Origin of the sequence: Collinsella sp. CLA-AA-H167 (assembly GCF_040095305.1) — a bacterium.
Lineage (GTDB): Bacteria > Actinomycetota > Coriobacteriia > Coriobacteriales > Coriobacteriaceae > Collinsella.
Window position 1 is genome coordinate 1 of sequence record NZ_JBBNGA010000009.1, and the last position, 57,671, is coordinate 57,671.

The 57,671-nt window shown below is 58.4% G+C and carries 51 protein-coding genes (1 of these 51 running past the window's edge); 34 read left to right on the plus strand and 17 right to left on the minus strand.

Annotated features, from left to right (window positions below; genetic code table 11):
• Positions 1-272: 272 nt before the first annotated feature.
• The gene (locus AAAT03_RS06585) at positions 273-677 is read left to right on the plus strand and encodes a transposase (RefSeq protein WP_231501618.1); all 405 of its coding nucleotides are present in this window, start codon (positions 273-275) and stop codon (positions 675-677) included.
• A 515-nt stretch (positions 678-1,192) separates the two neighbouring features.
• Here AAAT03_RS06585 and AAAT03_RS06590 read toward each other — a convergent pair.
• The 3 genes from AAAT03_RS06590 to AAAT03_RS06600 are packed head-to-tail and all read right to left on the minus strand — an operon-like array spanning position 1,193 to position 5,864.
• Positions 1,193-3,049, minus strand: coding sequence for an ABC transporter ATP-binding protein (locus AAAT03_RS06590; protein WP_349102918.1), 1,857 nt, complete (start codon positions 3,047-3,049; stop codon positions 1,193-1,195).
• Positions 3,049-5,418 carry an ABC transporter ATP-binding protein gene (locus tag AAAT03_RS06595; protein WP_349102919.1) on the minus strand — a complete coding sequence of 790 codons (2,370 nt, stop codon included), beginning with the start codon at positions 5,416-5,418 and terminating at the stop codon, positions 3,049-3,051. The genes AAAT03_RS06590 and AAAT03_RS06595 overlap by 1 nt, the downstream gene beginning before the upstream one ends.
• Positions 5,415-5,864 (minus strand): MarR family transcriptional regulator, encoded by a 450-nt coding sequence (locus AAAT03_RS06600; RefSeq protein ID WP_117637026.1) that lies wholly within the window; start codon positions 5,862-5,864, stop codon positions 5,415-5,417. Before AAAT03_RS06600 ends, AAAT03_RS06595 begins: the two co-directional genes overlap by 4 nt.
• 249 nt (positions 5,865-6,113) lie before the next feature.
• Between AAAT03_RS06600 and AAAT03_RS06605 the strand changes: the two genes are divergently transcribed.
• The 15 genes from AAAT03_RS06605 (at position 6,114) to AAAT03_RS06675 (ending at position 23,165) form a co-directional block, all read left to right on the plus strand.
• The gene (locus AAAT03_RS06605) at positions 6,114-6,863 is read left to right on the plus strand and encodes an SDR family NAD(P)-dependent oxidoreductase (protein ID WP_349102920.1); all 750 of its coding nucleotides are present in this window, start codon (positions 6,114-6,116) and stop codon (positions 6,861-6,863) included.
• A gap of 108 nt (positions 6,864-6,971) precedes the next feature.
• Entirely contained in the window at positions 6,972-7,991 is a 1,020-nt protein-coding gene (locus tag AAAT03_RS06610; RefSeq protein WP_138340124.1) for a 2-keto-3-deoxygluconate permease, read from the plus strand.
• 466 nt (positions 7,992-8,457) lie between these two features.
• The gene (gene pflB / locus AAAT03_RS06615) at positions 8,458-10,509 is read left to right on the plus strand and encodes a formate C-acetyltransferase (protein WP_022093918.1); all 2,052 of its coding nucleotides are present in this window, start codon (positions 8,458-8,460) and stop codon (positions 10,507-10,509) included.
• An 85-nt stretch (positions 10,510-10,594) separates the two neighbouring features.
• Positions 10,595-10,846 carry an autonomous glycyl radical cofactor GrcA3 gene (gene grcA3 / locus AAAT03_RS06620; RefSeq protein ID WP_117583521.1) on the plus strand — a complete coding sequence of 84 codons (252 nt, stop codon included), beginning with the start codon at positions 10,595-10,597 and terminating at the stop codon, positions 10,844-10,846.
• A gap of 302 nt (positions 10,847-11,148) precedes the next feature.
• Entirely contained in the window at positions 11,149-12,159 is a 1,011-nt protein-coding gene (locus AAAT03_RS06625) for a LacI family DNA-binding transcriptional regulator (RefSeq protein WP_225093894.1), read from the plus strand.
• A gap of 184 nt (positions 12,160-12,343) precedes the next feature.
• The gene (locus AAAT03_RS06630; RefSeq protein WP_195625337.1) at positions 12,344-13,726 is read left to right on the plus strand and encodes a family 43 glycosylhydrolase; all 1,383 of its coding nucleotides are present in this window, start codon (positions 12,344-12,346) and stop codon (positions 13,724-13,726) included.
• Between the two features lie 45 nt (positions 13,727-13,771).
• Complete coding sequence (locus AAAT03_RS06635; protein ID WP_040358954.1) at positions 13,772-15,223, plus strand: PTS transporter subunit EIIC; 1,452 nt, start codon at positions 13,772-13,774, stop codon at positions 15,221-15,223.
• Positions 15,224-15,324: 101 nt separating this feature from the next.
• Entirely contained in the window at positions 15,325-16,767 is a 1,443-nt protein-coding gene (locus AAAT03_RS06640) for a glycoside hydrolase family 32 protein (protein ID WP_349102921.1), read from the plus strand.
• Between the two features lie 277 nt (positions 16,768-17,044).
• Positions 17,045-17,899 carry a DegV family protein gene (locus AAAT03_RS06645; RefSeq protein ID WP_040358955.1) on the plus strand — a complete coding sequence of 285 codons (855 nt, stop codon included), beginning with the start codon at positions 17,045-17,047 and terminating at the stop codon, positions 17,897-17,899.
• Positions 17,900-18,073: 174 nt separating this feature from the next.
• Positions 18,074-18,892 (plus strand): pyruvate formate-lyase-activating protein, encoded by an 819-nt coding sequence (gene pflA, locus AAAT03_RS06650; protein WP_349102922.1) that lies wholly within the window; start codon positions 18,074-18,076, stop codon positions 18,890-18,892.
• A gap of 264 nt (positions 18,893-19,156) precedes the next feature.
• Positions 19,157-20,275 carry a serine hydrolase gene (locus tag AAAT03_RS06655; protein WP_349102923.1) on the plus strand — a complete coding sequence of 373 codons (1,119 nt, stop codon included), beginning with the start codon at positions 19,157-19,159 and terminating at the stop codon, positions 20,273-20,275.
• A 78-nt stretch (positions 20,276-20,353) separates the two neighbouring features.
• The gene (mtnN, locus tag AAAT03_RS06660) at positions 20,354-21,094 is read left to right on the plus strand and encodes a 5'-methylthioadenosine/S-adenosylhomocysteine nucleosidase (protein ID WP_138374603.1); all 741 of its coding nucleotides are present in this window, start codon (positions 20,354-20,356) and stop codon (positions 21,092-21,094) included.
• A 38-nt stretch (positions 21,095-21,132) separates the two neighbouring features.
• Complete coding sequence (gene yihA / locus AAAT03_RS06665; protein WP_006234871.1) at positions 21,133-21,723, plus strand: ribosome biogenesis GTP-binding protein YihA/YsxC; 591 nt, start codon at positions 21,133-21,135, stop codon at positions 21,721-21,723.
• A 94-nt stretch (positions 21,724-21,817) separates the two neighbouring features.
• Positions 21,818-22,501, plus strand: coding sequence for a DUF3990 domain-containing protein (locus AAAT03_RS06670; RefSeq protein ID WP_117758363.1), 684 nt, complete (start codon positions 21,818-21,820; stop codon positions 22,499-22,501).
• A 31-nt stretch (positions 22,502-22,532) separates the two neighbouring features.
• Positions 22,533-23,165, plus strand: a complete 633-nt coding sequence (locus tag AAAT03_RS06675) for a helix-turn-helix transcriptional regulator (RefSeq protein ID WP_196025699.1) — start codon at positions 22,533-22,535, stop codon at positions 23,163-23,165.
• A 282-nt stretch (positions 23,166-23,447) separates the two neighbouring features.
• Here the strand turns inward: AAAT03_RS06675 and thrB are convergent, their stop codons facing one another.
• Positions 23,448-24,329, minus strand: coding sequence for a homoserine kinase (gene thrB / locus AAAT03_RS06680; RefSeq protein ID WP_349102924.1), 882 nt, complete (start codon positions 24,327-24,329; stop codon positions 23,448-23,450).
• A gap of 201 nt (positions 24,330-24,530) precedes the next feature.
• Positions 24,531-26,048: a threonine synthase gene (gene thrC, locus AAAT03_RS06685; protein ID WP_349102925.1), complete on the minus strand. Its 1,518-nt coding sequence runs from the start codon at positions 26,046-26,048 to the stop codon at positions 24,531-24,533.
• 104 nt (positions 26,049-26,152) lie between these two features.
• Between thrC and AAAT03_RS06690 the strand changes: the two genes are divergently transcribed.
• The 7 genes from AAAT03_RS06690 to AAAT03_RS06720 all read left to right on the plus strand — a co-directional run bounded on the left by AAAT03_RS06690 (position 26,153) and on the right by AAAT03_RS06720 (position 35,175).
• Positions 26,153-27,541 (plus strand): aspartate kinase, encoded by a 1,389-nt coding sequence (locus AAAT03_RS06690; RefSeq protein ID WP_349102926.1) that lies wholly within the window; start codon positions 26,153-26,155, stop codon positions 27,539-27,541.
• Positions 27,542-27,714: 173 nt separating this feature from the next.
• The gene (locus tag AAAT03_RS06695; RefSeq protein ID WP_349102927.1) at positions 27,715-28,740 is read left to right on the plus strand and encodes an aspartate-semialdehyde dehydrogenase; all 1,026 of its coding nucleotides are present in this window, start codon (positions 27,715-27,717) and stop codon (positions 28,738-28,740) included.
• Positions 28,741-29,194: 454 nt separating this feature from the next.
• A complete protein-coding gene (locus AAAT03_RS06700; RefSeq protein WP_349102928.1) occupies positions 29,195-29,770 on the plus strand; it encodes a methylated-DNA--[protein]-cysteine S-methyltransferase in 576 nt (191 codons plus the stop codon).
• 196 nt (positions 29,771-29,966) lie between these two features.
• The gene (locus tag AAAT03_RS06705) at positions 29,967-30,467 is read left to right on the plus strand and encodes an ATP-binding protein (protein ID WP_117778623.1); all 501 of its coding nucleotides are present in this window, start codon (positions 29,967-29,969) and stop codon (positions 30,465-30,467) included.
• Between the two features lie 148 nt (positions 30,468-30,615).
• Positions 30,616-31,290, plus strand: coding sequence for a TIGR00266 family protein (locus tag AAAT03_RS06710; RefSeq protein WP_117629922.1), 675 nt, complete (start codon positions 30,616-30,618; stop codon positions 31,288-31,290).
• A 412-nt stretch (positions 31,291-31,702) separates the two neighbouring features.
• A complete protein-coding gene (locus tag AAAT03_RS06715) occupies positions 31,703-32,404 on the plus strand; it encodes an ABC transporter ATP-binding protein (RefSeq protein ID WP_117629924.1) in 702 nt (233 codons plus the stop codon).
• A gap of 5 nt (positions 32,405-32,409) precedes the next feature.
• Positions 32,410-35,175, plus strand: a complete 2,766-nt coding sequence (locus AAAT03_RS06720) for an ABC transporter permease (RefSeq protein WP_349102929.1) — start codon at positions 32,410-32,412, stop codon at positions 35,173-35,175.
• A 514-nt stretch (positions 35,176-35,689) separates the two neighbouring features.
• Here the strand turns inward: AAAT03_RS06720 and AAAT03_RS06725 are convergent.
• From AAAT03_RS06725 to AAAT03_RS06735, 3 genes are all read right to left on the minus strand, one after another.
• Complete coding sequence (locus AAAT03_RS06725) at positions 35,690-36,628, minus strand: helix-turn-helix transcriptional regulator (RefSeq protein ID WP_117563855.1); 939 nt, start codon at positions 36,626-36,628, stop codon at positions 35,690-35,692.
• 392 nt (positions 36,629-37,020) lie between these two features.
• Complete coding sequence (locus tag AAAT03_RS06730) at positions 37,021-38,100, minus strand: ATP-dependent 6-phosphofructokinase (RefSeq protein ID WP_349102930.1); 1,080 nt, start codon at positions 38,098-38,100, stop codon at positions 37,021-37,023.
• Positions 38,101-38,240: 140 nt separating this feature from the next.
• Positions 38,241-39,326, minus strand: coding sequence for a carcinine hydrolase/isopenicillin-N N-acyltransferase family protein (locus AAAT03_RS06735; protein ID WP_349102931.1), 1,086 nt, complete (start codon positions 39,324-39,326; stop codon positions 38,241-38,243).
• A 161-nt stretch (positions 39,327-39,487) separates the two neighbouring features.
• Between AAAT03_RS06735 and AAAT03_RS06740 the strand changes: the two genes are divergently transcribed.
• The 3 genes from AAAT03_RS06740 (at position 39,488) to AAAT03_RS06750 (ending at position 41,961) form a co-directional block, all read left to right on the plus strand.
• The gene (locus AAAT03_RS06740) at positions 39,488-40,873 is read left to right on the plus strand and encodes a M18 family aminopeptidase (protein WP_172622456.1); all 1,386 of its coding nucleotides are present in this window, start codon (positions 39,488-39,490) and stop codon (positions 40,871-40,873) included.
• A gap of 214 nt (positions 40,874-41,087) precedes the next feature.
• On the plus strand, positions 41,088-41,468 hold the full coding sequence (locus AAAT03_RS06745) for a translation repressor RelB (protein WP_117584152.1): 381 nt from the start codon (positions 41,088-41,090) through the stop codon (positions 41,466-41,468).
• Complete coding sequence (locus AAAT03_RS06750) at positions 41,461-41,961, plus strand: PIN domain-containing protein (RefSeq protein ID WP_349102932.1); 501 nt, start codon at positions 41,461-41,463, stop codon at positions 41,959-41,961. The genes AAAT03_RS06745 and AAAT03_RS06750 overlap by 8 nt, the downstream gene beginning before the upstream one ends.
• A 169-nt stretch (positions 41,962-42,130) precedes the next feature.
• Here the strand turns inward: AAAT03_RS06750 and AAAT03_RS06755 are convergent, their stop codons facing one another.
• The 3 genes from AAAT03_RS06755 to AAAT03_RS06765 form a co-directional block, all read right to left on the minus strand.
• Positions 42,131-43,066, minus strand: coding sequence for a D-2-hydroxyacid dehydrogenase (locus AAAT03_RS06755; RefSeq protein ID WP_349102933.1), 936 nt, complete (start codon positions 43,064-43,066; stop codon positions 42,131-42,133).
• A gap of 130 nt (positions 43,067-43,196) precedes the next feature.
• Positions 43,197-44,084, minus strand: a complete 888-nt coding sequence (gene map, locus AAAT03_RS06760) for a type I methionyl aminopeptidase (RefSeq protein WP_128620379.1) — start codon at positions 44,082-44,084, stop codon at positions 43,197-43,199.
• Between the two features lie 160 nt (positions 44,085-44,244).
• Positions 44,245-45,021: a radical SAM protein gene (locus AAAT03_RS06765; protein WP_349102934.1), complete on the minus strand. Its 777-nt coding sequence runs from the start codon at positions 45,019-45,021 to the stop codon at positions 44,245-44,247.
• A 224-nt stretch (positions 45,022-45,245) separates the two neighbouring features.
• On the opposite strand from AAAT03_RS06765, the gene AAAT03_RS06770 reads away from it, so the two are divergent.
• From AAAT03_RS06770 to AAAT03_RS06805, 8 genes are all read left to right on the plus strand, one after another.
• Complete coding sequence (locus tag AAAT03_RS06770; protein ID WP_349102935.1) at positions 45,246-46,043, plus strand: alpha/beta hydrolase; 798 nt, start codon at positions 45,246-45,248, stop codon at positions 46,041-46,043.
• Positions 46,044-46,253: 210 nt separating this feature from the next.
• Positions 46,254-48,134: an HD domain-containing phosphohydrolase gene (locus AAAT03_RS06775; RefSeq protein ID WP_349102936.1), complete on the plus strand. Its 1,881-nt coding sequence runs from the start codon at positions 46,254-46,256 to the stop codon at positions 48,132-48,134.
• A 24-nt stretch (positions 48,135-48,158) separates the two neighbouring features.
• Complete coding sequence (locus AAAT03_RS06780; protein ID WP_271743918.1) at positions 48,159-48,515, plus strand: Hpt domain-containing protein; 357 nt, start codon at positions 48,159-48,161, stop codon at positions 48,513-48,515.
• 230 nt (positions 48,516-48,745) lie between these two features.
• The gene (locus AAAT03_RS06785) at positions 48,746-49,306 is read left to right on the plus strand and encodes a hypothetical protein (protein WP_118384945.1); all 561 of its coding nucleotides are present in this window, start codon (positions 48,746-48,748) and stop codon (positions 49,304-49,306) included.
• An 8-nt stretch (positions 49,307-49,314) separates the two neighbouring features.
• A complete protein-coding gene (locus AAAT03_RS06790; RefSeq protein WP_089572320.1) occupies positions 49,315-49,644 on the plus strand; it encodes a helix-turn-helix domain-containing protein in 330 nt (109 codons plus the stop codon).
• A gap of 144 nt (positions 49,645-49,788) precedes the next feature.
• Positions 49,789-50,514 (plus strand): ABC transporter ATP-binding protein, encoded by a 726-nt coding sequence (locus AAAT03_RS06795; protein ID WP_271743915.1) that lies wholly within the window; start codon positions 49,789-49,791, stop codon positions 50,512-50,514.
• Positions 50,511-51,335, plus strand: coding sequence for a hypothetical protein (locus tag AAAT03_RS06800; protein ID WP_271743914.1), 825 nt, complete (start codon positions 50,511-50,513; stop codon positions 51,333-51,335). Before AAAT03_RS06795 ends, AAAT03_RS06800 begins: the two co-directional genes overlap by 4 nt.
• On the plus strand, positions 51,319-52,137 hold the full coding sequence (locus AAAT03_RS06805; RefSeq protein WP_271743913.1) for a hypothetical protein: 819 nt from the start codon (positions 51,319-51,321) through the stop codon (positions 52,135-52,137). Before AAAT03_RS06800 ends, AAAT03_RS06805 begins: the two co-directional genes overlap by 17 nt.
• A 110-nt stretch (positions 52,138-52,247) precedes the next feature.
• On the opposite strand, the gene AAAT03_RS06810 is transcribed toward AAAT03_RS06805, so the two are convergent.
• From AAAT03_RS06810 to AAAT03_RS06835, 6 genes are all read right to left on the minus strand, one after another.
• Positions 52,248-53,057: a gamma-glutamyl-gamma-aminobutyrate hydrolase family protein gene (locus AAAT03_RS06810; protein ID WP_349102937.1), complete on the minus strand. Its 810-nt coding sequence runs from the start codon at positions 53,055-53,057 to the stop codon at positions 52,248-52,250.
• Positions 53,058-53,144: 87 nt separating this feature from the next.
• Positions 53,145-53,909, minus strand: coding sequence for an amino acid ABC transporter ATP-binding protein (locus tag AAAT03_RS06815; protein WP_035137613.1), 765 nt, complete (start codon positions 53,907-53,909; stop codon positions 53,145-53,147).
• 36 nt (positions 53,910-53,945) lie between these two features.
• Positions 53,946-54,779: an amino acid ABC transporter permease gene (locus AAAT03_RS06820; protein WP_349102939.1), complete on the minus strand. Its 834-nt coding sequence runs from the start codon at positions 54,777-54,779 to the stop codon at positions 53,946-53,948.
• The gene (locus tag AAAT03_RS06825; RefSeq protein ID WP_022094657.1) at positions 54,776-55,435 is read right to left on the minus strand and encodes an amino acid ABC transporter permease; all 660 of its coding nucleotides are present in this window, start codon (positions 55,433-55,435) and stop codon (positions 54,776-54,778) included. The genes AAAT03_RS06820 and AAAT03_RS06825 overlap by 4 nt, the downstream gene beginning before the upstream one ends.
• Before the next feature lie 138 nt (positions 55,436-55,573).
• Entirely contained in the window at positions 55,574-56,566 is a 993-nt protein-coding gene (locus AAAT03_RS06830) for a glutamate ABC transporter substrate-binding protein (protein WP_117790170.1), read from the minus strand.
• A gap of 457 nt (positions 56,567-57,023) precedes the next feature.
• On the minus strand, positions 57,024-57,671 hold the 3' portion of the coding sequence (locus AAAT03_RS06835) for a 1-deoxy-D-xylulose-5-phosphate synthase (protein WP_117640240.1). The gene runs 1,134 nt beyond the window's last position; 648 of the gene's 1,782 nt are visible here — the last part of the coding sequence; the start codon falls outside the window, past its right edge — the gene reads right to left on this strand; the stop codon is at positions 57,024-57,026.

The window sequence follows — 57,671 nt, forward strand, 5'->3', positions numbered from 1 at the left end:
CCGCCCGCCCTCGGCCCTCCAGTACGACGCCACGGTGTGCCTGTCCTTGCCGTAGCGCTTCGCTATGTCGCTGAAGTTGGGCTTTATGCCCGCTTCCCTGTACATGTCCAACTCTCCGATCAGGTTCTTCTCCGCCACGGCCCGCTCCTCCCGAAAGCATCGTTCGCTCGTCGGTCGAAGCGTAAGCCCCGGCGTTGGTGGAAATGGTGAAAATGCGTTGGCGCAAATGGCGGGATTGCGTTGGCATGATTGGTTGTTGAGCGTTGGTCAAAATGGTTGTTTTTACAGTAGCGCTAACAGACGAGACCTACGCGTGCCTGCTCACCGTGCCCGGCATCGGGCCGAGGACGGCGGCGCAGCTCGCGGTATCGGTCGACATCGCGAGGTTCCCGGACCACGACCACCTGGCCTCGTACTGCGGCATAGCCCCGAGGGTGAGGAGCTCCGGCACGTCGGTGAGGTCGGTCAGGGCGTCCAGGCGGGGCGACGCGAGGCTCAAGTCTCTTCTGATCTTCTCGTGCAACAGCCTGGTGAGGTCGTCGGGGCGCTACGGCGAGTACTACCGGGCCTGCAGGGCGCGGGGCATGGGGCACGGGCGGGCGCTCAAGGCCGTCGCGAGGAAGCGGCTCAGGGCGATATACGCCGTGATGCGCGACCGGGTGCCCTACCGGGAGTAGCGTCGAAGGTTGACAAAACTATAGGAACACCCAATGACTACCTTTCAAACCTGGCAGTTGGGGACGTTCCTTATGTGCTGGCACTTGGGGAAACTCCTTGCGCCAGCGGACGCGGTTTGCTTGCTGGTATTGCCAGATTGTTGGGCGTTCTCCAAGCCCTGTGGGCAAAAAATGCCAAATATGAGTACTGTTGCTGCTGTAGTGCCATATTGCTCCCACAAAATAATGGACATAAAGTAAATATGTTCATTAACGCTAGTACATATAAGCCTGATACAGAGCTGATTGAGCAATGTGGAGGTGCATACAAGCTACAAGAGCGGTGTTTTGGGTCGTTTTGGATGTTACTAAAAAAGTAACAGTACTCATATTTGCCATTTTTTGTCCACGGGGCCTTGAGGGAGGGCGTCAATCAGGTCCCAGGGGAGGCGGTTCGAGGGCTGCAAAACAAAAACGGGGACGCAGATTGTCCTGCGTCCCCGTTCTAGGGCGTTATTCGTTCCCTGCGGCAGAATTTACGCCGCTTCGTCGAACTGCGAGTTGTACAGGTCGGCGTAGAAGCCGCCCTGGGCGAGCAGTTCGTCGTGTGTGCCCTTCTCGACGATGTCGCCGTCGCGGATCACCAAGATCACGTCGGCGTTACGGATCGTGGACAGGCGGTGCGCGATGACAAAGCTTGTACGGCCTTGCATCAGCGCATCCATGGCGCGCTGAATGAGCTCCTCGGTGCGGGTGTCCACGTTGGAAGTCGCCTCGTCTAGAATCAGCGCCGGGCGGTCGGCCAAAATGGCACGGGCGATGGTCACGAGCTGGCGCTGACCCTGCGACAGGTTAGTGCCCTCCTCGTTGATCATAAAGTCGTAGCCACCGGCGAGCGTATGGATAAAGTGGTCGCAGCGTGCGGCGCGTGCAGCGGCCTCGACCTCGGCGTCAGTCGCATCGGGACGTCCGTAGCGGATGTTCTCGCGGATGGTGCCGTTAAACAGCCAGGTATCCTGCAGCACCATGGCAAACTCGCCGCGCAGTGCCGCGCGGTCCCAGTCGCGCACGTCGACGCCCTCGACGCGCAGCGAACCGCCGTCCACGTCGTAGAAGCGCTGCAGCAGCTTAATGAGCGTGGTCTTGCCGGCGCCGGTGGGGCCGACGATGGCGATGGTCTGACCGGGCTGCGCCTCGCAGCTAAAGTCGTGGATGATGGTCTTGTCGGGCGTGTAGCCAAACTTGACGTGGTCGAACTCAACGTGGCCGGGGCGCTTCTCGGGAATCTGGGCGTCGGCCTTCTGCTCCTCCTCGGGCGCAGCCAAGAACTCAAACACGCGCTCGGTGGCGGCGGCCATCGACTGCATCGTGTTGCTCACGTTGCCCAGCTGCTGCACCGGCTGCGTAAAGCTGCGAACGTACTGGATAAAGCTCTGGATGTCGCCGGGCGTGGCATTGCCGGTCAGCGCGAGCTGTGCGCCCACCACGACAACGCCCACGTAGCCCATGTTGCCCACCAAGCTCATAAGCGGCATCATCAGGCCCGATAGGAACTGCGAGCGCCAGCCACTAATAAAGAGACGGTCGTTTTGACGGTCGAACTCCTCGATTGAGGCCTCGGCGCGGTCGAACACCTGAATAACGTTCTGGCCGGCAAAGTCCTCCTCGATAATGCCGTTGACGGCGCCCAGGACTTGCTGTTGCTCGCGGAAGTACGGCTGCGAGAAGTGAATCATCACGGTCAGGATAATCGCGGCTGCCGGCAGCGTGAGCACGGTAACGCCGGTGAGCGGCAGGCTGATCGACAGCATCATGACGAGCACGCCGATAATCTGCGTCACCGACGTGATGAGCTGCGTCACGCTCTGGTTGAGCGACTGGCCGAGCGTATCGACATCGTTAGTGATGCGGCTGAGCACGTCGCCCTTGCTGTGGCCGTTGAAGTAGCTCATCGGCACGACGGCGATCTTGGCGGCGATCTCCTTGCGCATGCGGTAGCAAATCTTTTGCGTGACGCCGGTCATGAGCCAACCCTGGATGAGGCTGCAGACAGAGCTTGCCAGATACAGGCAGAGCAAAAAGCCGAGCGTCTTGGCGATCCAGGCAAAGTTGACATCGCCGGTACCGTTGACCTTGGAGACCAGGCCTTCGAACAGTTTGGTCGTAACCTGGCCGAGCACCTTGGGTCCCACAATGTTAAAGATGACCGAGCACACGGCAAAGGCGACGGCGGCAAACACGGCAATCTTGTGCTGACCGATATAGCCGAGTAGCTGCCTCATGGTGCCCTTAAAGTCCTTGGCCTTTTCGCCGCGGCCCATGCCACCCATGCGGCCCATGGGACCGCGCCGGCGGGTGGGCTTGGGAATCTGAGTCTTGGTCTCGTCGGCCATTAGTGCTCGCCTCCTTCCATGACGGCTGCAATTTCTTCTTGGGTAAGCCCCAGCTCCTCGGCGGAAAGCTGCGACTGTGCGATCTCCAGGTACGCCGGGCAGCTGCGCAGCAGCTCCTCGTGCGTACCGGTGCCCACCACGTGGCCGTCGTCGAGCACGATGATCTGGTCGGCGTGCATGATGGTCGCGATGCGCTGGGCCACGACCACGAGTGCAGCGTCGGTAACGTTTTTGGCAAGCTCCTCGCGCAGGCGGGCGTCGGTCTTGTAGTCGAGCGCGCTAAACGAGTCATCGAACACCACGACCTCGGGCTTTTTGGCCAACGCGCGGGCAATGGCCAGGCGTTGGCGCTGACCACCCGAAACATTGGAGCCGCCCTGGCTGATGGGGGAGTCGTAGCCACCCTCGCGCTCGGCGATAAAGTCCTCGGCCTGGGCGATGCGTGCCGCCTGGCGCATATCATCATCGCTCACCATGTCGCCGGCAAACTTGAGGTTGCTCGCGACGGTGCCCGAGAACAGGCGACCCTGCTGCGGGATGTAACCAATGCGGCGGTGCAGCTCGGAAAGGGTCATGTCGCGCACGTCGATGCCGTCGAGCGAAATGCTGCCGCCCGTGACGTCGTACAGGCGCGGAATCAGCTGCACGAGCGTGGACTTGCCCGAGCCCGTGGAGCCAATGATGCCGAGCATCTGACCGGCATGCGTGGTGAAGTTCACGCCGCTGATGACATCGGCGCGGGCATCGGGATACTGGAAGCTCACGTCGCGGAAGGTGAGCTCACCGCGCGGCGCGCTGGCCGCGGGCAGTTTGGGCGAGGCAGGGTCGTTGATGCTGGTGGGGCAGGTGATGACTTCTTCCACGCGCTCGGCTGCGACCTCGGCGCGGGGCAGGATGACCGAAACCATGGTGAGGATCATAAACGCCATGACGATCTGCATGGTGTAGGAAATGAACGCCATCATGTTGCCGACCTGCATCACGCCGTCGGACACGCCCTGCGCGCCAAACCAGACGATAAGCACGGTGATGCAGTTCATGACGAGCATCATGAGCGGCATCATAAAGCTCATGGCGCGGTTGGTGTAGAGCTGCGTGGTCATCAGGTCGAGTGATGCCTTGTCAAAACGCTCGAGCTCATGCTCCTCGCGGTTGAACGAGCGGATGGGCATAAGGCCGTCGAGCAGCTCGCGGGCGGCAAGGTTCACGCGGTCCACAAAGCTCTGCATCTTTTTGAACTTGGGCATGGTGAGGCCCATAAGCACGCCGACGACGGCCGAGACCGCGATGATGGCCACGGCGATGGTCCACTCCAAGCCGGTGTGGTTGGCCAGGACGCGCATGACGGCGACGATGCCCATGACGGGGGCCATCAGGCACATGCGGATAAACAGGGTTGCGGCCATCTGAATCTGCTGAATGTCGTTGGTGCAGCGGGTGATGAGCGAGGCCTGGCTAAACTTGCCCACTTCGGCCGGCGAGAAGTGCATAACCTTGTCGAAGGTTTCGCGGCGCAGGTCGCGGGCGATGGAGCAGGCGGTGCGCGAAGCCACGGCACCGGTCAGGATGGTGGCGACCAGCGACACCAGGCACAGACCAAACATCGTGGTCGCCATGCGGCCCAGGTAGGCGTTCTGCACGTCGGCGGGGTCGATGCCCTGCGCCTTGTACTCGTCCTGCACGAAGGTCACGGCGCGCTGCGTGACAATGGAGCCCGACATGGAACCCATCTTGTCCGCCATACCGTTGGCGCCCTCGACGAGCTTGCCCTGATCGATGAGGCCGCCTTCAACGCCCAGACGCAGGCTCTTCATGGTGATCTTGCCGCCGTCGGCATCAATCTGCTTTTGCATGTTTTGCGCCGCTGCGGCCTTTTGCTGCATCTCGGCGAGCTGCTCGGGCGTCATTGCCGCCATCTGCTCGGGGGTGGGCATGGCCTGGGCGCCGCCGCCATTGCTTGCCTCGGTGGATGCGCCGGTCATGTCGCCCATGGAGCTGGCGTTGATGCCCTGGTTGAGAGAAAGGACGACGGTCTCGGGCAGGCTCATAATGTCGGCAATCTTGCCGCCATCGGCACGCTCTTCCTCGGTGCCCTTGTACGTTCGAATGCCTTTTTTGTCAGCCTTGCTAAACACGGCCTCCACAGCTTTGGCGTCCTTGGTGCTCATAAAGAGCTCAAGGTCATCGAGTGATTCGGCACGAATGGTGTCGGGCACGGGCGAGGCGATGCCGCCTTGCTGTACGCCCACGTCGACGATGTCGCTCATGTAGGTAGGCAGTGCCAGATCGGCGTTGCAACTGATTACGATAAGTACGATAGCTGTGAACAGTGCCAGGACATGCTTTTTAAAGAGCTTGAGAATCCTCACTCGGCATCTCTCCTTTCTTGATTGCGGTCGATAATTTCGTTGAAACGCCTTAGAAGGCGCACCATCTCTTGGGTATCTGTTTCGCCGAGCTGCTCGAGGAAGGCCGCGGTGCGCTCCTCGAATTCCCGACGTTTGATTTCGAGATTCTGGAATCCCTTATCGGTCATCGTGACGTGTACACGACGACGGTCGGTCTTTGAGTGCTCGCGCTCGACCCAGCCCTTGGCTTCGAGAGTGCGTAAGATATTGGCGATGCGGGCACTCGAGACCCAGGCGCGATTTGCGAGTTCGCTCGGCGTGAGCGAACCGCCAGCGAGCATGAGGGCGCGCATGACAGCCATCTCGCCGCCGAGAGCTTTGTCCGCAGAGCGTGAAATGCGATGATGCATGCTGCCAAACTCAGTTAAGAGCTGACGCCCGAGCTCATGGAAATCGGTATCTTCCACCGAAAACCCCTAACACTAGAAACTATTCTCGGTGAAAGATGATACCCGCATATTCGGGCCTCATGCAGTGGGCAATATAAAGAGCGCATAAAGAGTTAAAAAATTCAATTGCTGAAGCGTTTCAAAGAACTATTATGCCCGCGGTTAGGCGAGGGGTTGTCACCACCATGACGACTGGGACTCATTTATCGCCACGTGCGATGCTCCAACTTCCCGCAAGGAGACACCTGAATCAAGGGGGATGGAGTCATGGCATTTGACTTCACGGGCAAGACCGCGATTGTCACGGGTGGCACTCAGGGCATTGGCCTCGAGATCGCCAAGGGCATCGTCGCGGGCGGCGGACACGTCGCGCTCATCGCAAGGAACGCTGCCAAGGGCGAGGCCGCTGTGGCCGAGCTTGGCGAGGGCAACAAGTTCTATCAGCTCGATGTCGCCGATGCGCCCAAGGCGCGCGAGACCGTCGAACAGATTTTCGCAGACCTGCCGCAAACCAACATCCTGATTAACTGCGCTGGCGTCATCAGCACCAAGAAGTTCGACGAGATCGATGACATCGAGTGGCGTCGCACCATTGACATCAACCTCAATGGTACGTTTACCATGATGAATGCCGTGTACCCGCACTTTAAGGCGGCCCATGCCGGCACTATCGTCAACGTGAGCTCTGTTGCTGGCAAGATCGGCGGCGGCCTGCTCGGCACCGCGGCTTACGCGAGCTCCAAGGCCGGTGTTAACGGTCTAACCAAGGCAGTCGCCAAGGAAGGCGGCAAGTTTGGCGTTCGCTGCAACGCTGTATGCCCGTCGCTCACGCTTACCGATATGACCTCGATCCTCTCTGACGAGAACTCTCAGCGCATCATCAACGGTATTCCTCTGGGCCGCGCCGCCCAGGCCAGCGAGCCTGCGCAGATGGTGCTCTTCTTTGCCTCCGACCTCGCCAGCTTCGTTAACGGCGAGATCGGTGACTGCGACGGTGGCATCGTCCTGGACGGGTAATACCCCACGACGATTATTCGGCGACGGCTCCTGCGACTCGGGACCGTCGCCTTCTTTCTGACATAGGCGCGTGCGGCTACGATTCGCATGCATCCAAAGGAGATATATATGAGTGAATCGACTGCGGTGGAGGCGCCGGCGGCAAAGGAGCCGTTCTTTAAGATGTCCTCCATCCCGGGCGCCAATATCTTGGTGCCGCTTCTGTTGGGCTGTCTGCTCAACACGCTATTCCCCGACCTGTTCAAAACGCTCGGCAGCTTTACGCTTGGCATGACCCAGCAGGGCGCTGGCCCGCTCGTGGGCGCTTTTTTGCTCATCGTCGGTACGACGATTTCGTTTAAGAGCGCTCCTGCCGCCGCTGCCCGCGGCGCCATCATCATCGCCGTCAAGCAGATCGTGGTCGTTGCCATGTCGCTGCTCATCCTTTATGTGTTCAACGACAACTTGTTTGGCATCTCTGCCATGGTGATGCTGGCGGCTTGCACCGGCGCCAACAACGCTATGTACGCTGGGCTGATGGGTACCATGGGCAACGAGGCTGAGCGTGGCGCTGTCGCCATCACCACGCTGGTTGTCGGCCCTCCGGTCACGATGATCGTGCTCGGCGCTGCCGGCCAGGCCCCGATCGGCTGGTCGCTCGTGGGCGCCATTCTGCCGATCGTCGTCGGCATTATTCTGGGTAACCTGTTCCCCAGCTTTAAGAAGATGATGGCACCGGCACTTTCCGCCATCATCGTGCTCGTCTTCTTTGCCATGGGCTCGACCATGACTTTTGGCCAGCTTATCAACGGCGGTCTTCCCGGCATCCTGCTCGGCGTGATCTGCTCGGTGATCTTTGCAATTCCCGTCATCGCGGTCGATAAGCTCACGGGTGGTACGGGTGTCGCAGGTGCGGCCATTTCGAGCTGCGCCGGAGCCAATGTGGCCACGCCTGCTGCCATGGCAAGCGTCAACGGGGCCATGTACGGCGGTGCGGTGCTCGCGACGGCTACGGCACAGGTTGCTGCCTGCGCAATCGTTACGGCTATTTTGACCCCGCTGGTCACCAGCTGGTGCTACAAGCATTTTGAGGGCCAGGGCAACGGCGATAGCAAGGCAACGGCCGACAAGGCCGCCGCAGCCGCCTAATGCCAAGCGGCAATCAAAGCTAAAAACTAGCCATGCCACAGGGCGGCCACGGGGGATTCCGTGGCCGCCCTGCAGTTTCTGTAGGGTCTCTGGGACACTTTACCCTGCTAAAGCTGGCATAACAGCTAGAGCGAACGTCGTACAAAGGCAAGGAAAAATACCATACAAATCGGTGAACGGTAGTTGTTTGCACTCGCATTTCCTGCGGGTTTGTAAAAAACGTCCTTATGATATAAAAAAAGAAACATATAACAGCCCAGATGGAGAGGGTCGCTATGTTATCCTTCTCAAACGGGTGAAATCTTGGGTTTTGGGTTGTAGTTCCAAGGTGGACAAACGTTTTCCCTGCACCAATGTGTGGTGAAGAACGGAAGAAGCCGGTAGTGCAAGCCGAACATTCAAGAATTCAATAAGCAGCGGTGTGAGAGAGCGCCGCATTACACGTAACTAGGAGCGTGGTTACACAATGCAGGAGGCATGGGAAGGCTTCAAGGAAGGCATTTGGACGGGAGAGGTTGACGTCCGAGACTTCATCCAGAAGAACTACACCCCCTACGAGGGCGACGAGTCGTTCCTCGCCGGCCCGACCGAGCGTACCAAGGAGCTGTGGGGCGAGGTTCTCGACCTGCTGCTTAAGGAGCGCGAGCAGGGCGGTGTCCTCGATATGGACACCAAGACCGTCACGGGTATCGTGAGCCACCCCGCTGGCTACATCGATAACGCCCACCGCGAGAAGGAGACCATCGTCGGCCTCCAGACCGACAAGCCGCTCAAGCGCGCGCTGCACGTCAACGGCGGTATCCGCATCGCTTGCCAGGCTGCCAGCCAGCACGGCTATAAGGTCGATGAGAACGTTGTCGAGCGCTACACCTTCGAGCGCAAGACCCACAACGCTGGCGTCTTCGATGTCTACACCCCCGAGATGCGTGCTTGCCGCTCGGCTCACATCATCACCGGTCTGCCCGATGGCTATGGCCGCGGCCGCATCATCGGCGACTACCGTCGTGTTGCCCTGTACGGCGTCGACTACCTGATCAAGGACAAGGAGGCCCAGAAGGCTTCCACCCCGACGGTCATGACCGCCGACAACATCCGCGATCGCGAGGAGCTGCAGGAGCAGATCCGCGCCCTCGGCGAGCTCAAGATGATGGCCGAGACCTATGGTTTCGACATTTCCAACCCTGCTACCAACACGCAGGAGGCCATCCAGTGGATGTACTTCGCCTACCTTGCTGCCGTCAAGGAGCAGAACGGCGCTGCCATGTCCATCGGCCGTACCTCTACGTTCATCGACATCTACGCTGAGCGCGACCTTGCCAACGGTACCTTCACCGAGGAGCAGATCCAGGAGTTCGTGGATCACTTCATCATGAAGCTCCGCATGGTCAAGTTTGCCCGTACCCCCGAGTACCAGGCCCTGTTCACCGGCGACCCGCAGTGGGTCACCGAGTCCATCGGCGGCATGGGCGTCGACGGCCGTACGCTCGTTACCAAGATGAGCTACCGCTACCTGCACACGCTCGAGAACATGGGCACCAGCCCCGAGCCCAACATGACCGTTCTGTGGTCGACCCGTCTGCCCGAGAACTTCAAGAAGTTCTGCGCCAAGACTTCTGTCGCCAGCTCCTCGATTCAGTACGAGAACGACGACCTCATGCGCGTCTATCATGGCGACGACTATGGTATTGCCTGCTGCGTGTCCTCCATGCGCATCGGCAAGGAGATGCAGTTCTTCGGCGCTCGCGCCAACCTGGCCAAGTGCCTGCTGTACGCACTCAACGGCGGTGTTGACGAGGTCTCCAAGAAGCAGGTCGGCCCCAAGTACCGCGCCGTCGAGGGCGATACACTCGATTACGACGACGTTGTGGCCAAGTACAACGACATGATGAAGTGGCTCGCTGGCGTGTACGTCAACTCGCTGAACATCATTCACTACATGCACGACAAGTATTGCTACGAGCGTATCCAGATGGCTCTGCACGACAAGCACGTGCACCGCTGGTTCGCTACGGGCATCGCTGGCCTTTCCGTCGTGGCTGACTCCCTGTCCGCCATCAAGTACGCCAAGGTTCACCCCGTCCGTGACGAGAACGGCATCATCGTCGACTTCGAGACCGAGGGCGATTTCCCCAAGTACGGTAACGACGACGACCGCGTCGACCAGATCGCTCACGACGTTGTGCACCAGTTCATGGAGTACATCCGCATGAACGACACCTACCGCAACTCCGTGCCCACGACCTCGGTTCTGACCATTACTTCCAACGTCGTCTACGGTAAGAAGACCGGCTCCACGCCCGACGGCCGCAAGGCTGGCCAGCCGTTCGCCCCGGGTGCAAACCCCATGCACAAGCGCGATAGCCACGGCGCCATCGCTTCGCTGTCTTCGGTTTCCAAGCTCCCGTTCCGCGATGCTCAGGACGGCATCTCCAACACCTTCTCCATCATCCCGAGTGCGCTCGGCAAGGAGGACCAGGTGTTCTTTGGCGATATCGACCTTGATCAGCTGGGCGAGTAACTATTGTTAGTGCTATACTAACAATAACGATTACTGATTAGCGCGCCGGTTTCGGCCGGCGCCTATTAATCGAAGGAGACACATTATGAAGGTTTCTGAAGTTTCTGAGACTCAGGCCGATAACCTGGTCCACATGCTCGACGCTTACGCCGAGAAGGGTGGCCACCACCTGAACATCAACGTCTTCAACCGTGAGACGCTGCTTGACGCTCAGGCTCACCCCGAGAAGTACCCGCAGCTGACCATCCGCGTTTCCGGCTATGCCGTGAACTTCCACACGCTCACCAAGGAGCAGCAGGACGAGGTCATTTCGCGTACCTTCCACGACAAGTTCTAAAGGGTTCAACTCCTGTAGGATTACTGGGGCCGGTTTTGGGTTATTTCCCAAAACGTCCTCGGACATGCAAAGAGGCTCCGCTGCGCGCGTTGCGCGGCGGAGCCTCTTTGCGTCCTGCGGAATGTTTTGGGAGGTAGCCCAAACAGCCCCGGCTGGGTCCTGTGTAGTCACCCTTTAGGCGGAACTCTCCTAATTATTTGGATGAGTCGTTTACTTACTTGTACTGTTACCGTCATCCCGCTGTTGTTGGGGTATGCTTTGTTCGTATGTAAACGTATGACATGTTGATGGGGGAGGGTGCTATGGCTCGCGAGAGTGCTCGTTCTAAGGATACGGCTAAGCCTGGCATCAAGGAAGTTGCGGCGGTGGCGGGGGTTTCGCCTACTACGGTATCTCGTGTGCTTAATAATCGTGGCTATATTAGCCAAGAGACCCGCGATAAGGTCCATGCCGCGATGAAGCGCATCAACTATACGCCCAACGATATCGCTCGTGCCATGCTCAACGGTCGCCTGAATCTTATCGGTATGATCGTCCCCTATGTCAGCAGTCCGTTTCATGCCCAAGTGGTTCAAGTCATTGAGCATACCCTGGCCGAAAACGGTTTTAAGATGCTGCTGTGCAATAGCGCCAATCGACCCGAGCTTGAGCGCTCTTATATCGACATGCTTCGACGCAATATGGTTGATGGCGTCATCGTCAACTCGCTTAATATCGGTGCCGAGGCGTATGCCGAGATGGGCTTGAGTCTGGTTGGTATCGACTGCGACCTTGGCGAAGCCTCTGTTCAGATTGCGAGCGACAGCTATAGCATCGGCGAACTTGCCACGCGTCGCCTGATCGATGACGGATGTTCACGCATCCTGTGCCTGCGCAGCAATAGCCGCATGCGCATGCCTGCCAATAAGCGTACCGATGCCTACCTCGATGTTGTTGAGCAGGCCGGTTTGCCCGCGCTTGTCCGTGAGGTCGAGTTCGTTAAGCCCGACGACGAAAAGAGTGCGGTCGTTGCGAAGATCCTCGATGAGAACCCCGATATTGACGGCATCTTTGCGGGAGACGACACGATGGCGGCTATCTGTCTTAACGTGATGAAGCAGCGCGGCTTGAGCGCTCCGGGCGATATTAAGGTCGTGGGCGCGGATGGTGCCCGCCGCACTATGACGTTTATGCCTGACTTAACAACCGTTCGCCAAGATATCGATCGCATCGGAGAGCTCGCGGCGCAATCCATCATTGCTCTTATTAACGGCGAAAAGCCCGAATCGAATATCAAGCTCCCCGTTGAACTCATTGAGGGTAAAACCGCGTAGTTCATCCCGTGCCAAAAGAATTCCTCAAACACCTCTGATGACCGTTCGCCGGCATATGTCAACCGTTTGCCGACGACTGGAACTGCGAAAAGACGTATTGGTGTGAAAACGTTTGACATATGAAAACGATTGACATATCTTGCAGTTGTACCGAGTTAGTATCTCGTGAGAAAGGAAGTCTCGGATGCACAAGGTGTATTACCAGCCTGAGGGAATTTGGGTAGGCGACATCATGCCGTACGGCGAGGACGGCACGTTCTATCTCTATCATCAGCGTGACACGCGAAACCCCGGACCTTTCGGAGAGCCGTTTGGCTGGGCACTCGCGACAACCAAGGACTTCGTCAATTACAAAGACTTTGGCGAGAGCCTTGAGCGTGGCGGCGACGAGGAAGTCGACCAGTATGTTTATGCCGGCACGGTGTTTAAGGTGGGCGACAAGTACCATGCGCTCTACACTGGTTGCAATCGCGATAAGGTCAAGGCACGCTTGATGAAGCAGGTTCTTCTTCACGCAACGAGTGACGACGCCGTCAAGTGGGAGAAGAACATCGCCGAGACGCTGCTTCCGCCCCAGGAGGGTTACGATGACCGCAACTGGCGCGATCCCTTTGTGCTTTGGGATGAGGAGAACGAAGAGTACATGCTCATCCTCGGCACGCGTGTGGGCGAGGACAAGCGTCTGATGACCGGTCGTCTGGTCAAGTTCACCTCCAAGGACCTGGATACCTGGGAGTTCCAGGGCGACTGGTGGAATCCGGGCCTGTACACCATGTTCGAGATGCCTGATCTCTTTAAGATGGGCGACTGGTGGTATCTGGTGTTCTCCGAGTACAGTGATGGCAACAAGACCCGTTACCGCATGTCTCGCTCTATCAACGGTCCTTGGATCACTCCTGCGGACGATTCCTTCGATGGCCGCGCGTACTATGCCGCGCGTACCGCATTTGACGGCGAGCGCCGCGTTCTCTTTGGTTGGGTTCCTACGCGTGACGAGGGCGGTGACCCCAGCTCTTACCTGTGGGGTGGCACCTTTATGCCTCTCGAGATCGTTCAGCGTGTTGACGGAACGCTCGGCACCAAGCTTCCTGACAGCATGCTTGGCGCCTTTGGCGAGGCTAAGGCAGTCGAGGCCTTTGAGCTCTCCTGCGAGTCGGGCAAGGTCGAGCAGGTGCTCGCCGCGGATGCCGGTTCCACCTATATGCTCGATGCCGACATCGAGCTCGCCGGTGACGCTGCCGGCTTCTCGGTGAAGCTTGCCGAGGACGCCGAGTCCGGTCTTGCCTATGAGTTCCGCGCCAACCTGCGTGAGGGCAAGCTCGAGTTTACGGCGGCCCCCCAGTATCCGTGGTTCCAGGTCAACAACATGGGCCTCGAGCGTCCGTTGTTCTTTAAGGGCGAGGGCACTCATCATGTGCGCCTGGTCGTTGACGACGATATCGCGACCATCTTTGTCGATGATGTTGCGCTTAACGCTCGATTCTGCAATAAGCAGGGCCAGGGTGTGGCGCTGACGGTCACCGACGGTACGCTTAAGTGCGCAAATGCAACGATCGCGTCTCTGTAATGGCATCAAAACGTCTTATGATTTCGTAAAGGAATGGAGAGGAACATGGACTACAAAGTAGTGTCTCAGCAAGTCGTCGATAACGTCGGCGGTCTGGAGAACATCGAGGGCGCCACGCATTGCGTTACGCGTCTGCGTCTGGTGCTCAAGGATACGAGCAAGTACAACAAGGCCGAGCTCGAGAACATCGATGGCGTCAAGGGCGTGCTGTACAACAGCGGCCAGCTCATGATCATCTTCGGTACCGGTACCGTCAACAAGGTTTACGATGAGTTTATGGCTCTGACGGGCGTTAAGGAGATTAGCGCTTCCGAGGTCAAGGGCGCCGAGGCGGACAAGAAGGGCAAGTTCTTCTCGGTCCTCAAGGTATTCTCGGACATCTTTATCCCCATCATTCCCGCTTTCGTCGGCGCTGCTATCATCATCGGCCTTAAGTCGCTGATTGTTGCCAACGGCCTCTTTGGCATGGAGGGCAGCCTCGCCGATCACAGCGAGTTCCTCAAGAACCTCGCAAGCTTCTTTGCCATTATCGCCACCACCTTCGACTACCTACCTGTCCTGGTTATGTACAGCGCGGTCAAGCGTTTTGGCGGTAACCCGATCCTGGGCATCCTCGTCGGTATCGTCATGGTTCACCCGAGCCTTATGAACCGTAACACGTTCGTTATGGACCCGACGGGTGCTGAGTACTGGAACTTCGGTCCGCTCTCCATTCCCATGGTTGCTTTCCAGGGCGGCGTGTTCCCTGCAATCCTGACTGCCTGGTTTATGGCCAAGGTCGAGAAGATTGCCCAGAAGTACATCCCCGAGGTCGTTTCGTTCGTCTTTGTCCCGACCGTTACCCTGATTCTTGCTAACGTCGCCCTGTTCACCGTGTTCGGCCCGCTCGGCAACCTGATCGGCGACGTCCTCGCCGGCGTAATCGATATCCTGTACAACAGGATGGGCGTCTTCGGTGCCTTTGTCTTTGCCGCATTCCTGCAGCCGCTCGTCGTTACCGGTACGCATCAGTTCATCCAGGGTATCGAGGCAAACCTCGTTGCCACGACTGGCTTCAACTACATCCAGGCAATCTGGTCGGTTTCCATCATCGCCCAGGGCGGCGGCGCCATCGGCATGTACCTCATTCACAAGAAGCATTCCAAAGAGCGCAACATCTGCATGTCGTCCTTTATCCCGACGCTGGTCGGTATCTCCGAGCCCGCAATCTTTGCTGCAAACATGCGCTACTCGATCATCCCGTTCATCTGCGCTTGCATCGGTGCAGGCTGCGGCGGTGCCTTCGTGAAGCTCTTTGAGGTGCGCGCCATCGGTCAGGGTCTGACCGGCGTGCTTGGCCTGCTCATCGTTACGCCCGAGACGCTCGTGTGGTATGTGGCTGGCAATCTCATCGCCTTCATCGTGCCGATCGTCTTGATCTTTGCCTACAACAAGGCAAAGGGCGTGCCGACCACCGATGAAGAGGGCGCTGGCGCTGGCTTCGACGTTAGCTTCTAGTTGAGCCGTTCAGCGTAATGTGCGGATAAGTCCATTTGGGGAAGGGCGTTCGGCTCGTGTGAGTCGAGCGTCCTTTCCCATAGACGAGAAAGTCAACGGCGATGTTTAATCAAAAAAATAAGGTGACATGCGCGGACTATGAGCAGTGGCGTGCCGGACAGGATGAGACGGTGGCTCGCATCGCATCCGACCCCGATAGGCTTTTGTTCCATGTGGAGCCTGAGCTTGGCTGGCTCAACGACCCCAATGGTTTGGTTCAGATTGGTGATACGTATCACATCTATCATCAATACGATCCGTTCGATGCTGCGCATGGCGGTCCAGTGCTTTGGAACCATCTGACGACAAAGGATTTTGTGACGTACGAGAATCACGGCCCCGTGCTGTTCCCCGATTCCGATTTGGATTCGAGTGGAGCGTATTCTGGTTCTGCCTTTGTACGTGATGGCAAGATTCACTACTTCTATACCGGCAACGTTAAACATTTTGACCGTGATGATTACGACTACGTGTTGACGGGCCGTGAGCAAAACCAAATTCATATGGTTGCCGAGAATCCCGACGAATTGGGCGAGAAGCGCATAGCTGTTGGGCCGGTCGATTACCCCGACGATATCGGTACGCACGTGCGCGACCCCAAGATCCTTGAACACGACGGTATCTACTACATGGTTCTCGGCGCTCGTACGAAAGACGATCGCGGGTGCGTGCTTGTCTATACCTCGCGTGATCTAGAGGACTGGGGCTATGCGACGCGCATTGAGCTGGGCGAGAAGTTTGGCTTTATGTGGGAGTGTCCTGATCTGTTTGAGCTCGATGGCGAGCTTATTCTCGTTTGCTGTCCGCAGGGCGTGCCCGCCGATGGCTGGCGTTACCGCAATCCGCATCAGTGCGTGTGGTTCTCCATCGAGGCCGATTGGGGGGCGCCGAGCTTTAAGATCGTCGGCCAGGGCATGCCTCCGATGGTTGATGCCGGTTTTGATTTCTATGCCCCGCAGTCCTTTGAGGACGTTGCGGGTCGGCGTTTGATGATCGGATGGTCGGGTTGCCCCGATGCGAAGGCGGAAAGCCCGACGGTGGCGCGCGGGTGGCAGTGCGCGTTGACGGTGCCGAGAGAGTTGAGCATGCGCGGCGGCAAGCTCTGCCAGCAACCGGCGCACGAGATTGAGAGAATGCGCGGCAATTGCGTTCGTGCTGTAGGCGGTGAAACCGTTGAGGAGCCGGGTCGCCTGTTTGATCTTGTGGTTTCCTGTGAGGGAGCCAAGATGGTCGAGCTCGAAATCCGCAAGGGCGTCTTTGTACGCTATACGGACGGGATGCTTACCCTCGACATGGGTGACGAAGGCTATGGGCGCAACCAGAGGTCGATCGAGCTCAGCGAGCTTCGCGATTTGCGCGTGCTTTCGGACACTACGATGGTCGAGATTTTTGCCAACGGTGGCGAGGCAGCACTTACGAGCCGTACCTATTCGTCGGCGGTTCCGGCGATGGCGCTGCACGCCGAGGGTGCGGCGTCGATGGATTTCTACCGCCTCGCTCATTAACCGTGCATGGAGCACGATTGGACTTGTTGGGCGGAATGTGTCGCAGTTGCCGCGGCCAGCTACCGCTTATCGCGTATAGCGACCGTTTGCGGAATAAGTAACACTCCTTAATAAACCGTGTAGAATCTCAGATAAGCACGGAGTTTTCCAGGGAGACGCTGTCCTTTGTTGTGTGCAAGGGACGGCGTCTCTTTGGCGCTTGGAGGCCGTTCTGCAGCAGGACGGTGGACGTGCGTCATATATTAAAAAACCAACGTCGAGATGGGTCGTGATAAGAATGGGCAAGTACGTAATCGTGGTTGAATCTGGTTCGGATGTGACGCCAGAGCTCTGCGAACGCTACGGCATCGTGCGCGTGCCCATGCATGTCACGATTGGCGACGAGACCGTCGAGGATGGCTCGATTGATCCGCTCGAGATTTACTCGCGCTGTAACGAGTTTGGCGTGATGCCCAAGACCAGTGGCTGTTCGCCAGCGGATTTTGCGCATGTGTACGACCGCATCCATGCCGAGCAACCCGACGCGACTATTTTGCATCTTGCATATTCCGAGGCCACGACCTGTTCGCATCAGTCCTCTAAGATTGCGGCCCAGGGGCGCGACTACGTGTTCTCCATGGACACACGCTTTGTCTCGGTGGGCCAGTCGCTCGTTGTCGTCGAGACCGCCAAATACATCGAGGCTCACCCCGATGTCACCGTCGACGAGATCTTTGCATTTACGAACTCCGTCATGGACCGCGTACTGTTGGGCTTTGTTCCTACCGACCTTGCCTTCCTTAAGGCAGGTGGCCGCTTGTCCAACGTCGCGTTCCTAGGCGCCCATCTGCTCAAGATTAAGCCCTGCATTGAGGTGACGGGCGGCAAGTTCGTGGCGACCAAGAAGTTCCGCGGTTCTATGCTTAAGTGCGCCCGTGCCTTTATTGATCACATGGTAGAGAAGGGCGAGATCGACTACTCGCATATTGGCCTGGCGTATTCGGTGGGTCTTTCCGAGGAGTTGCGCGACGACATGGAAGTCTATGCACACGATCTTGGCTTTAAGGACGTTACCTGGACTCAGGTCGGCGGCGTCATTTCGAGCCACTGCGGCCCGACTGCTTTCGGCGCGGTGCTCACGCTTAAGGCGTAAAGGCCTCAGACGAGCGTTCTTCAGTCTGACATCTCGAAGTAGACCCCAGCCATGGTGATGGGGGATAGATTAAAACGTGCCATTCTAGCCCGAGACGTTTAAACGCAAACGCATAGGCTAGAATGGCTCTGGCATTTTAATTGGTTGCATCCAAGGAGAGGCAAGGTAGCGCGAATGGCAGAAATGACGCTTGAGGGTGTGGACGCTCGTCCCGAGGACTCTGCGTTTGCCCTTGGCCGCGTGCATTCAATCGAGACGATGGGAACGGTCGACGGACCCGGCATTCGCTTTGTGGTGTTTGTCCAGGGCTGTCCCATGCGCTGCGCGTATTGTCACAATCCCGATACCTGGTCTGTTAACGGCGGCACCATGGTGACCGTCGAACACCTGATGGATGAGTTCCAGAGCAACCACGAGTTCTATCGCAGCGGCGGAATTACGGTGTCCGGCGGCGAGCCGCTCCTACAGCCTGAGTTTTTGGCCGACCTGTTCCGTGCAATGCACAACAACCCCGATGGCCGCGTGCATACCTGCTTGGATAGCTGCGGCTATGCGTTCGATCCCGCGCATCCCGAGAAGTTCGATGCCGTACTCAACGAGACCGATATGGTGCTGCTCGATATTAAGCATGCCGACCCGGTCGAGCATAAAAAGCTGACCGGTTGCGATCCCGCACGCATCTTGGCGTTTGGCGATGAGCTCGCGCGTCGCAAGATTAAGGTCGTTATCCGCCACGTGGTGGTACCGGGCATTACCGACACGGTGGAGGAGTGCGAGAAGCTTGGTTGCCTGATCGCTCCATGGCACAACGTGGTGGGCCTGGAAATGCTGCCGTATCACACGATGGGTGTCGTCAAGTACGAGCAACTGGGCATTCCCTATAAGCTCGAGGGCGTGCCCCAGATGGATACCGCGCGCATGCCCGAGCTGCGCAATGCCGTCATGACGGGCATGAAAAAGCGCCGCGCGGAACTCAAAAACGCCATCGGCTAGCGTGCCATTTTCGCTCCCCAAGGGCACTCATTGGGGACAGACTTAAATGAGTGCCCCTGGGCACCTAGTTGATTGCTAAAGAGCCCCGTCCTTAAAAGACTGCTCTCTGGGTTGCGGTGAGATGCGCAACAGAATCGTGCCATTTGGATAAATACGCTTGTGGTTTCTTTAAAGACACCTTAAACGCCGCTGAATATCTTTGGAAAGAAATGCCTGCTCGGTATCATGCTGCTCGTATATAAACGGTGGCAGTCAGGAGACCACGTGCGAAACATCGCATCGCGGGACGAGTATGTGCCGCAGCATGGCAGCAGATATAAGACGAAGGGCACGTCTTCGCGTGGCCTTGCCGGCGCTCGCATCCGCGTGAGGAAGATTGCCGCTATTGGGATGCTAACGTCGGCGGTTATTATCCTCGGAATTACCGTTAAAACCTACGCCTCGGAGCGAACGGGGCGCCCAGATGCGTCAACGGTACAGCTGCAAAACGAGAAGGTTTCAAAGTCCAAAGCGTCGGCAGATCAAGCTCTGTCGACGGCAGATCTCAAGACGAGACTTTCGAAGGCGGACTTCAACGATATCCCTTCGGGTGATACCGTTCGGACCTTCTCGTTGGTGGATAACAAGACTCCTGCCTTGGAGGATGAGAGCCTTGCCTCGCTCCAGGATGCCCTGTGTCGGGCGCAGGAGCTGGGCGACGTGGGTGTAGTGTTCTACGACCTATCGAGTGGTAGGGGCGTGACGTATAACGCCGATGTTGAGGTGTATGGAGCGAGCAGTTATAAGGCGCTGTATGCACTCTATATTTGCGAGATGTTGGTCGAATCGGGGCAGGTGTCGCTCGATTGGCCTTTAGCCACGTATGGTGGTTACAGCATGGGCTGGCAGACAGTGCGTGACCTTATCGAGGCCGCGGTCGTCAACTCGGACAACGATTCGTTTATCGCGTTACGCGCGGCGTTTGACCATGATGGCTATGAGGATTGGATTGCCAATCTGGGTGTTGATGACGAAACGGCACTGAATCCGATGAGTGATTTTCCGACCTACTGCCCGCGCACTTCTGCGAGGTTATGGCGTGAGATGAGCGAGTATCTGAGCATGGATACCGAGACTTCACAGTGGTTGTCGGGCCTTCTGGCATCAACATCGCGCTCGTTTATTCGCGATGGCATTGCGGACGAGCAGGTTTTGGTGCGCAACAAGGCAGGCTGGATTAGCGAGGATGGTTACTACTCGACATGCGATGCGGGCCTTATCGACATCGATGGCTGTACCTATGTCATGGGTATCATGACATCGATGCCGTGGAGCGACCGCTCGAGTGAGGTTACGGCCGCGATTGCAAAGGCTCTGTTTGATACGCGAGCTGCACTGGCTTAGCGTGTTCGTTTGACGAGGTCAAACAAAATGCTGGTACCATACCGTGGTTGAGAATTTCGAATAGGTTTGGGGAATGGCATGGCTACCATTGCGATTATCGGTGCGCTCGAAAAAGAGATCATGCAGATTAAGGAAGAGCTGAGCGACGTTTGCGAGGCACGGGAGGCAGGCTTGACCGTTGTGAGCGGTGAGCTCGACGGCCTGACAGTTGTCGCCACAACGGCGGGCATGGGCACGGTGAACGCCGCCGCTGCAACACAGCACCTCATTAGCAAGTATGCTCCGCAGGCTGTTGTGTTTTCGGGCATTGCGGGCGGTTTGAACCCCAAGCTCCATATCGACGACGTGGTCATTGGCAAACGCCTACGCTATCTGGATACCGATACCGCGCTTATCGCCGAGTCCGCACCGGGGCTCGAGGAGTTTGGCTCGACGCCCGCGCTGGTCGATATTGCCGCCGAAGTGCTTGCTGAGCGTGGGTTTGTTGACGCTTCGACAAATGCAGTCGCTTCGAATGAGGGCACCAAGCAGTTCCTGGTCGGCACGATTGCCACAGGTAACCGCTTTGTGACGGGCGCCACCATGCGCAACGACGCTATCGAGGCGACGCATGCCGATTGTGTCGGCATGGAGGGCGCGGCAATTGCCCATGTCGCAACCAAAAATGGTGTCGATTGCCTGGTGTTGCGCGCTATCAGCGATAATTGTGACGAGGCGTACGATGCAATTTGCGAGCGCGAGTTCGATCTGTTCGAGTACGCGCGTGTCGCAAGTGACATCACGCTCGATATCGTCCGCCGCATTGCCGCTGCGCAATAGCGCGTCTATTTGTAAGAACCTACGACCAAGGAGTGTCCATGGCCGATTCCATTAACTATCAGCTTGCCAAGTTCGTCGCCAGCTACGGCAAGGTTTCGCAGATCCCCGAGTCCACCTGCCCCGAGGTGAGCTTTGTCGGCCGCTCCAACGTGGGCAAGTCGTCCATCATGAACAAGCTCTTTGGCCGCAAGAACCTGGTGAAGGTTTCGAGTACGCCGGGCAAGACGAGCAACATCAACTTCTTTGAGGCCGATGACGTGCATTTCGTGGACCTGCCGGGTTACGGTTTCGCCCGTCGCTCCAAGGCCGAGCGCGACCGCTGGGCCGAGCTTATCGGCGACTTTTTCGACTCCGAGCGCAGCTTTAACTTGGTCGTCTCACTGGTGGACATTCGTCACGACCCCAGTAAACTCGACCATGACATGATCGACTACCTGCAGGGCAACGAGTTCAACTTTATCGTCTGCCTCACCAAGGCCGACAAACTCAGCCGCACCCAGCAGGCCCGCCAAGCAGCAGCCATCAAAAAGCAGCTCAACGTCCCGGCCGAAAACGTAATCATCACAAGCTCCCAAACCGGCACCGGCATCGACGAACTAAAAAAGCGCATCGCCGAGGCCTGCCTCTAGTCAGGCTGCAGCCCTTCAAAAGCTCCTATCTATATCACCTCAGTGATAGTTATTGGTAAACTATCGCTGAGGTGATATTTTTTAGGAGGTCGATATGGAGCTTTGGCACGGGTCGGAGGTTGTTGTCGAGCATCCATCGTTGGATAAATGCAGGCAATTCAATGACTATGGGCGCGGGTTTTATTGCACACCGCATGAGGAAATGGCAATGGAGTGGGCATGTCGGACCGAGTCTGATGGCATTGCCAATCGATATGAGCTTGATTTAGATGGCCTTGCGATTTTGGATTTGGAATCAGGTGAGTTCTCGATTCTCAACTGGCTTGCAATTCTGGCGAATAACAGAGAGTTCAATGTTTCAACGCCAGTAGCACGCGAGGGGCTTCGTTATCTGCTGGATAACTGCCTGATTGATATTTCTCCCTATGACGTTATTCGAGGCTATCGTGCAGACGATTCCTATTTCTCGTTTGCAAGACAGTTTGTCAACGGCATGATCTCGCTCAGGCAATTGCAGCGCATTATGTTTTTGGGGGATTTGGGCATTCAATATGCGCTTATGAGTGAGCGTGCGTTCTCGGCGATTAAGTTCCGCGATTGGAAGCAGGCTTCGGGAGCTGAGTTTTATCCCAAACGATTTGAGCGAGAACAGAACGCTCGACGAAAGTACCTGGATACGGTAAACGGATTTGACTCTGATGGTGTCGACATTAGGGATTTGATGGCAGGGAGGGTTGATTTGAATGATCCAAGAGTTAACGGATCGTGGGCCGAGTAGGACATACCCCGTCTACTACCTCGAGGACGCAATGAACAATCTCGGCGACTGCTTTGACTATGCCGTTAACGATTATGGAGCAGAAGGATCGGAAGTTGCTGAACTCTTTTGCTTGAGCGGCGTAGCTCGCGAGTTCGAATGCGGCAACGCATGGGTAGTGTCGGGAAAATCGGGCGTTGAGCTGTTCGCGCTTATCGCCGAAAGGTCGGGCTATCAATCAAGGCCGATGCCAAATCGAACCTACCGATTCGAAAAGACACCGGAATATTGGACAGGCTGGATATTGGCATACCTTCAGTGGCGCCTAGGAGAGTCTTTCGAAGATTTGCTGCATGTCGTTCCATTCGATGTGCTACGCAGTCTGTACTACCCCTGGCACGAAGCCTCGGAGGAACGCGTGGCTCGCCTCGTCTGCGATATGGCGAAAAAAGCGTCCAGGCAAACCAAGCTTGCGTTAGCAAGAAAGAGGCTCAAGAAAACCCAACAAGATCTGGCATACGAATCGGATGTGTCACTCCGCTCAATCCAAATGTACGAGCAGCGCCAGAGAAACATCAATGAAGCTTCGGTAACAAGCGTAAGAGCCATAGCAAAAGCCCTCCACTGCAACATCGAAGACCTCCTAGAACCAGTCTTCGAATACAAAGAAACCAGCGCAGCGTAAACCAAGCGCACAGGCGAAGCCTGTCACTAGTAAGTGTCCCTACCTAGCAAGAGCCCCTACCAATAAAAAGCAACTATCAGCCCGGCGCTTTTACAGAGTGTAGGTCCCTGTAGCCGCCGCCAGCGAAGTGAACGTAGGGGAGGCCAGGGGCTTTGCCCCCAAATCTTTCCGCAGGACGGCAGGACCCCCGCCGCACGAAGTGCGCAGCGGGGGTCCTGCCATGTCCGAGGACGATTTGGGGGCAAAGCCCCTGGCCTCCCCGGCGAGTATACGGGACGGCGACTACAGGTATTCGATCTGGGCGCCTTCCGTGTCGCACGTGAGGATATGCGTATCGCACTTGGGGAACTGCTCGCGCAGCTTGACCTGCAGGAACTTTGCCACGATGGTGTCGTCGGTCACAGCCATGAGGGTCGAGCCCGAGCCGCTAATCCAGATGGTCTTAGCGCCGCCGTTAAGGCAGGTGTCGCGCACAGCGTTGTAGTCGGGGATGAGGCGGCGGCGATAGGGCTCTTGGATGCGGTCGTCGTTGGCGGCGGCAATCAGGTCAAGGTCGCCGGTCTCCAGGCCGCGCGTCATGCCGGCGATGCGGCCCATCTGCCACACGGCGGTGGAGAGCGGAATCTCCTGCGGCACGACCTTGCGCGCCTCGCTCGTGTGTACCTCGTAGGGCGGGATCACGGTAATAAAACGCAGGCGATCGCTCACCTCGTAGCGCAGGCACTGGGGGAGCGAATCGGTCGGCGTAAAGGAGCAGACGGCGCCGCCCAGGATGGCGGGGGCGACGTTATCAGGATGGCCCTCGACTTCGGTGGCAATGCGGACGAGCTCGGCACGGTCGACGGTGTGGCCCGTCAGCGCGGCGGCCGCCATGATGCCAGCGACGACGCAGGTGGAGCTGGAACCCAGGCCGCGAGCGACGGGCACATCGGTTTGAATGTCGATGGCAACGGGAAAAGCCGGCTCGCCCCATGCAGCCAGTGCATCGACAAAGCTCACGTAGACCAGGTTGTTCTCGTTTTGGAATTCCTCGGGGCAGCCCGTGATGGTGAGTTTGTCGGCGCGCTCGAGGGTGAAGTGCGAGTAGAGGCTGACGGCCATGCCGAGGGTGTCGTAGCCGATGCCTAGGTTGGCGCTGGTTGCTGGGACGGTGATTTTGATCATGTGGGTCCTCCTGGGCGGGTCTGACCGTTTAGTTCGCTGCTCGGGCAGTCCTGGCTCGCTCGGAAAGCACATTAAGTGCTTTCCGGCTCGTGCAGAACTCGCGACGAACTAAACGGCCAGACCCGCTCGCATGCTCGTCATCATCCCGAAAGCTAAATAAAAAGAAGGTGCGCCGGCTTTCGCCGGCGCCTTATATGGGGTTTAGTTGGTAGCCATCTTTTTTGCTGCAGACTCGACGTAGCTTGCCATCTCGTCGACGTCGCAGACGTCTTCGAAGCGGACGGGCTTGGACTCGAGTTCGGCGAGCTGTGCCGGTGCGATCGTATTGGTGGCCTGCTCGAGCACGCGCATGGCTTCAAAATCATCCTCGGGAACGTCGAGGCCCAGGGCGTCGCAGCAGGCGCGCGGGAACTTGTAAGGGCTGGCGGTCGAAAGCAGCACGCGGGCCTTGGCGTCCTCGGCGGGGGCGACCTGCTCAAAGACGTGATAGCCGCAGGCGGTGTGCGGGTCGATCACGTAGCCGTTCGCGTCCCAGCAGCTCTTGATGGCAGCGCGAACCTCGTCTTCGCTGGCCCAACCGCAGCCAAAGACGCTCTGAATTTTTGCCAGCAGGTCGGCGGGAACCTCGTAGCGACCAGTCTGTGCCAACTGCTCCATAAGGCCGGCAACGAGCTCGCAGTCGCCATCGGACAGGAAGTACAGCATGCGCTCCAGGTTAGAGCTGATGAGAATGTCCATCGACGGCGAGATGGTCGTGAAGAACGGACGGTTGCGGTCGTAGACGCCGGTGGTCAGGAAGTCAGCGAGCACGTTGTTCTTGTCGCTCGCGACGATGAGCTTGGCGACGGGCAGACCCATGCACTTGGCATAGTAGCCGGCCAGGATATCGCCAAAGTTGCCGGTCGGTACGCAGAACTCCACGGCGTCGCCGGCCTCGATGGCGCCGGCGCGCAGCAGCTGCGCATAGGCGGCAAAGTAGTAGACGACCTGCGGCACCAGGCGACCGACGTTGATCGAGTTGGCGCTTGAAAGCACCGTGCCGGCGGACTCAAGACGCTCGGCAAGCTCCTTATCGGCAAAGATGCGCTTGACGGCGCTCTGGGCATCATCGAAGTTGCCGCGGATGCCGCAGACGGCGACGTTGTCGCCCTCTTGCGTGGACATCTGCAGGTTCTGGACGCGGCTGACTTTGCCTTCGGGATAAAAGACGGTAATACCCGTGCCCGGAGCGTTGGCAAAACCGGCGAGCGCGGCCTTGCCGGTGTCGCCTGACGTGGCGGTGACGATCATGATGCGCTCGGCGCCGCCGTCCTTGGCGGAAGTGCGGGCCATGAGGCGGGGGAGCATCTGTAGGGCGACGTCCTTGAAGGCGCTTGTGGGGCCGCCAAAGAGCTCCATCACATAGGTCTGAGGGGCGTCAGCACCCGGCGCTGCGTCGAGTTTGACGAGCGGCGTAACCTCTTCACTCGCGAACGTGCCGCGGTATGCCTCGTCGACACACGCCGAAATTTCTTCGGCCGTGTAATCATTCAGTAACATTCCCAACACATCTTGAGCGATTTCAAAGTACGATTTATCTGCAAGCGAGCTGATATCGACCTGCTGGGTGCCAAGCTCGTCCGAGACAAACAAACCCCCGTCGGGAGCGATGCCGGTGCGGATTGCCACCTTACTTGAGCACGATAAAGTGCGTCCTCGTGTACTATGATAAGTTCCCATATAACACTGCTCCTCGGATGCCTTGGTCCCAATCGGTGAAACCATGGTATCAGAGCGCGCAAAATAGGTTCGCAGAGGCTTTTTAGAAAGGTAACCTCCAGCCCATGATTAAGATTGCCAAGTTTGGCGGCTCGTCGGTCGCCGACGCCGAACACTTTAAGAAGATCAAGGCCATCGTCGATGCCGACCCGGCTCGCCGTTTTGTGGTGGTTTCTGCCTGTGGACGCCGCTTTAAGGGCGATACCAAGGTGACCGACCTGCTCTACTTGGTCAACGCGCACGTTAAGTATCACGTGTCGTGCGAGGAACTGCTCGAGGACATTGGCCAGCGCTATTTTGATATCGCTGACGAGCTGGAGCTCACCTATCCCATCCGTGAGGAGTTCGCGGCCTTTGCCGAGCGCGCCCGCTCGGGCGGCTACTCCACCGAGGAGCTCGTGAGCCGCGGCGAGTACTTCACCGCTCGCCTGATGGCCGAGTACCTGGGTCTGCCGTTCCTGGACGCCGCGACGGTCGTGGCGTTCCATCATGACGGTACGCTCAGCATGAACCGCACCGCCGAGCTGGTGCAGGAGTACGGCCAGCAGGGCGGCTTTGTTATGCCCGGTTTCTACGGCGCGACGCGTGAGGGCCAGATCAAGCTGCTCGACCGTGGTGGCGGCGATATTTCCGGCTCAATCCTGGCCAAGTGCCTGGGCGCCGACCTGTACGAGAACTGGACCGACGTTTCGGGCTTCTATTCTGCCGATCCTCGCATTGTTCCCGAGGCTCAGCCCATTGCGCGCGTTACCTACGAGGAGCTGCGCGAGCTTTCGTACATGGGTGCGAGCGTTCTGCACGAGGAGGCCGTGTTCCCTGTGCGTGAGGCGGGTATTCCGCTGGTCATCAAGAACACCAATGCGCCGCAGGACCCCGGCACCATCATTAGCGAGACGGCTGATGAGGGCGAGGCGGAGCCCATCATTACCGGCGTGACCGGCAAGCGCGGCTTTGTCGCCATCAACGTCGCCCGCGACCGCACCAAGCCCCGTGTTGGCTTTATGCGCCGTGCGCTTTCGGTGTTCGAACGCTATGACGTCTCCGTCGAGCACATGCCCACCGGTGTCGACCGCTTTGGCGCCGTGGTGCAGGAGCAGGATGTGCACGACTCGCTGTACTCGCTCGTGGGCGACATTCAGCAGGAGGTCGAGCCGCTCGAGATCGAGGTTGTCGAGGGCCTGGCGCTTATCGCGACCGTCGGCCGTAACCTGCGCGGGCGCGCAGGTATCTCGGGTCACCTGTTTGGCATGCTTGGCCAGGCCGGCGTGAGCGTGCGTATGATTTCGCAGAGCTGTGACGAGATCAATATCATTATCGGTGTCGAGGAGAAGGACTTCGACCTTGCGATTCGGACCATTTACCGTGCCTTCTCCGATGAGAACGGCATTGTGAAGGTCTCCGATCTGGAGGCTCCCGCGCCGGCCGATCCCACCCTGGCCGCGCTCAAAAAGTAGCGACTGCTCGGTAGATTTTTGGGTCATGTCTCAAAAATCTACGGCGGGGCGTTTCGTTTCGGTTTCGTTTCGACGGGGCGGGTTTCATGCCCGCCCTGTTCTTGTATAAACTGGCAACAATAATCGGCCTGCTCGGCGTGCGGGCAAAAGCCACAACCTTTAAAGGGGGAAGCATGAAACAGTACACGGTTGCTATTTTGGGCGCGACGGGAGCCGTGGGCACCCAGATGCTCGAGTGCCTCAACGAGCAGGAGTTCCCGGTCGGCAAGCTCAAGCTGTTGGCAAGCGCACGCTCCGCGGGCAAGACCGTCGAGTTCCGCGGCGAGCAAATCGTGATCGAAGAGGCTTGCCCCGAGGCCTTTGAGGGCTGTGACATTGTGCTTGGCGCTGCCGGCGACGATATCGCCAAGGAATTGCTGCCCGAGGCCGTAAAGCGCGGCGCCGTCGTGGTCGACAACAGCCATGCCTTCCGCATGGATCCCGAGGTGCCGCTGGTCGTGCCCGAGATCAATGCCGACGACATCAAGTGGCATCACGGCCTTATCGCCAACCCCAACTGCGCGACCATCATCGGCCTAGTTCCTACGTGGCCGCTGCATCAGCTCGCCGGCGTGAAGCGCATGATCGTCTCGACGTACCAGGCGGCTTCGGGCGCTGGCGCTCCCGGTATGGCTGAGCTCGAGGCTCAGCTGGCCGCCCTGGGCCGCGGCGAGGAGATTCCCGAGCCGCGCGCCTTTGCCGCCCAGCTCGCGAGCAACCTGATTCCGCAGATTGGCGGTGTCAAGGAGGAGGGCTTTACCTCCGAGGAGATGAAGCTGCAGAACGAGGGCCGCAAGATCATGCATCTGCCCGAGCTGCGCGTGAACTGCACCTGCGTGCGCGTGCCCGTGCTGCGCTCGCACTCCGAGAGCATTACGCTCGAGTTCGAGCGTGACATCACGGTTGAGGAGGCTCGTGCTGCGCTGGCTGCCGCTCCGGGCGTGAAGCTGGTTGACGACATGAGCGCCGAGGATGCGCACGACCGCTTCCCCATGCCGATGGATACGTCCGACCAGGACCTGATTTGGGTCGGCCGCGTGCGTCGCGACATCTCGAACCCCGAGGCCGTGCGCGGTATCACCTTCTGGTGCTGCGGCGACCAAATCCGTAAGGGCGCGGCAACCAACGCCGTCCAGATCGCCAAGCTGCTCTGCGAGTAGGTTGACCTGTCCGGCGGGGGCCGGGCTTAGTTTTCAGAACGTCCTCGACCATGTGTGGCGCCTTGTCCTGCTCCTTCGGAGCTGCGGACAAGGCGCCACACTGGTCTGCGGAGTGTTCTGAAAACTAAGCCCGGCCCCGCCTGCGGTGACGTTGTTGCGAGTGGCTTGCGATGGGGCCGTTGTTGGTTGGGGCCGCTGGGCTGATGTGGGGGCGCGTGGTTGTTGCGGGCCCTGGTCCCGGCGGCGGCCTCGGCGCTTTGCGCCTGCCGCCTTTGGGGACTGCGGAGCGCGGCCGGCAGCTGCGGCGCTGTCGCGCCTGCTGCCTGCGGGGACTTTGGGGTCGTGCGGCAGCTGCGGCGCTGCCGCGCCTGCTGCCTTGGGTGACTTTGGGGTCGATTGAGGTTGTCTGCACAATTCGCGGTATTATGTTGCGGAGTTTTGAAAGGAGCCGCTGGTGGTCACGACAACATTTGCTTCGCCTTTGGGCGAAATCTTGCTTGCCGCTGATGGCCGCGGTCTGACGGGGCTTTGGTTTGAGGGGCAGGAGCACTTTGGTTCCACGCTTCTCCGGGAAGACTCCGAACATGTTGAAGGCGCCGACGCGGTTTCCGGTACCGGTGGCATGTTGCCGGTGAGTCCGGCAAATGGCGCGGCTTCTTCGGTGCTTGAGCGTTCTTGGGCTTGGCTGAATGCTTATTTTGCGGGGCAGGAGCCTCGGTTTACGCCGCCGTTGCATATGATCGGCACGGCGTTCCAGCGCGAGGTTTGGTTTGAGCTGCTTTCTATCCCGCGTGGCGAGGTTGCTACGTATGGCGAGATCGCTCAGCGTGTTGCGGCTCGACATCGTGTGCCGGGAAATGAGGCTCCCGTTGTGTCCCCGCGTGCCGTGGGGGCTGCGGTTGCGCGTAATCCCATTTCGATTATCGTGCCGTGCCATCGCGTGGTTGTCGCTGACGGGTCGCTCAACGGATATGCCGGCGGGCTTGATCGCAAGGAGTGGCTGCTTCGGCTTGAGGGTGCCTATCTATAAGCTGCAGGCGGCCGCAACGCCCATGCGGCAAGCGCGCTCGCTGTACGGGCGTTGTTTGCAGGGCGAGATGTGAAGCCGCCCGTTCCTTAGGTCCGACTAAGCTATAACCTTGCTTTTTTAAATATGCTCATCGACCTGCTAAGGCAGCACTAAGGCGAGTGCGGGTGCGCTATTATCGGCGCTCACGGAGCGCTTGGTGTTCTTGGCACGCATGGACGAGGGCTCGGCGGGCTTTACCATGGCGTCGATCGATCTTTCGGAGGCGGTGAACAAGGTGGCGGCGCCGTTTAAGTCGGTGGCGGTCTCAGGCGGTAAACGCCTGTCGACGTCGATTGCGACCGGCGTGCGGACCCATGCCGATGCCGCGGCGGTGGCGCAGGTGGTTGAGTTGCTACTGGACAACGCCACGCGCTATGCGAGCGAGGGCAGCGTGATTGAGCTGAGCCTGTGCGCCGTTTCGCACGGCAAAGGCAAGGGCGCCGCCGAGCTTGTCGTATCGAACGCCGTGGACGAGCTGCCCGAGGGCGACCTGGACCGATTGTTCGATCGCTTCTATCGTGCGGATGCGTCGCGCAGCTCCAAGACGGGTGGCTCGGGCGTGGGCCTGTCCGTGGTGCGTGCCATCGCCGAGGCCCATGGAGGCGCCGCCACCGTATCCGGTCACGGCAACCAGATCACCTTCACCGTTTGCCTTTAAAACCTGCCAAAAAGGAACAGGTTTATTTTGGCAGGTTTTATCTGGGGAAACGTCCGCAGGAGAGGGCATGGGCGGTGTGAACATATGCATCTCTACCTGCTAAAATATAGGCATCGTTATTCGGCTCCTGAGTGGAAAGGAGACGGTCATGCAGTACGAGATCGGCGGAGGGGCTTTCCCGGTTGTTACGTGCAACCTTAGCGATGGCGAATCCATGATCACCGAAAGCGGCGCCATGGCTTGGATGACCCCCAACATGGAAATGTCTACCTCGGGCGGTGGCATCGGCAAGATGTTCTCCAAGGCTTTTTCGGGTGAGGCATTGTTCCAAAACATTTGGACCGCGCGTGGCGATGGCATGATCGCGTTTGGCTCCTGCTTCCCCGGCCGCATCGTGCCAATCGAGATCGGTCCGGGCAAGAGCTGGATTTTGCAGAAGCGTTCGTTCCTTGCCGCGGAAAGTGGCGTCGAGTTGAGCATTCACTTTAACAAGAAGGCAAAGGCCGGCGTCTTTGGCGGCGAGGGCTTTATCATGCAGAAGCTCACGGGCTCGGGTGTTGCTTTTGCCGAGATCGACGGCGACCTGGTTGAGTACGAGCTCGCTGCTGGCCAGCAGATGATTGTGGATACCGGCAACGTGGCCGGCTTTGAGGAGACCGTGAGCATCGACGCTCAAATGGTCAAGGGCGTCAAAAACATCATGTTTGGTGGCGAGGGCGTGTTCAACACCGTGCTCACCGGTCCCGGTCGCATCTGGTTGCAGACGATGCCCATTTCCAATCTTGCGGCAGCAGTGGCCTCGATGACCAACAACAATAACTAGTCCGCATAGGATAGCGCGCGGCGGGCTTACCCTGTCGCGCGCTTTTTTGCTGGCAAACGCCTCGCTTATAGAGTGTGGCTGCGCTGCTACAGCGAGCGTCGTCATCTCGTCACCCTGATAACTTGCGGCAAGCGTGGCAATGAGGAGTGAGAATTTGAGTGCTCAGTCCCAAGGCATAATGGCGGCCATGCCAACAAGCAAAAACGAGTTGCCGGTGTCACGGAAAGGCAGGCGTCGGTCGATTCCACGTGAGACGGCTGTGCCGATCTGCACGGCCGCCCCTGCGCGTCCCGCGCTGCCCCCAAAGAGGTACGTTTCCCCTTATAAAACCTGCCAAAATAAACCTGTCCCTTTTTGGTAGGTGGGAAATGGGTAATACTAAAGAGTTATCCGACCAGATGGGAATTAATCGATGGCCTATATCGAATTCAAAGACGTCATCAAGGCATACGGCGAGGGCGATGCCCGCATCCACGCGCTCGACGGCGCGAGCTTTACGGTCGAGCGCGGCGAGCTCGCCATCATTTTGGGTGCTTCGGGTGCCGGCAAGACCACGGCCCTCAACATTCTGGGCGGCATGGACACGGCAACTTCTGGCACCGTGACGGTGGACGGGCGTGACGTGAGCTCTGCCAACGAGGCTCAGCTTGTGGAATACCGTCGCGCCGATGTTGGCTTTGTCTTTCAGTTCTACAATCTGGTCCCTAACCTGACGGCGCTTGAGAACGTCGAACTCGCGGCGCAGATCTGCCCCGATTCGCTCGATGCCGAGCAAACGCTTCGCCAGGTTGGCCTGGGCGACCGCCTCGCTAACTTTCCGGCGCAGCTTTCGGGCGGCGAGCAGCAGCGCGTATCCATCGCCCGCGCGCTGGCTAAGAACCCCAAGCTGCTTTTGTGCGACGAGCCTACGGGTGCACTCGACTACAAAACCGGCAAGCAGATCTTGCAGCTGCTACAGGACACTTGCCGCAAGCAAGGCATTACGGTCATCATCATCACCCACAACTCTGCGCTGGCGCCCATGGCCGATCGCCTGATCCGCTTTAAGAGCGGCCGCGTGGAGAGCGAGACGATCCAGCAAAATCCTGTGCCTATCGAGACGATCGAGTGGTAGCGCCCATGAATCAGGACCGCCAAAACAGTCAACGCCGCGACGCGCAGAACACGGAGCGCGAGCAGGATTTTACGACCTACCGTACCGCCCAAAGCTCAAACGATATGGTGCCGACGGTTTTTCGCCGTGGCATCTACCGCACGATTCGCGGCAGCCTCAAACGCTTCTTGTCTATCGTTGTGATCACCGCGCTTGGCGTGAGCGTGATGTGCGGCCTTAAGGCGGGCTGCGAGGACCTGTGTGATTCGGTCGACGCCTATTTTGACCAGCAGAATGTCTATGACATCAACGTGCAGTCGACCTATGGTCTGACCGATGACGATATTGCCGCGATCCAAGAGGTCGATGGCGTCGAGACGGCCGAGGGCATCTATACCGAGACCGCCTATACCGCCGTGGGTACGACGCGCGAGCGTGTCGTCGTACAGAGCCTCTCCAAAGAGAATATTGACCAACCGGTGCTAGTGCGCGGCGAGCTGCCCGAGACTTCGGGCGAAGTGGCAGTGACCTCACGTTTTTTGAAGGCTTCGGGCAAGAAAATCGGCGATACGGTGAGCTTTGCCGCCAACGATGCGAGCTCGTCGAACCAAAGCGCCAAGGACCAGTTTGCCGATGGGGACTACACCATCACGGCCGAGGTTCTCGATCCTACCGACGTGAGCTCCGACTCGACAGTCAACGCCTTTCGCGCTGCTTCGACTGCGGACTACAAGTTCTACGTGAGCGAGGATGCCGCGACATCTTCTTCCTACTCCGCTGTCCACGTGGTCGTCGAGGGAGCCAAGAGCCTCAACTCCTATTCGGATGCCTACTCGGCAAAGATCAATGAGGTCAAGGGCAATATCGAGAAGATCCGCGAGGAGCGTGAGAAGGCGCGCGCCCAGGAGCTGACGGTCGACACACCGGCGAGCTTGGACGCAGCTGAGCGTCAGGCGAATATGGTCTTTGGGATCGAGCAGGACAACATCAATCGCATGGCCGAGGGCAGCGACGAGCGTGCGCAGGCGCAAGCCGACCTGGACCAGCGCCGTGCCGCCGCCGACCAGCAGTTTGCCGATGCCCGCGCCGAGCTCTCTGACCTGGGCGAATGCACCTGGTACATCCAGGACCGCGATAACATCGCAAGCTACTCGAGCGTGGAGAGCGATAGCTCGTCAATTGAGGCCATTGCCACGGTGTTCCCGTTCATCTTCTTTATCGTCGCCGTGCTCATCAGCCTCACCACCGCCACGCGCATGGTCGAGGAGGAGCGCACGCTCATTGGCCTGTACAAGGCGCTCGGCTATTCGCGCGGGCGTATCCTGTCCAAATATGTGGACTACTCGCTGTGGGCGTGTCTGATCGGTGGCGTGCTCGGCAATATCATCGGATTTGTGGGTCTGCCGCTGTTCTTGTTTACGGTGTTCGACGACATGTACTCGCTGCCCCAGATGTTGCTTTCGTACGACATCGTGTCATCACTCGTGTCGGTAGCGCTGTTTGCCGTGGGCGTGGTGGGCGCCACGATTATCGCCTGCCGCCACGAGATGGCTGAGACCCCAGCCTCGCTCATGCGCCCCAAGGCCCCGCGCGCCGGCTCGCGCATTCTGCTCGAGCGCATTGGCTTTATCTGGCACCGCATGGGCTTTTTGAACAAGGTCGCTGCACGCAACCTGTTCCGCTACAAAAAGCGCGCCTTTATGACCATCTTTGGCATTGCGGGCTGCACGGCGCTTGTGATTTGCGGTATGGGCATCCGTGATACGTCGGTCGCGCTGTCGCCCAAGCAGTACGGGCACATCGCACGCTACGATTTGCTGGCGGTCGCCAATCCCGATGATTTTTCGCAGACGTGCGCGGCGTTGGATGAGCGCAGTGCAGCCAAGGATTCCGACGTGACCGTGACTTCGACGCTGCCGATTATGACCGACAACGTTACCTTTACATTCGGCGGAAAGAGCGAGACCGTGCAGCTGATCGTGGTGCCCGATGACCGCACGAACGACCTGGATGACTACGTGCGCCTAGAGGACGAGTCCAAAGAACCGCTCGCCCTGCGTGACGGGGATGTGTATTTGAGCAAGAGCTCTCAGCTGGTGCTGGGGATCAAGCCGGGCGATACGGCACACGTCCAGGATTCGTCGCTCAATGTTGCCAAGGTCAAAGTCAGCGACATCTCGCTCAACTATCTGGGCAACACGCTTTACATGACGCAGGGCACCTATGAGCGCGCGTTCGGTCGAAGTGCACGCCTTAACGGCGTCTTTGTGCTGCTTAAGGGTTCGTCGGCCGACCAGATTGCGTTTAGCAAGAATCTTAAGAGTGACGGTTGGCTTACGATTTCGAGTACGGCCGAGCATTGGGAAAACTATGAGGCGAACTTTACGATTATCAATTCGGTCGTGGTGCTCGTGACCTTTATGGCGGCGTGCCTGTCGTTTGTGGTGGTGTTTACGCTGTCCAACACGAATATCTCCGAGCGCGAGCGCGAGCTGGCGACCATTAAGGTGCTGGGCTTCCGCCGTGGCGAGGTGCACCACTACGTCAACAAGGAGACGTTGATCCTCACGGCGATTGGTGCCGCGCTGGGCGTACCGCTGGGTGGTGCGCTGGCCGAGAGCTTTACGTACATCTTGCAGATGCCGTCATTGTACTTTGACGTCGAAGTCGAGCCGCTGAGCTACGTGCTTGCCGTGGTGCTTTCCTTCGGCTTTACGATCATCGTCAACCTCGCTACCAATCGCACCCTCAATAAGATCGACATGGTCGGCGCCCTCAAGAGCGCCGAGTAGCCTGCCAAAAAGGGACAGGTTTATTTTGGCAGGTTTTATCTGGGCAAACGCCGGACAACCATTATGTGGCCCGGCGTTTGCCCCGTCAAACGGGCTTTCCATTTGCCTTTCATTCTATTTGGTTTTCGCTCGCAGGCGTGGATGAGAGGCTCTCTTTAGCCTTCGAGATTGGGCTTGTATGGGTCGTATGCCACAAAATGGGCCTATCTACTACGTTTGCTACCACACCCTCGACCATGACAAAGATTATGAAATTAAAACCGCAGGTAGAGGGCTTGCCAGTTTTCGGAAAAGGCGGGTATGGTCGGCCCTCTCGAGTTAAACGTAGTAAATAGGCCCTTTTCTTGGCGCGTGGTCAGCTCAATGCTAATCTCCGTGCCGGAACTGACCCAGTTGTTTGTAAGTTGCGGTGATATACGGACTGTTTGGCGCTTTGGAGCTTCAAAACAGTCCCTATCTCACCGCAACTTAGGAGAAGGGCGGGGGTGGTTGGGTGCTGGTGGGTCGGAGCGTGTTAGGCCTGTTTGCGGTGCTTCCATTGTTTGCGACACCAGCGCATGAGCGCCTTTATGACGGGAATCGTGATGAGGATGATCCATGCAGGATGGGGCTGTCCCAAACAGAGCCACATGTAGAGGAACCAAGCGATGGCGGCTGCCGGGTAGATGGCCTCGATCAGCTTAGACAGGTGGCGCCGATCGATGAAGTCACCAATCGCGTAGTAGACGGGAACCAGAAAGACGAGGAAAAGCCCCATGCCCCATGTGCCGTAGACAATGCCGAGCACCAGATAGGCGAGAGTAACAAGTGCGGGGAAGGGGAATTTGTTCCATGCACGTCCGACCTTGGTGTGGAAATGCTTGCCATGATGGTCGAGCTTGTCGTGTGCTTCCTTCCAGCTGGAAAACGTCTCGCCGTCGATGGTGACGGTGCCGTCGTCATTGGTGCGTACGCTATGTCCATCGTCCTCAAGCGTATCGATATGCACGCCGTCCGGCCCCACATGCACCTCTTCGCCCTTGCGCTCGTTGGTCACATGGATGCCGCTCCAACCAACATGGACTTCCTCGCCTTTATTGGGATCAATGACGTGGATACCGCGCGCGAGGGAAATATCGACAAGTGGCTTATCGCTGCAATCAGCGTGCTCAGTAGAAGCCTCAGCCTCTTCAGCCTTATCTGAAGCTTTGGTGCCGGCGTTGCTGTTCTGTGCCTCATCATCAGCCTGTGAGTCATCAGCGCTAGCCACCGCCTCCCCATATAGCAGCTCATCCAGCGACACGCCATACAGCGCGGCGAGCGCAATAAGGTTATCGGTATCGGGCGAGGATTCGCTGCGCTCCCATTTACTGACAGCCTGACGACTCACACCCAGCTGGGCGGCAAGCGCCTCCTGAGAAAGCCCGGCAGCCTTGCGGCGATCGACGAGGCGCTGTGCCATCGCAAGATCCATGGTGGTTCCTTTCGTTTGATGGTCGAATCGAATGAGCCGAGTATGCCGAGAACAACCGGTAGCGACCACCATTTCTAGTTAGAATCTGCCCCAACCCTACCGCAACTACCGGTAGCAATCCCTAACGACCAGCCATTTCAGGACAAATGTCAGTGCTACTCTCAGCTAAGAGCTTGCAACATCCCAAAATCTCAGCCCACGCACTTGCAGCAAGAAGACGAATAGCCTCGGCCTCCCTAGTTACCGCAGGAGGCCCCAGGGCTTACCTCCCAAATCTTTCCGCAGGACGGAAGGATCCCGCCGCGCGAAGCGCACGGCGGGATCCTGACATGTCCGAGGACGATTTGGGAGGTAAGCCCTGGGGCCTCCGATGAGAGCAGTTTCGGCCGAGGCTATTCGTCGCCGAAGCTGATGCCCAACGCCTTGGCCTCGCGCACCAGGTCGCTCTGGGGGTCGACATACTTGAGCTTGCCGGCGACCTCCTCGAGCGGCATGTGGCACATCTTGCCGTCACGCAGGGCAATCATGTAGCCAAACTCGCCGCGTAGGCAGCCGAGCGCCGCCTCGACACCGCACTGGGTCGCAAAGATGCGGTCCTGAGCGTCGGGCTGGCCGCCGCGCTGCGTGTGACCGGGGATGGCGACGCGGGTCTCGCGACCGGTCTTGGCCTCGATCTCCTTGGCGATGTCGTAGACGATCGACGGGCTCGTGCGCTCGGCGAGCTTCTTCTTGTACTCCTTCTTGGACAGCGCCGCGTCCTCCTTGGAGATAGCGCCCTCGGCGACGGCTACGATGGTAAAGCGGCTGCCGGTCTCCATGCGATGCTCGATGGTCTTGATGACGTTATCCATGTCGTAGGGGATCTCGGGGATCAGGATGACGTCCGCGCCGCCCGCGACGCCGGCGTACAGCGGAATCCATCCGACCTTGTGTCCCATGATTTCGATGACGAACACGCGCCCGTGGCTCGAGGCAGTGGTGTGGATGTCGTCGATGCACTTGGTGGCGACGTCGATGGCGCTCGTAAAGCCAAACGTCAACTCGGTGCCCCAGGTGTCGTTATCGATGGTCTTGGGCAGGGCGATAACGTTGAGGCCCTCTTCGCGCAGGCGGTTGGCGGTCTTGGTGGAGCCGTTGCCGCCCAGCATAAACAGGCAGTCGAGCTGCAGCTTGTGATAGGTGTGGACCATCGCGGGCACCTTCTCGACGCCATCGGCCTCGGGAACATCCAGGCGCTTGAACGGCGTACGGCTCGTGCCCAGGATGGTGCCGCCGCGGGTGAGGATGCCGCTAAAATCGGCGGGCGACATGACGCGGAACCTGCTGTAGATAAGGCCCTGGTAGCCGTCCTCAAAACCGTAGATCTCGATAGGCTCTTTGCTATTGGTCATAAGCGTTTTGACAATGCCGCGCATGGTGGCGTTGAGCGCCTGGCAGTCGCCGCCACTGGTAAGAAGACCGATCCTGAGCATGATGAATCCTTCCGGGCAAGTTATAACATGCGCATAAGTTTACCCCCGCACACTGTTGATACGGGGGTAAAACGTGTTAGCTCAAGCGTATAGAAATGTAAACAACGCCAGGCGAGCGTAAGGTCGACGGGCCTGGCTCCTTACAGTGCGAAGGCATCGATGTCGCCCCAGTGGCGGCGCAGCGTGATGGCGGCAGCGGGCTCGGTGTTGTCAAAGACGACCGACCACTGCGTGTTGCTGGTGATGTCTTCCGGATTGGGCTCTTGCGCTGCAGCGCGTAGGGCCTTCCAAGCGACTGCCTCGTCTTGGGCACCGACATGGGCGTCAAGGACATCGGCGATTGCGACGGCGCGCTCTTTACCATGGCCCAGCTCGCCATTCTTTTGGTTGGGGAGCACCTCGTCGCCATAGCAGGTGTAGAAGTTCGTAACCTGGCGTACGGGAGTCGCTTTGAAAGCGCGGTCCGGATCGTGCGGATCCCACTCTACTACGCGCGCGTCACCGGCGGCGTCGTTGATAAAGAAGTGGTAGTCGCGTCCGGCCATGGCGTGCATGTCATAGGCAGAAAGCAGGTCGACGGCCTCCTGTGTGGTAGCCGCGCGGTCGAGCACCAAGCGGATGGCGAGCGAGGTATTGATGACGGGGCGCTGCGTGTCCTGGTCACAGGGCTTGGAATCCAGAGTGAGTACGGCAATGGACACGCCGCATTCGTTAACACCGTCGAGCTGGGCAAACGGGCCCATCAACGCCGCGGCGCGTCCGGCGATGGAGTCAAGCGGAGTGTTATCGCCCAGGTTATTGAGGGCCGCAAAGCCGATGGAGGCATAGCCGTCACGCGGGTGATTGCGCACCAGCAGCGCCGAGGTGTCGTCCTTAAAGTCGTAATTGCGACCGGTGCGCACGCGGCCTTCGGCATCTACGGCGACAAAAGCGCTGCAGGCAAACTGGGGTGCCTGGACATGTGTCGGCACACCGGGCAGCACCTGCGCCACCACGGCATCGATGTAGGCCTGGTCGTCGCGCACGCCAGCAGCGATGATGCGATCAAGATCGTAGTCGTAGGCGATGTCGATTGCGTACAGGTCATAGCCATCCGCATAGTCGGTCAAGCGTTTGAGCGACGCGGCGGACTTGATTTGCTTGTGATAAACGATACCGGTGGCAGCGGCAAGGCCGACGGCGGCTCCCGCGACACCGTAGGCGATGGCAATGTTACGTGGCTTCATGACGACTCCTCTCGTCCTGTTAGCGTAATTGTCGCAAAAGGAGTGCGGGCATGATGACTCAACTTGGTGAGCGGCGCGGAATTAAGCACGGAATGAAGAGTGCGGCGCTGGCGCGGCGGGGTATGCTGGAAGGGACCATCAACCCAGCGAAAGGGGAGAGCATGACGGATCAGGAAACGCCCGAGCGCGCGCACGTGACGGCCGACGATATCGAGGCCGCCAACGACCTTATCGACTTTATCGAGGCATGCCCCAGCATGTTCCATACGGCGGCGACCATTATGGCCGAGCTCGACGAGGCAGGCTTTACCTATCTGCCCGAGAACGCGGCATGGGATATCGAACCGGGCGGTCGTTACTACACGCAGCGCAATACTTCGAGCGTTATCGCCTTTAAGGTGGGCGAGGACTTGGCTGCGACGTGGGGCGAGGACGGCGTTGCCGGTGACTATCATTTTCAGCTCACGGCGTCGCACAGCGATTCGCCGACGTTTAAGGTCAAGGCCGTGCCCGAGCTTGACGGCGCAGGCGAGACGTTGCGCCTGAACACCGAGGCCTACGGCGGCATGATCGACTACACCTGGTTCGATCGTCCGTTGGCGCTCGCGGGCCGCGTGTTGGTACGCGAAGGCGACCGTATTGAGAGCCGCCTGCTTGCCACCGAGCGCGAAGTCGCTATTATCCCGAGTCTTGCTATCCACATGAACCGCGGCGTTAACGAGGGCTTTGCTCCCAACCGAGCCGTCGACCTGTGCCCGCTCATCAGCGCTGGCGACCTTAAGCAGGGTGACTTCGATGCCCTGATCGCTGACGAATTGGACGTTGAGCCCGAGCAGATCCTGGGCCGCGATCTGTTCCTGGTCAATCGTCAGGATGCACGCATCTGGGGCTGGGCCGACGAGTTTATCTCGACGCCCAAGCTCGACGACCTGGCCTGCGCCTACACCTCGCTGCAGGCATTTTTGGGTGCCGAGAACGCGCACGACGTTTCGGTCTTCTGCTGCTTTGATAACGAGGAGGTTGGCTCCGAGACCAAGCAGGGCGCCATGTCGACGTTCTTGGCCGATGCGCTGCGACGCATCAACGGATCGCTGGGCTTTGATGACGAGTCCTACCATCGTGCGCTTGCCGCCTCGATGCTCGTGAGCTGCGATAATGCGCATGCCGTGCATCCCAATCATGCCGAAAAGTGTGACGCTCGCAACCAGGTGGTGCTTAACGGCGGCATCGTCATCAAGGAGGCAGCCAACCAGCACTATTGCACCGATGCCTTTAGCCGCGCGGTGTTCCAGGCTATCTGCGATGACGCCGACGTGCCCACGCAGGCTTTCGCCAACAAGAGCGACATGGCCGGCGGTTCTACCCTGGGCAACCTGTCGAACATGCAGGCGAGCATGCATGCCGTGGACGTGGGCCTGCCGCAGCTTGCCATGCACTCGAGCTACGAGACCGGCGGCGTGCGCGACGTAATGTACGCCATCCGCGCCCTCACCGCCTTCTACGAGCGAAACCTAACCATCAACGGCGCCGAAAGTGTAGAGCTCTAAAACCTGCCAAAAAGGGATGTTAATTTCGGCAGGTTTTATCTGGGCGAATGCAAAAGGTGAAACCGAACTGGATTGGTGATGCGTAGCCGCCGAGGTGCAGTGTGCCTCGGCGGCTTTTTGTGTACAGAGTACGGCTGATGCTTGTAAATGCTATACATGCTTTACGTATCTACCATAGAGTTTTATGATAGTTTTGAAGTATTAAGGAGGGGTCATGACCACAACAGCCGCTCAGATCAACGTACGTCTCGATGCCGATCTTAAAAGGAGTGGGGACGCCGCTCTCTCCAAGGCCGGTATGACGCCGAGCCAAGCGGTGCGAGCGCTCTGGCAGCTTGCAGCGTCGCTGGCCGATCGCCCCGGTGCGCTCGAGGATATCCTGCTGCCCAGTCGTGCCCGGGCGGAACAGCGCGAGCGCGAAAAGGCCGCCAAACGTAAGCTCGAGCTTATGGATCAGGGGTCGAAGCTGTTCGCTGCCGCTTGCTGTGAGTCGGGAATCGATATGGTCAAGGCTCAGCCATCGGACGACGAAGAGCTCAAACGGAATGCCTATGCGGATCGCTATGGCGAGGAGATGAGCTGGCTCTATGAGTGAGACTCCAAAGCGCATCTTGGTTGACACCAACGTGTGGCTCGATTACTTCATTCCCTCACGACGTGGTCGTGCGGTGGCGATTGAGTTTTTACGTGATGCATGCACGGCGCAGGTGGATTTGCTGTATGCGGCGACATCGTCCAAAGACCTGTTCTATTTGATTTCAAGCGAACATAAGGCATGGTATCGGCGAGAGCATGGTTCTCTTTCCCAAGATGCCGCTGCGGCAGCGACATCGCTTGCATGGGATTGTCTTAGCGTGCTGTCGCAGCTTGCCACGCCAGTGCCCTGTGACCTGAGCGATATATGGATGGCGAGCAGGCAGCGTGAGCTCCATAGCGATTACGAAGACGATTTAATCATTGCGGCAGCGATACGCGCTCAAGCAGATCTACTGGTCACCAACGATGTCAAACTCTGTTCGCATGCGCCCGTCGCAGCAATGAACGTCGAAAACGCAAGAAACTATCTAACAACGCTTAAAAAGCTCTAAACCTCACTGGCCGAACAAAAGTCAGCGAGAGCCCGTCTGGGCGAGCAAGGTGCCTTGAAACAAGGCGGCATTGACCTTCTGGTCATGCCGACGAAGTTGAAAGGCAGATTGCCGCCCAGACGGGCTCGCAGCGTCGGCTCATTACGCCGTTTGTAAAACGGCGTAATTCTTAGTGCTCGATCCAGCAGCGAAGCGTTTCGCCGGCCTGCAGGTGGCGTAGGTTCTCCGCGGCGATGTCGACCACATTGTTGAGCGTAGCCTCCAAGTGGAACCAGCCCGAGACGTGCGGCGTGATGAGCATGTTGGGCGCATCCCACAGCGGGCTTGTCTCAGGCAGCGGCTCGGGGTCGGTGACGTCGACCGCGGCGCCGGCGAGATGTCCCGACTCCAGGGCGGCAACCAGGTCGTCGGCAACCACAAGATCGCCGCGGCCGCCGTTGGCAAAGAAGGAGCCCGGCTTCATCGCGGCGAAGAACTCGGCGTTCGCCAGGCCGCGGGTCTCGGGTGTGCTGGGCATAAAGGATGCGACGACGTCTGCCTCGGCCAGGCGCTCGGGCAGGGCATCCATGCCGTCCATGTCCTCAAACACAATGGGGTAGACGAGCGGATGGCGCTTGATGCCGCGGACGTGTGCGCCCATGCTGCGGCAGAGCGTGGCAAAGTGGCCGCCGATATCGCCCGCGCCCAGCACCAGCACGTTGGCATTTTTGAGCGAGGTAACCGGCCCCAAATCCTCCCAGCGATGCTCGCGCTGCAAGTCGTGATAGCCGGGCAGGCGCTTCATCATGGAAAGGACCATGGCAAACATGTGCTCGCTCACGGCCTGGCCGTAGGCGCCCACCGAGCAAGACAGTTTGGCGTCGGCTGGCACGGTGCCGGCGGCAAGGTAGTCGTCATAGCCGGCGGTCTGCAATTGCAACAGCTGGAGATGCTCGCATGCCGTGAGCATGTCAGGGTCGATGTTGCCCAGGATCACGTCGGCATCGGCGACCTGCTTGCGCGTGGCGGCGTCGGCGCTCGTGTAGATAAAGTCCTCGCCCGGAGCGCTCGACTCAAGAATTGCGCGATGACGGTCGTTGACGGGCAGCAAAACCAGGATGTTCACAGGCAGTCCCCTCCGCTCAACCTGCCAAAAAAGGGACAGGTTTATTTTGGCAGGTTTTATCAGGCAAACGTTCAAACAAAAACGCCGGATGCAAGACGGGCGTGCCCGTCAGCATCCGGCGCATCCACGGCTACCAGCTCAGCAGCTCGTAGCCGTCCTCGGTCACCACGAGCTGTACCTCGCACTGGGCCGAATCGCTGCCGTCCTTGGTGCGCACGCACCAGCCGTCGCCCTTGCTAATCTTGATATCGGGCGCTCCGGCGTTGACCATGGGCTCGATGGTAAAGACCATGCCTGGCACCATGATGGTGTCTACGTCGGGCGCCTCGGTGGTAAAGCCCACAAACGGGTCCTCGTGGAACTCCTTACCGATGCCGTGTCCGCCGTACTCACGCACCACGCTAAAGCCGGCGTCCTCGACGGTCTTTTGCACAGCCTCGGCCATAACGGAGAGCGGTAGCCATGGCTTGACGGCTGCCAGACCCGCCTCCACGCTGGCACGGGTGACGTCGACCAGGCGCTGGCGCTCGGCCGAGACCTCGCCGATGCAGAACATGCGGCTCGAATCACTAAAGTAACCGTCCAAGATCGTGGAGCAGTCTACGTTGATGATGTCGCCCTCGTGCAGCACATCCGCATCGCAGGGGATGCCGTGGCAGACGACGTCGTTGATCGAGGTGCACACGCTCTTGGGATAGCCCTCGTAGTTAAGGTCGGCCGGCGTGCCACCGTGCTCGACGGTGTAGTCGTAGATCATCTGGTCGATCTGGTTGGTGGTCATGCCTGCGGCGATATGCTCGCCCACATAATCGAGCACGCCCACGTTGATGGCTGCCGAGCGCTTGATGCCCTCGATATCGGCGGGAGTCTTGTAGAGCGTACGGGGCAGAACCTCCCAGCCTTCTTCCCACAAGCGCTCGAGGCGCTCATCAAAGGCGCTATGGCATTTCTTGTATTTCTTGCCGCTGCCGCACCAGCAAGCGTCGTTGCGGCCGGGCACGGGTCCTTTGTCATACATGGCTAACTTCCTTTCATTCGCAGCTAGTATAGCCCACCCACGCGGCCATAAAAGTTGCAGTGATATAGTTCCGATTTAAGCGGTTTAACAGCACAAACAGGAACTATATCACCGCAACTGATGGAGCGGGGTGGCGGGCACTAGCTGCTGCGTGGTTTTGCTAGTAGCTCACCTGGCAGGGAATGCCGAGGGCGCGCACGCGCGCGGCAATGGCGTCGAGCACCTCAGGCGCCGCTTTGGCAAGGCCGGCGATCGGTGTCTCGCGCGCCACCGTGTAAATGGTTGCTTCTTGTGGACGAATGCGCTCAAGCGCCACGAGCCAGGGGGCAACGTACTCCTCGCCGGTGTTGTCGATGGGCTTGCCCTGATACTCACCGGTCAAAAAGATCGTCTGGATAATAACGTGACCGTCAAAGCTTTCGAACGTCTCAATCTGGTGCTCGACGTCGTAGGGGCCAACAGGCTGGTCGAGCAGCTGGATAAACGCCGGGTCGACGGTATCGAGCTTAAGAATGTTGTCGTCGACCATCATGAGCGCATCGTGTACCTGGGGACGGTCGGCGCGTGTGCCGTTGGAGAGCACGGCGATCTTGGAGTTTGGGGCAAGCTCGTCGCGCAGCGCGACGGCGCCGGCGATGGCCTGCGGAAACTCCGGCGCGGCGGTGGGCTCGCCGTTGCCTGCGAAGGTGATCACATCGGGGAGCTCGCCCTCGGCTGCCATCTCGCGCAGCTTTGCCTCGAGCGCGTCGAGTACCATGGCAGCTGTGTTATACGGCTCATGGCAGGGGCGCTCGGCGTTGAGGCCGTTTTCGCAGTAGATGCAGTCGAACGTGCAGATTTTGCCGCTGGCCGGCATCATGTTGACGCCGAGCGAGAGGCCAAGGCGACGGCTGCGAACGGGCCCAAAGATAGGGCTGGCATTCAAAAACGTAGACATAGGCATATGCTCCTCAAGACAATTGTGCCTAAGCATAGCATCGGCTCCAAAGCAAGGTGCGGGCTCTTGCTTTACAAGTTTCGTTTTTTCACGTCGCTCATTATGCCGTGCCATGAAAAGCCTCGGGTCGGGTAAAGTTAATCTGTTAACAAGGTGTAAAGCAATGCGGGTCCATCCAATCGTGCTGACGTGCACTGGATGAGCATTGATGATGGGGGCACAACATGGATTTTACGGTCGAGAATGCGGGCACCACGATTGCCTGTCGCGAATATGCCGGCCCGGATGTGTCGCCTGATGCTCCTGCCTTGGTGTGCGTGCACGGCGCTTGTGTCGACGGCACATTTTTCGACGGCATCGCTTGTGAGCTCAGTCGCAACTACCGCGTAATTGCCTACGACCGCCGCGGCTGTGGTGGCAGCAGCGAAGCGGCAGACGGCAGCTATGATCTTGCCGCTCAGGCCGCCGACCTGCAAGCCGTGATCGAACACGTTGGCGCTTCGGCAAATGTGCTTGCGCACAGCGCCGGTACGTTGGTGGCGCTGGAGCTTCTTCGCACCGAGCCCCATCTCGTCGCCCGTGCGATTCTGCATGAGCCGGCTGTGTCGGCCGAAGGCGTCGGCATGGGCGCAGCTCCGGTTTTGCTCGATATGATTGCGGCTGGAAAGGTTTCAAGGGCGCTCCGGCTTTTCTTGGGAGCCCTCGGCGACTTGGACCCCGAGGCTCCTGGAACGACCGAGGCAGAAGCCAAGCATGCCCTGCGCAACGGCCGCAGTTTCATGGCAAACGAATACGGGATTACTATGACCTGCGTTCCCGATTGGGATAGCGTTCGCGCGTCGAAAACGGTGGCCGCCGTGCTCCTAGGCGAGCTCTCGATTGGCACGCCCCGCGAGGCTGGCACGCGAGCGGCTGCCGAATATCTCGATTGCCCTCTCGTGACGATCCCGGGCGCGCATAACGGTCTGCGCGATCGCCCGGCAGCGGCTGCCCGGGCTGTCCGTGGCATCCTGGGGCTCTAGCATCCGCAATAGCCAAAGCAGGCTTCATCCGCAAACGTTTCGGCCGTATTAACAAACGTGCTCAAAACCTCGCGTCTGCGGCTTCAATCGCGCCGTCTGCCAACTCATAAGAATGTGGCAGCATTCACGTACTTACCTGCATCGACAAGGTGTTACCCTTGTAACATTTGGAACCCACCGCTCCATGCGAAACTATCGAAAGGGCCCCATATGCTCAATAATCACGAGGTCAATCTAACCGACGAGGAGGCCGCCGCTGAGGTCGCCCGCGTCGCGAAGACCTACCCCGTGGTACGTTTGCTGTCGGCCGATCAGATTAAGAGCGAACCTAACTGCCTGCTCGCCGGCGATCGGTGTCCTTGTTTGCGCCAGTCGAGTCTTGAGGCTTTGGCAGACTCCGATGAGGTGTCGGAGCAACTGCTCAATGATGGGACTGAGTACCGCGCTCGCCTGCGCCCTCTGAAGGTCGAGGGCGAGCCTCATGTCCTGCTGATGGTGCGTCCGATCGATGAGCAAGAGGCCGCAGAAGAGGACCTTGTCTACACCGACGTGCTGACGAGTGTGCGCAATCGCCGATATTACGAGGAAAAGCTCCGAAGCGTCCGCATGAATGCCGGCGTTGCGATGATCGACCTTGATGATTTTAGGGTCTTCAACGATACATGTGGCCGTCATGCCGGCGACCTTGCACTCGGTGCTGTGGCGACAGCCATACGCAGCGGAATTCGTTCGACTGACGAGCTTGTGCGCTATGGCTGCGACAAGTTTGTGGTTGTCATGCCCAATATTCCCTCCGATGACTTCACCCGTCGCCTGCATCAGGTGTCCGATGCCGTTCATTCCACGATTATTCCGGGCCATGAGTACGTGAGCTTGACGGCATGTGTTGGTGGCGTTCGCATTCATGGCGAGACGGTCGATGAGGGCGTTGGCCGCGCTGCTCAGTTACTGAGCCGCGCTAAGGCAAAAGCCGGTACGGTCGTGACCGATGCCGATTCCATCGAGGCCTTCCAAAGCGAAAAGCCTTTGGTGCTTATCGCCGATGACTCCGAGATGAACCGAGCCATTCTCAGCGAGATGCTCAAGGACGAGCATTGCATCCTCGAGGCCGATAACGGTCGTGCGGCGCTCGACATGGTCGACCGCTATGGCGATGAGTTGTCGCTCGTGCTGCTGGACATTGTGATGCCGGGCATAAGCGGCTTTGAGGTGCTGGCCGATCTGTCGCGCCGATCGGGTATCGATAATCTGCCTGTCATCATGATTTTGAGCGAAGATTCCGATGATGCGGTTCTGCGCGCGTACGAGCTGGGCGCCTCGGACTATATCAACCGCCCGTTTGACTCCCGTATCGTGCGCCGCCGCGTAAGCAACACCATCCGCCTGTACGCCAAACAGCGCCGCCTGACGAGCCTGCTGTCCCAGCAGTACAACGAGCGCGTCAAGAACAGTCGCATGCTCATCGACATCATGGCTGGCGTCATGGAGCTGCGCAATGGCGAGAGCGGCAGGCACGTCACGAACATCGAAAAGCTGACCGAGCTGCTGCTTGGCTGCCTGGTCCAGCGTAGCGGCACGATCTCCCTCGACAATGAGGAACGCTCCACGATTGCCCTGGCTTCGGCGCTGCACGATATCGGCAAGATGTCGATTGACGATGCGATCCTCAACAAGCCCGGACGCCTTACGCCCGATGAGTTCGAGATTATGAAGACGCATACCACGATCGGCGCCGACATGCTGCTTGAGCTGGGTAGCCATCACGCCGGTAATGCGCTTATGGAATATGCGTACCAGATTGCGCGTTGGCACCACGAGCGCTGGGACGGCAAGGGTTATCCCGATGGCCTTAAGGGCGACGATATCCCCATCGCCGCGCAGGTGGTTTCGGTGGCCGACGTGTACGATGCGCTGACGAGCGTGCGCGTATACAAAGACGCTATCCCGCACAAGGAGGCAATCCAGATGATCCTGGACGGTAAGTGCGGCACCTTTAACCCGCTGTTGCTCGACTGCCTGCTCGAGGTGCAAGACCGTATTGCCGAGACGTTGGCACGCCCCGCCGACGTCGTCGCGTTTCCCACGATTTAGTTTGACCAAAGGAGTTTTTAATCCATGATTTCCATGCGTGAGGCGTATGAGAAGATCGGCGCTAATTATGACGATGCGTGCGCTCGGCTGATGGGCGAGGAAATGCTTGCCCGCTTTGCCCTCAAGTTTTTGGATGACGAGAGCATGGACAAGCTGGAGGCTGCCATGGCGGCAGGAGACGCCAGGGCAGCGTTTATGGCAGCGCATACGCTCAAAGGCGTGAGCCAGAACCTGGGATTCGATAATCTGTACGAGCCAGCGGTCGTGGTGACCGAGGCACTGCGCGGCGCCGATGCCGTTGACGGCGCTCGCGCGGGAATGCATGCGCTGCAGCAGCAATATGCGGCCACGATGTCGGCCCTGCGCGAGGCGGCTGAATAAGGGCTTGCGAGCCTTGATGACTATGAGAGTGGATAATCTCCCGTTTTAGGCCCGGTGGCGGCCTCAAAGTGGGAGATTATCCACTCTCGTTCGATACGTGTCCAAAAATCCACTCTCACCCCTTCTGATTAGTGAATGGGCTATGCGCACTGGTGGGGCTTTCCGCATGCAATCCATATCGTTGTTCGATAAACTATTCGAATAACGATAGATTCGATGAGGGTGAGTGTATGTCCAACAGCGTTCAGCGTATGGCCAAGGCGGGCGAGACTGTAAGGAAGCTTGGCTTTTGCATGGCGGTCGTTTTTGCGGGAATGCTCGTCGCTTTTGCCGCGTTGGCTGTTTACGTGATCTGGTATGCGGTTGCAAACGTTGTTTCTGTCGATTCTTTCGGTGTCGTGACGCTTCTCGATGGCGGGAGCATCGTTATCCCAAGCGGGCTGTGCCTGGCACTCGTCGTGGGTGTTTCGCTTGTCGTTCTGTGCGGAATCAGCCATAACATCTCTCGGGGCGTCTCGCCCTTTACCAAGGCGCATGTGCGGCTTATCCGTGTTCTTGCACTTGCCTTTGCTGTTAACGCCGTGGTTTCGTTTGTTGGTGCCTATGAATCGGTCAATCTCACCATTGGCGGACTGGAGCTTTACATCGTGCCTCATTCCTTCGTTATTGAGATTTGCCAAGGCGCTACCTTTGATGCGGGGTCGTTTATCGGCGCAGTTGTCTGCTTGTTTATCTCGGCGATCTGGAGTTATGCCTCGCTGCTCCAAGAGCAGTCTGACGAGCTTGTGTAGGAGGAAGCATGAGCTATCTCATCATTGAGCTTGAGACACAGCTGCTTAAGACCGGAAAGACCAGCGCTGATCTGATTCGTGCCACGGGGCATACTCCGGCTAATATTTCAAAGCTTAGAAACGGAAAGATAAAAGCTATTCGCCTAAAGACGCTCCTCGATATCTGTGATGAGCTTGATTGTCAACCGGGAGATATTATTCAGCGCGTGAGCGAGAAAGAGCTTGAGGAGCTTATTGTTGAGCGTGCAAAAAACGTTGTGAGGCAGATGCGGGACGGCGGAGGCAATGAGGCGTCGCTTCCGACATCAGTCTTTGCTGTCGATTTGAGCGACGAGTAGCTTAAGGCGAACAACTAAAACGAAATATCAGCGTGAAGGGACCCGTTTCTAACACGGGTTCTTTCTTCTAGATTATCTTGACAAATACGAGTTATCGAAAAACAATAACTACAAGTAACTACGATAAAAGAAAGGAGGAACGATATGAGCGCATCAGCGATAAAGCTATCGAAGGTGTCGAAGCGCTATGGAAAACGGCGTGTGTTGCATGACGTTTCCTTCGAGGTGGATCAGTCTGAGCTTTGCGCCCTTGTTGGTGCAAACGGGGCAGGCAAAAGCACGCTCATTAAAATCGTATTGGGCCTCTGCGAGCCATCGTCGGGGAGCGTGGAGCTCTTTGGAGGCAAGTCGAAAAAAGACCTGAGCTTGATGCGGGCGCGTGTCGGCTACGTGCCAGATTCCAGCGGTGCATACCAATCCCTCAGTGCGGCTGAGAATCTTCGGATCCGATGTGCGGAATGGGGGCTCGATGAGAAACGTGAGGTTCCTCGCGTCTTGGGCCTAGTCGGGCTGGACGTCGATGAGAAAAAGAGTGTGAGCAGTTTTTCTCTGGGAATGAAACGGCGACTGGATATAGCTACGGCTTTGTTGGGCGACACCGACGTACTAATTTTCGATGAGCCGGCAAATGGGTTGGACCCGCTGGGCATCGAGAGTATATGGGCCCTTATCGGCCGATTGAATCGAGAACAGGATAAGACCATGCTCATCTCTAGCCATGATTTGGATGAGCTGGCATCGGTTGCAACATGCTGCCTGTTTCTTCATGACGGCGAACTGCTGAAAAAGGAATCGATGGACGTCATAAGGGATGAGGCACCATCCCTAAAAGAGTATTACAGGCGCTTGATGAAGGCGGTCTCGCTATGAAGCGGGCGATCCATCCCATAAAGGCAGATATGATGCGTTTGCACAGGATGTTTCCGGCGAAGTTTGGTCTTGCGCTTATGCTGGCGTTCGGCCTTCTCTTCGGTGTCTTTCTAAAAAACGGAACAACGTTGCTAGCCTCTGGCTATGGCGTTTGTGGGGAGGATATTGGTTTCATCTGGAATGCAATCGATCCTTCTGCGCCTGATGAGTCCCTTGCGCGCAGCGCTTTTGCCGGTACATCCCTGTTCGTTCCGCTCATCGTTTGTTTGGCGCTTTTACAGGAGCGCGGCTATGAAGAGGGATGCCGAATTTCTTCAGCAAGAGGTCTTACCCGCTTTTATGGGGTTCTAGCACATGCGCTTTCGTCTGCTTTAATAATTGGCGCAGCATATAGTGCGCTTTGCTTTCTTCTGTTTGCAATAGCCATAATACGTGGAGGGCATAGCTACGCGCATGGCATGCTGGCTGCATTTTTGCCTGCAATGATAGTCAACACCGTATTGGTGATATCGATTGCGCTGGAGACGGTGACCATCTATCGGATTACAGGCAGCGCTGTATTGAGCGGGGCTGCAATAATAATCGGATTTGTCATGAGCTTGACGCTCTACGGAGCCTTCCTTCAGGCACCTATACCATCCTTGCGATGGATCTTCTTCCTTCCTGGGCCGTACCTTGGAGTCGGATGTGCCCTTGGGTATAGCGATATGGGGCAACTGGCGCTTCTGGGCTATGGCGTGGCAGCCAGCTGTTTATCGGTATTGATTTACGCGCTCGTGAGCTTTCGTGCTGGGGGTGTGCTCAATGGCTCGTCAGATTAAAAGATTCCTCCATTCAGAATTGAAGCACGTGAGTAAATGGACGTACGCCTTAATCCCGGTAATTTATGCGTGCATGGTGGTATTGCAGCTTAATTCTTTCCCGATGTGGTTCTGTAGTCTCCGTGAGAACAGTTTCTTGGGCTTTTTCCCAGACCCGACGCTTCTGCTATCGGCGGAGGATGTCCTTCTATTTGGTAATGCAGAGGTTTTTCGCGGTCTGCTGTTCAACGTAGCCCCGTTGGCTCATGCATTGTTCTTTCCGTTCATCGCGGCTTGTATTGTGCCGCGCTTTGTCAGTTCGGGCTTTGTCGAGGAACCGTGGGGGCTGTCGGAGGCTCGGGGAGGGAAGCGGGCGTGCGCTATCGTTGCGCGAACGGTGCTGTCTTCTTTCGCCCTATTGGGCGCGTTTATCCTGTCAAGTGTCGTTTTGTACTGTCTTAACTGTGTAATCGTTTTGGATGCTCAACAGTGTTTCAACCTGAATATGTTTTGCTATCGACTTCTTCTGGCGAGTGCCGTCTGCCTTGCATATGTGGTCTCTTGCGTGATCGTTGTTTCCTATTTTGGGTCCGGCTTCGGTCCTATTGGCATGCTGTTGCTTGTCAATGTCGTAACGCTCTACATACAGGTCGGAGCCAATTCCATGCTTCCGTTTCCGTCCTCGATGCTCATGTGGATTTGCGGCGTGACCCCGTTGGGGGATGGTCAATGCACCTCGATTTTAATTGACTGCCTCATAAACGTAGCAAGCGTTTTTGCCATCTGCTTTACCGTCGACCGATTGCGGTCGAGATTTCTTTGATTGTTTGTGAGGGATGAACATACCGAGCATATCAAATACAGGGGGGCGGGCACCGTAGTTGGTGTCCGCCCCCCCTAGTATGTGAGGCTTTAGCCTGTGTGGTTCGTAAACTAGCGGGCCTGCTTAACCTTTGCCGCCGCCTCGACAAACGACTTCCACAGGTTAAAGTCGGTCTCGAGCGTCTTCCACGTGTACTCGGGATGCCATTGCACGCCCAAGCAGAATGGCTGGCCTTCGACCTCGATGCACTCGGGAACGCCGTCAGTTGCCTTGGCGACCAAGCGCGTGCTCTTACCCAGACGGTCGACGCAACAGTGATGTGCCGAGTTGGTCTTGATCAGCCTGTGCCCGCCAAGCGCGCGCTCCAGCAGCGAGCCCGGCACGACCTCGACGGGATGCACGGGGTCGTTGAGCACGTGGGTATGGCGCCACTGCGTGCGGCCCTCGCGAGCGCCCAGGCTCGGCACGTCCATGCACAGGGTGCCGCCAGTGGCGACATTGAGCAACTGCGTGCCGCGGCAGGTGGTAAAGAGCGGCTTTTTGGCGCGGAGCACCTCGCCGACCAGCTTAAACTCAAAGCTATCGCGGATCTCGCAACAGAGGGTGGGGTCGTAGGGTCGATCATCGCCCCAACGTTTGGGATTGACATCGGGGCCGCCGGGAATGGCGATGCCGTCGGCGATATCGACGTAATGACGGATGACCTCAATGTCCTCGGTGATGGACATCTGCAGCGGCAGGCCGCCGGCGGCAAGGATGGCATCGACAAAGACACTTGCGATTTCCTCGTTGGGGGAGAGCGTCTCGCTTAAAAACGGCTTCGCCTCTTCCCAGCGCGGCGCGACGAGGATGAGCGGGCGGTCGGCGGGATCGACGTCGACGTGCGGGGTGTATGACGATGAAGTGCGAGTTCCGATCATGGGCGTGGCTTTCGAATCCGGGTGGACATGGCGCAGGGCGGCGCGGGGCAAACGCTGCAGATGAATGTGTCCCGCGTGGCAATTGGGTTAGTGGCCCTTGATGGAGTTGAGGAAGTCTTGGGCGCGCTTGGTCTGGGGATGGTCGAAGAACTCGTCGGGCGTGCCGGTCTCTACGATCTGGCCGTCGGCCATAAACACGACGCGGTCGGCCACGCGGCGGGCAAAGTTCATCTCGTGCGTAATCACGATCATCGTCATGCCCTGCTGGGCCAGGCGGACCATGACCTCGAGCACCTCGTTAATCATCTCGGGGTCAAGGGCGCTTGTGGGCTCGTCAAAGAGCATGGCCTTGGGCTGCATGGCAAGCGAGCGGGCGATGGCTACGCGCTGCTGTTGGCCGCCCGAGAGCTGTGCGGGCACCTTGTCGGCCTGCTCGGCAACGCCCACGCGGCTCAACAGATCCATGGCGCGCTCGCGGGCCTCGTCCTTGGAGACGCCCAGCACATCGACCGGTCCCAGCATGACGTTCTGCAACACGGTCATATGCGCGAACAGGTTGAACTGCTGAAACACCATGCCCAGCTCGGCACGCATGCGGGCAAGATCCTTGCCTTCCTGCGGCAGGGGCTCGCCCTCGATGAGAATCTCGCCCGAGTCGATGGTCTCCAAGCGGTTGATGGTGCGGCACATGGTCGATTTGCCCGAGCCCGAGGGGCCGATCACGACGACAACCTCGCCGCGATCGACCGAGAGATTAATGTCGTTGAGGACGTGCAGATCGCCATAGTGCTTATCGACGTGCTTGAGCTCAATCAGCGGCTGATTGCCGGTGGAAGAAGTGCTCTGTGCCATGGTGCTCGGCTCCTTATGACTCGAAATGGTAAATCGTTAGCGAATGATGGTCGCGCCGGTCTTGTGCGAGACGTAGACGGCGGCCTTGTTGATTGCAACGTTGATGAGGATGTAGATGACCGCGATCACCAGATAGACCGACACGAGGGCGTCGTAGTTGGTAATGAGTACGCGGGCGTTTTGCATGAGGTCGGGGTAGCTCACCACGTAGGCGACGGTGGTGTCTTTGACGACGACTACAAGCTGCGAAATCAACGACGGAATGATAAAGCGAATCGCCTGCGGCAGCACGATTTTAAAGGTGATTTTAGCTTTGGCGAGACCGAGCCCCTGGGCGGCCTCGACCTGGCCGCGCGGCACGGCATTGACGCCGGCGCGGAAGATCTCGGCAAGCACACCGGCTGCAGCGAGCGCGACGGGAAGCGTGAGCATCCAAAACGACGGCAGCGCGATCTTGTACTGGGGCAGCACCAAAAAGAAGAAGTAGATGAACAGTAGGCTCGGCACGCCACGGAAGAAATCGGTGAGCACGCGGCAGACCAGCTGCAGCGGCTTGATGTCGCTGGTGCGGCCGAGCATGAGGGCCAGACCCAGTACCAGCGCGATGGCGCCAGCGGTGAGCGCGACCTTTACCGTGCCCTCAAAACCGGCAAGTAAGAACTTCCAGGTAGTGAGGTGCGTAAAGAAATACCAATAGTGGACTGAAAGCTGACCGGTCACATAAAAGCGCTGCAGTACCAGAGCGATGAGCGCGGCCACGGCAACAAGTGAGATGGCGGTGCCGACGCGAATCTTGGCGCGCATCTTGGGGCCGGGAGCCTCGTAGAGCGCATCGCGCATGGTGAGCGCGGAGGTGGAGTGCTTGCTCATCGGAGGATCCTCACCTTCTTATCGATATAGTTGCCAATGTGGCTCACCACAAAGGCCGTGCCCAGGTAGCCGAGCGCCGAGATAAAGAACGCGGCGACGCCGCCGAGCGAGCGCGTGTTGATGTAGCTCACCACGCCGGTGAGCTCCTGCGGTTTCAGCGGCACCTGACTGCCGAGCGCGGTGGTGAGCATGACGGCGATAAAGAGGTTGGTCATGGGCAGCACGCTCGAGCGCAGCGCCTGCGGAATCACGATCTTGGCGAGGATACGGCTGAAGCTCATGCCCAGCGAGCGGGCGGCTTCCACCTGGCCGACACCGACGGTGTTGATGCCGCTCATAAAGTTCTCGGAGCCAAAGGCAGAACCCAAGAGCACTGTGGCGACGATGACGCAGGTGCGGTAGGGCAGGACGACCTTGAGCGGCGGCAGCGCGTAGACGACGATAATGAGCAGCGCGATGCCGGGGATGTTACGGAAGACCTGGACATACAGGTCGCCAAAGACGCGCAGCGGCTTGAGCGGCGACACGCGCATCACGGTGACGGCGACGGCCAGCACCATGGCGATGGCAAACGACTCAAGCGTCATGCCCCAGGTTGCTAGCAGCGCGTCGATATAGTTCTGGCCATAGAGCGACCAGAGCTCGGAGAGACTCATGCGGACCTCCCGCCGATAAGGAAAGGGGCTCCCGTGTGTACGGAAGCCCCGACAACTCAGTGATGAAACAGTTTAGCGCAATAAAGCGAATCATGCGTTTCCGTATGGTTTCGTTGCGGCCGTTACCAGGCTCGCTGCTTAGGCGCCGATCTCGGGCAGCTCGGGAACATTGGTGTCGCCCGTACGGTCGCCGATGCAGATCTGCCACAGCTCGGTCCAGGTGCCGTCGTCCTCGATCTTCTTAAGGAAGTCGTTGACAAAGGCGACGCCGTCGGAATCGAGCGGCAGACCGATGCCATAGGGCTCCTTGCTGCCGAAGGGCTTGCCGGCAATCTTGTACTTACCGGGCTCGCGGACCAGGGCGCTCTGCTGCATGTTGTTATCGATGACGTAGGCGTCAACGCGGCCCTGTTGGAGTGCCTGGCGTGCCTCCTCGTCGGTCTTGAACTCTTGCTGGCTGGCCTTGGGGGCGAACTCCTCCAGAATGGCGGGGCCGTTGGAGCCGGACTGGACGGCGACGTTCTTGTCGGCCAGGTCGTCGACGCTCTTGATGTCGTCGTTATCGGCGAGCACCAGGATAGCCTGCTGGGTGTAGTAGTAGGGACCGGCAAAGGAGACGAGCTTCTTACGCTCGTCAGTGATGGTGTAGGTGGCAAAGACGGCGTCGACCTGGCCGTTCTGCAGGACGGACTCGCGCGTGTCCGAGGTCACCTGGGTGATCTCGACCTTGTTCTCGCCCAGAATGTAGTTGGACAGAAGCTGCGCGATGCCGGCGTCGAAACCGCGGGTCTGACCGTCCTTCTCGTTGAGGAGGGAGAAGAGCGTGGAGGTCTGAACGCCACCGATCTTAAAGACGCCGGCGTCCTTGACGGCCGTCGCCCAGGCGCTGGCGGCGATGGCGTCGTCATCGGCCTTGGGGCCGTTGTCGACGAGCTTGTCGAATGCCTTAGCGTCGAGCGTGGTGGAAGCCTCGGTATCCTCGGAGCTCTTGGAGGAGGCGGCGGAGCCCTTGTCGGCCTCGGCGCTGGTGTCAGAGCAGCCGGCAAGACCAAGGCCGGCGACGGTTGCGAAGCTGGCGGCAACGAAGCCGCGGCGGTCGAGAACGACCTGCTGGGAGAGGTTCTTGCTCATGGTAGAACACCTTTCTCAATAAAATCCCTAGCGGTTGAGTAGAGTTATACCCTATCCCGCTCAGATGGGTCAACACGAAATAACTCAGAAACATACTTACCTTATGGGTTATTGTGCCTACCAAAAAGAGACAGGCACCTTTGTGGTGGTTCTTGCAGATGTGGTGGCCTGTCTCGCTGCTTTGTCTCAATCTGTAACAGTTAGACGAGGAAATGGGTTCTACCTGTTACAGATCGAGATTTTCTCTTTAGGGGAATTCGAATGTCTCAATCTGTAACATCTGGACGGACAAAAGGTCCCTATCTGTTACAGATTGAGACAAAGGTCAGGGACTAAGACGTCTTGTCTCGATCTGTAACAGTTAGACGGGAATTCGGGTCCTAGATGTTACAGATCGAGATAATCGCGTCGCGAAAATATAAACCTCCGCAGGGGTGCTTTCCTTGCGGAGGTTTTCTTACTCGTTCAGTAGCCTTACGGCTTCGGCGGCCATGTTCTCGACCGTCATGCCGTTCTGAGCGAGCAGCTCGTTGGGGTCGTAGCGGTCGGGGAATCCCTTGGCGATACCAAAAGTGCGCGTGCGCAGCGGCGTGCAGGCCAGGTAGCACGCCACGCGCTCGCCCCAGCCGCCGTCCAAGATGCCGTCCTCGAGGGTGACGACAACGCGATGCTCGGCGGCAAGGCTGTCGAGGAACTCGCGGTCGAGCTCGGTCGCAAAGCGCGGGTTGACGAGCGTGGCCTCGATGCCGTACTCGGCAGCCAAGCGGTTTGCCACGCGCTCGCCCAGCTCAAAGAAATCGCCAAGCGCGAGCACGGCAACGTCGCGGCCCTGGCGCACGACGTTGTAGCGCGCGACGCCGTAATCGTCGCCCTCGGCAGGCGCCAGATCGGGGCGGCTTACCAGGCCAATGCCCGGCACGCGAATCGCCACGGGATGCTCGCGGTGATCGAGCGACCAGCTCAGCATGGACAGGTATTCCTCCATACAGGAAGGCGCCAGGCAACGCATATTGGGGAGAGCGCCCAGCATGGAAATATCAAAGAACGAAAGATGCGTCTCGGATGTGGTGCCAAAGATCGACGCGCCAAATACCAGGATGGTCGC

Bases quoted from the DNA above. Each gene is read 5' to 3' on its own strand.
- AAAT03_RS06585 (WP_231501618.1), top strand. From the start codon at position 273: ATGGTTGTTTTTACAGTAGCGCTAACAGACGAGACCTACGCGTGCCTG.
- AAAT03_RS06590 (WP_349102918.1), bottom strand. From the start codon at position 3,049: ATGGCCGACGAGACCAAGACTCAGATTCCCAAGCCCACCCGCCGGCGC.
- AAAT03_RS06605 (WP_349102920.1), top strand. From the start codon at position 6,114: ATGGCATTTGACTTCACGGGCAAGACCGCGATTGTCACGGGTGGCACT.
- AAAT03_RS06610 (WP_138340124.1), top strand. From the start codon at position 6,972: ATGAGTGAATCGACTGCGGTGGAGGCGCCGGCGGCAAAGGAGCCGTTC.
- pflB (WP_022093918.1), top strand. From the start codon at position 8,458: ATGCAGGAGGCATGGGAAGGCTTCAAGGAAGGCATTTGGACGGGAGAG.
- grcA3 (WP_117583521.1), top strand. From the start codon at position 10,595: ATGAAGGTTTCTGAAGTTTCTGAGACTCAGGCCGATAACCTGGTCCAC.
- AAAT03_RS06625 (WP_225093894.1), top strand. From the start codon at position 11,149: ATGGCTCGCGAGAGTGCTCGTTCTAAGGATACGGCTAAGCCTGGCATC.
- AAAT03_RS06630 (WP_195625337.1), top strand. From the start codon at position 12,344: ATGCACAAGGTGTATTACCAGCCTGAGGGAATTTGGGTAGGCGACATC.
- AAAT03_RS06635 (WP_040358954.1), top strand. From the start codon at position 13,772: ATGGACTACAAAGTAGTGTCTCAGCAAGTCGTCGATAACGTCGGCGGT.
- AAAT03_RS06640 (WP_349102921.1), top strand. From the start codon at position 15,325: ATGTTTAATCAAAAAAATAAGGTGACATGCGCGGACTATGAGCAGTGG.
- AAAT03_RS06645 (WP_040358955.1), top strand. From the start codon at position 17,045: ATGGGCAAGTACGTAATCGTGGTTGAATCTGGTTCGGATGTGACGCCA.
- pflA (WP_349102922.1), top strand. From the start codon at position 18,074: ATGGCAGAAATGACGCTTGAGGGTGTGGACGCTCGTCCCGAGGACTCT.
- mtnN (WP_138374603.1), top strand. From the start codon at position 20,354: ATGGCTACCATTGCGATTATCGGTGCGCTCGAAAAAGAGATCATGCAG.
- yihA (WP_006234871.1), top strand. From the start codon at position 21,133: ATGGCCGATTCCATTAACTATCAGCTTGCCAAGTTCGTCGCCAGCTAC.
- AAAT03_RS06670 (WP_117758363.1), top strand. From the start codon at position 21,818: ATGGAGCTTTGGCACGGGTCGGAGGTTGTTGTCGAGCATCCATCGTTG.
- AAAT03_RS06675 (WP_196025699.1), top strand. From the start codon at position 22,533: ATGAACAATCTCGGCGACTGCTTTGACTATGCCGTTAACGATTATGGA.
- thrB (WP_349102924.1), bottom strand. From the start codon at position 24,329: ATGATCAAAATCACCGTCCCAGCAACCAGCGCCAACCTAGGCATCGGC.
- thrC (WP_349102925.1), bottom strand. From the start codon at position 26,048: ATGGGAACTTATCATAGTACACGAGGACGCACTTTATCGTGCTCAAGT.
- AAAT03_RS06690 (WP_349102926.1), top strand. From the start codon at position 26,153: ATGATTAAGATTGCCAAGTTTGGCGGCTCGTCGGTCGCCGACGCCGAA.
- AAAT03_RS06695 (WP_349102927.1), top strand. From the start codon at position 27,715: ATGAAACAGTACACGGTTGCTATTTTGGGCGCGACGGGAGCCGTGGGC.
- AAAT03_RS06710 (WP_117629922.1), top strand. From the start codon at position 30,616: ATGCAGTACGAGATCGGCGGAGGGGCTTTCCCGGTTGTTACGTGCAAC.
- AAAT03_RS06715 (WP_117629924.1), top strand. From the start codon at position 31,703: ATGGCCTATATCGAATTCAAAGACGTCATCAAGGCATACGGCGAGGGC.
- AAAT03_RS06720 (WP_349102929.1), top strand. From the start codon at position 32,410: ATGAATCAGGACCGCCAAAACAGTCAACGCCGCGACGCGCAGAACACG.
- AAAT03_RS06725 (WP_117563855.1), bottom strand. From the start codon at position 36,628: ATGGATCTTGCGATGGCACAGCGCCTCGTCGATCGCCGCAAGGCTGCC.
- AAAT03_RS06730 (WP_349102930.1), bottom strand. From the start codon at position 38,100: ATGCTCAGGATCGGTCTTCTTACCAGTGGCGGCGACTGCCAGGCGCTC.
- AAAT03_RS06735 (WP_349102931.1), bottom strand. From the start codon at position 39,326: ATGAAGCCACGTAACATTGCCATCGCCTACGGTGTCGCGGGAGCCGCC.
- AAAT03_RS06740 (WP_172622456.1), top strand. From the start codon at position 39,488: ATGACGGATCAGGAAACGCCCGAGCGCGCGCACGTGACGGCCGACGAT.
- AAAT03_RS06745 (WP_117584152.1), top strand. From the start codon at position 41,088: ATGACCACAACAGCCGCTCAGATCAACGTACGTCTCGATGCCGATCTT.
- AAAT03_RS06750 (WP_349102932.1), top strand. From the start codon at position 41,461: ATGAGTGAGACTCCAAAGCGCATCTTGGTTGACACCAACGTGTGGCTC.
- map (WP_128620379.1), bottom strand. From the start codon at position 44,084: ATGTATGACAAAGGACCCGTGCCCGGCCGCAACGACGCTTGCTGGTGC.
- AAAT03_RS06765 (WP_349102934.1), bottom strand. From the start codon at position 45,021: ATGTCTACGTTTTTGAATGCCAGCCCTATCTTTGGGCCCGTTCGCAGC.
- AAAT03_RS06770 (WP_349102935.1), top strand. From the start codon at position 45,246: ATGGATTTTACGGTCGAGAATGCGGGCACCACGATTGCCTGTCGCGAA.
- AAAT03_RS06775 (WP_349102936.1), top strand. From the start codon at position 46,254: ATGCTCAATAATCACGAGGTCAATCTAACCGACGAGGAGGCCGCCGCT.
- AAAT03_RS06780 (WP_271743918.1), top strand. From the start codon at position 48,159: ATGATTTCCATGCGTGAGGCGTATGAGAAGATCGGCGCTAATTATGAC.
- AAAT03_RS06785 (WP_118384945.1), top strand. From the start codon at position 48,746: ATGTCCAACAGCGTTCAGCGTATGGCCAAGGCGGGCGAGACTGTAAGG.
- AAAT03_RS06790 (WP_089572320.1), top strand. From the start codon at position 49,315: ATGAGCTATCTCATCATTGAGCTTGAGACACAGCTGCTTAAGACCGGA.
- AAAT03_RS06795 (WP_271743915.1), top strand. From the start codon at position 49,789: ATGAGCGCATCAGCGATAAAGCTATCGAAGGTGTCGAAGCGCTATGGA.
- AAAT03_RS06800 (WP_271743914.1), top strand. From the start codon at position 50,511: ATGAAGCGGGCGATCCATCCCATAAAGGCAGATATGATGCGTTTGCAC.
- AAAT03_RS06805 (WP_271743913.1), top strand. From the start codon at position 51,319: ATGGCTCGTCAGATTAAAAGATTCCTCCATTCAGAATTGAAGCACGTG.
- AAAT03_RS06810 (WP_349102937.1), bottom strand. From the start codon at position 53,057: ATGATCGGAACTCGCACTTCATCGTCATACACCCCGCACGTCGACGTC.
- AAAT03_RS06815 (WP_035137613.1), bottom strand. From the start codon at position 53,909: ATGGCACAGAGCACTTCTTCCACCGGCAATCAGCCGCTGATTGAGCTC.
- AAAT03_RS06820 (WP_349102939.1), bottom strand. From the start codon at position 54,779: ATGAGCAAGCACTCCACCTCCGCGCTCACCATGCGCGATGCGCTCTAC.
- AAAT03_RS06825 (WP_022094657.1), bottom strand. From the start codon at position 55,435: ATGAGTCTCTCCGAGCTCTGGTCGCTCTATGGCCAGAACTATATCGAC.
- AAAT03_RS06830 (WP_117790170.1), bottom strand. From the start codon at position 56,566: ATGAGCAAGAACCTCTCCCAGCAGGTCGTTCTCGACCGCCGCGGCTTC.